Below are 56,430 nucleotides of genomic sequence, written 5' to 3' on the forward strand. Positions count from 1 at the left end.
GCGCGCGGGGGGGGGCCCCCCCCCATGGGGGGGGGGGAGCCGACCCCCCGCCCCCCCCCCCGCCGGGGGGGCGCGCCCCCCCCGACCCTCCCCACAAGGGGGAGGGTGAAGACCCCACCATCTGCCTCGCCTTGTCGATCGCCATGTACTCGAGCTGACCGCCGCCGATCGTGCCAAAAATCGCCGCCTGCGATACGAGCATGAAGGCGCCCTTCTCGCGCGGAGTCGAGCCTTTGGTGCCGGCCACTTCGACCAGAGCAAGCCGGCCGGCGCTGGCGAGAAAAGCTCTGAGGCTTTGCACTTTCGAGTTCATATTGCGCATTCCCGTACGGGAAATATAGGGTTTTTCAGTCTGAATTGCACGTTTTGCCAGAATCCAGGTCAGAGTCAGGCGCTATTCTCGGCTTCACCCATCAACCGTTCGATCGCCATCAGCACCCGTTCTGGTGTTGCAGGAGCGTCGAGACGCGGACAGACCTTATGATCGGCCACACTTGCCACCGCGTCCGACAGCGCATGCAGCACAGACATGCCGAGCGGGAAGGGCGGTTCGCCGACCGCCTTGGAACGGTGCACCGTCGGCTCGTTGGCCTCCGGCCAGTCGGCCAGCGTGACGTTGAATATCTTCGGCCGGTCGGACGCGAGCGGGATCTTATAGGTCGACGGCGCATGCGTGCGCAGCCGGCCCTTGTCGTCCCACCACAGCTCCTCCGTCGTCAGCCAGCCCATGCCCTGGATGAAGCCGCCCTCGATCTGGCCGAGATCGATGGCGCGGTTCAGCGAGCGGCCGGTTTCATGCAATATGTCGGTGCGCTCGACGACATATTCGCCGGTCAGCGTGTCGACCGAGACTTCCGAGCACGAGGCGCCATAGGCGAAATAATAGAACGGACGGCCCTCGCCCTTGTCACGGTTCCAGTGGATTTTCGGCGTCTTGTAAAAACCCGCCGCCGACAGTTGGATGCGGGCCATATAGGCCTGCTTGACAAGGTCGGTGAAGGCGATCTCCTGGTTGCCGATGCGCACCCGGTTGGGCAGGAAAAGCACCTGCTCGCGCGGCACCTGGTATTTTTCGGCGGCGAAGTCGGTCAGCCGTTCCTTGATCTGGCGGGCGCCGTTCTGCGCCGCCATGCCGTTGAGGTCGGTGCCGGACGACGCCGCGGTGGCCGAAGTGTTGGGCACCTTGCCGGTGGTCGTCGCGGTGATCTTGACCTGGTCGAGGTCGATCTGGAACTCTTCCGCCACCACCTGCGCCACCTTGACGTAGAGGCCTTGCCCCATCTCGGTGCCGCCGTGATTCAGATGCACCGAACCATCGGTGTAGACATGCACCAGCGCGCCGGCCTGGTTGTAGTGGGTGGCTGTGAAAGAGATGCCGAATTTGACCGGCGTCAGCGCCAGGCCGCGCTTGATGAAGCGGCTGTTGGCGTTGAAGGCCTGGATGATGCGGCGGCGCCCCGCATAGTCGGCGCTCGCCTCCAGCTCGGCGACGATGCGGTGGATGATGTTGTCCTCGACCGTCTGGTGATAGGGGGTGACGTTGCGGCCCCCGTCTTTATCACCACTGGTGCCATAAAAATTCTGCTTGCGGATTTCGAGCGGGTCCTTGCCGACGGCAAAGGCAACCTCGTCGATGACCCGTTCGGCGCCGACCATGCCCTGCGGGCCGCCGAAGCCGCGAAACGCCGTGTTCGACACGGTGTTGGTGTAAAGCGGCGCCGATTGCGCATGCACCGCCGGCCAGAAATAGGTGTTGTCGCAATGGAACAGCGCGCGGTCGGTGACCGGTCCGGACAGGTCCGAGGAAAAGCCGCAACGCGCCGCAAACATGAAATCGACGCCTAAAATGTTGCCGTCGTCGTCGAAGCCAACGTCGTATTCGACAAGGAAATCATGGCGCTTGCCGGTGGCGATCATGTCGTCGTCGCGGTCGGGCCGGATTTTTACCGCGCGATGGTGTTTCTTGGCGGCGATCGCAGCCAATGCCGCAAACTGGTTGCCTTGCGTCTCCTTCCCGCCGAAGCCGCCACCCATGCGGCGGATTTCCACTGTGATGGCGTTGCTCGGCACGCCCAGCGCATGGCTGACCATATGCTGGACGTCGCTCGGATGCTGGGTCGAGGAATAGATGGTGACGTCCTGGTCTTCGCCGGGGATGGCCACGGCGATATGGCCTTCGAGATAGAAATGCTCCTGGCCGCCGATGCGCATCTTGCCCTTCAGCCGGCGCGGCGCCGCCTTGATCGCGGCAGCGGCATCGCCACGCTTCAGCGTGAGCGGCGGCGTGACCAGCTTGTCCTTGCGGGGGTCGAGGTCGCCAATGTCGGTGACGAAAGGCAATGGACTGTATTCGACCTTGGCCAGCCGGGTGGCGCGGCGCGCCTGTTCGCGCGTCTTGGCAATAACGCAGAAGATCGGCTGACCATAAAACTGCACCTTGTCGTCGGCCAGCACCGGCTCGTCGTGTCGACCGGTCGGCGAAATGTCATTTTCGCCCGGAACGTCCTTGGCCGTCAGCACATCGACGACGCCCGGCGCCGCGCGCACCGCCGACAGATCCATTTTGCTGATCGTCGCATGCGTCGCCGTGGACAGGCCGAGGCAGCCATGCAGCATGCCCGCCGGTTCCGGCATATCGTCGATATAGACCGCGCTGCCGCTGACATGCTTGTGCGCGGAATCGTGGCGCTGGTCGGCGGCGACGCCACCGGAAATCTTCTGCGCCTTGAGATCTGGAGAGGCGTGCTTGTTCATCAGGCCGCCTCGTTGCGTGACACCTGGAACGGCGCCTTGCTGCCGCTGGTTTCGGCAAAAAAGCGCAGCAGCAGGTTCCTGGCCGCCAGCGCCCGGTACTCGGCCGATGCCCGCATATCGGTCAGCGGGGTGAAATCGCCGGCATATTCAGCCATGGCCGCTTCCACCGTTGTCTCCGTCCACGGCTTGCCGAGCAGCGCTTTTTCGACACCGAAAGCCCGCTTCGGGGTGGCCGCCATGCCGCCATAGGCGATGCATATATCGGCCACGGTTCCGTCCTTGGCCAAGTCGAGGAAAAAGGCGCCAAGGGCTGCGGTGATGTCCTCGTCGCGGCGCTTGGTGATCTTGTAGACGGCAAACTTCGTGCCCTTGGCCGGCACGGGAACGTGCACGGCCTCGACGAATTCGCCTGGCTGCCGGTCCTGCTTGCCATAGGCGATGAAGAAATCCTCGAGCGCGATGGTGCGCCGCTTCTTGCCGCGGCGCAGCGTCAGTTGCGCACCAAGCGCGATCAGGGGCGGCGGCGTGTCGCCGATCGGCGAGCCATTGGCGATGTTGCCGCCGATGGTGCCCATGTTTCGTACCTGTTCGCCGCCGATGCGGTCGAACAATGGCCCGAGCGCGGGGATGCGCTTGGCCAGTGTCGCGAAGGCGTCGGTGTAGGTAACGCCGGCGCCGATGGTGATGACGTCATTGTCTTCGGAGATCGCGCACAGCCCCTCGAGATTGCCGATGAAGACTACCGGTGAGATGTCGCGCATGTGCTTGGTGACCCACAGGCCGACGTCGGTCGAGCCGGCGACAACAGTGGCGTCGGGTTCCTTATCCAGTACAGCGGCGAAATCATCGGCGTTGGCCGGGACGATCAACCTCAGCTTGCCGGCGCCGATTTCGACGCGGGCACCGTCATGCATAGCCTCGAGCCTGGCGGTGATCGCCTTGCGCTCGGCCGCCAGCGGATCCTTCGCCGCCTTGCCGTAGCTGGAGATGGCACGCGCGGCGCGCATGATTGCCTCATAGCCGGTGCAGCGGCAAAGATTGCCTTGCAAGGCCTTCTCGATCGCCGCATTCGACGGGTCCGGCGACTTCATCCACAAGCCGTAGAGCGACATGACGAAGCCCGGCGTGCAGAAGCCGCATTGCGAAGCGTGGAAATCGACCATCGCCTGCTGCACCGGATGCAATTGGCCAGGCGCGCCGCGCAGATGCTCGACGGTGACGACATGGGTGCCGTCGAGCGAACCGAGGAAACGGATGCAGGCGTTGACGCTTTCATAAACCAGCTTGCCGGCGGACAATTTTCCGACCAGGACCGTGCAGGCGCCGCAATCGCCCTCGGCGCAGCCTTCCTTGGTGCCGCGCAGCGAGCGGTCGAGCCGCAGCCAGTCGAGCAAGGTCGCGTCGGGCGCCACCGACGACAGCGCGACATCCCTGCCATTGAGGATGAAGCGGATCTCGTTGCGTATGGTGATCTTGGCCATGCGTCAGCTCCCCCTGTAGGTCGAGTAGCCATAAGGAGAGATAAGCAACGGCACGTGATAATGCACGGATTCCGCCATGCCGAAGCGGATCGGCACACTGTCGAGGAAGGCCGGTTCCGGCAGTTTGGTGCCCTGGCCGCGTAGATAGTCACCGGCGGCGAACACCAGTTCGTATTCTCCAAGGCGGAATTCCGCTCCTGCCAGCAGCGGCGCATCGCAGCGGCCGTCGGCATTTGTGACGACGGTCTTCAAATGTATCCGCGCGTCGCTCTCAAGATGATAAAGCGCGATCGACAGGCCCGCCGCCGGCTTGCCGGTCGCGGTGTCGAGCACATGCGTCGTCAGACGTCCGCCATCGGCTTTCGACGTTTCTGCCACTGGCGCCTCCCATTTCCGATACAGCCGAACAAAGCAGTGAATTGTGCGCCAATTAAAGGCGATGCATAAGTCCCGGTCGAGCGGAGTGGCACAAAAACACTTTCAAAAATTTCGGGGGAATGCGCGAGCAACCCTTTCGACTATCCTGATCATAACTTCCGGCAGCGTCCGGCGGGGAGGGGCAATGCGTTACTCTAGAGACATGCGCGGCTACGGAGCCAATCCGCCGGATCCGAAATGGCCGGGCGGTGCGCATGTGGCCGTCCAATTCGTCGTCAACTACGAGGAAGGCGGCGAGAACTGCGTGCTGCACGGCGACAAGGCCTCGGAAGCCTTTCTGTCGGAAATCGTCGGCGCCGCGCCCTGGGTCGGCCAGCGCCACTGGAACATGGAATCGATCTACGAATATGGCGCGCGGGCAGGCTTCTGGCGGCTGCTGCGCCTGTTCAGCGAGGCGCAAGTGCCGGTGACCTGCTACGGGGTCGCCTCAGCATTAGCCCGGTCGCCCGACCAGGTGGCGGCGATGCAGGAGGCCGGCTGGGAAATGGCCTCGCACGGGCTGAAATGGATCGACTACCGCGACCACAGCGCCGAGGACGAGCGCCGCGACCTCGAAGCGGCGATCAAGCTGCACTACGAGGTGACAGGCCAACGGCCGACCGGCTGGTACACCGGCCGCACCTCGGTCAATACGGTGCGGTTGGTGGCCGAAGAGGGCGGCTTCGACTATGTGTCGGACACTTATGACGACGAACTGCCCTACTGGTTCGAGCACGGCGGCGGCGCGCAACTCGTCATCCCCTACACGCTCGATGCCAACGACATGCGTTTCGCCACGCCGCAGGGATTCAATTCCGGCGACCAGTTCTTCGCCTATTTGAAGGACAGTTTCGACACGCTCTATGCCGAGGGCAAAGCGGGCCGGCCGCGGATGATGAATATCGGCCTGCATTGCCGCCTCGTCGGACGTCCCGGGCGGGTGGCGGCGCTGAAGCGCTTCGTCGACTATGTCAGATCGCACGACAAGGTCTGGCTGGCACGGCGCATCGATATCGCCAGGCACTGGCAGGAGAACCACCCCTACCAGCCGGCGGCGCTCAAGCCGTCGAAGATGGCGTTCGAGACCTTCGTCGACACTTTCGGCGGCGTGTTCGAACATTCGCCCTGGATCGCCGAACGTGCCTATGAGCTGGAGCTTGGGCCGGCGCATGACAGCGCCGGCGGCCTGCACAATGCGCTCTGCCGCGTCTTCCGCGCCGCCAGCGAAACCGAGCGGATCGGTGTCCTCAACGCCCATCCCGATCTCGCTGGCAAACTGGCCGAAGCGAGACGCCTCACTGCGGAATCCACACGCGAGCAGGCCTCCGCCGGCCTCGACGCGCTGACCGACAAGGAGCGCGAGCTGTTTTCCAAGCTCAACGCCGCTTACGTCACCACCTTCGGCTTTCCCTTCATCATCGCGGTGCGGGGCAAGACCAAGGAGGAGATCCTCGCCGAGTTCGAGGCGCGCATCGGCAACAGCCGTGGCGTAGAACTCGATACCGCCTGCAAACAGGTCGAGCGCATCGCGCTGCTCCGCCTGAAAGACATGCTCCCGCTCTAATGAAATGACTGAGGGGTCAGGACCCAATGGATATGATCAAGACTGACCAGAAAACCTATTATGCACCGCATGGCGGCCATCCCGGCCAAATTGAGCTTTTGACCGGCCGCGCCGTCTTCACCGAGGCCTATGCCGTCATACCGAAGGGAGTGATGCAGGACATCGTCACCAGCCCACTGCCGTTCTGGGACGAGACCAGGGCCTGGATCATCGCCAGGCCGCTTTCGGGTTTCGCCGAGACATTTTCGCAGTACATCGTCGAGGTCCTGCCCGGCGGCGGCAGCGACCGGCCCGAGCCGGACGCCGGCGCCGAGGGCGTGCTGTTCGTGGTTGAGGGCGAGTTGACCGTTTCGCTGGCCGGCAAGAAGCACGTGCTGCAAGCCGGCGGTTTTGCCTTCCTGCCGCCGGACAGCGGCTGGACGGTGCGCAACGAAGGTCGCGACGCCGTACGCTTCCACTGGATCAGGAAGGCCTATGAGGCCGTCGACGGCATCGACGCGCCGGAAGTCTTGTTCAGCAGTGACCAGCAAATGGCGCCGACGCCGATGCCCGGCACCGAGGGTCGCTGGGCAACGACCCGTTTCGTCGATCCAGCCGACATGCGCCACGACATGCATGTCACCATCGTTACGCTCGAGCCTGGCGCCGTCATCCCATTTGCCGAGACGCATGTCATGGAGCACGGGCTCTATGTCTTGGAAGGCAAGGCGGTCTACCGCCTCAACCAGGACTGGGTCGAGGTCGAGGCCGGCGACTTCATGTGGCTGCGCGCCTTCTGCCCGCAGGCCTGCTACGCGGGCGGCCCAGGCAAATTCCGCTATCTCCTTTACAAGGACGTCAACCGGCACGCCAAGCTCGGCGGGGCGGGCATTGGCGGTCGCGCGCGGTGACCCGCATCACAGCGCGGCCGCTGACCCGCGAAAGCTTTGCCGGCTTCGGCGATGTCATCGACATGGGCGGCGGCAATCACTACCCGATCAATGGCGGCAAGACCGAGCGCTACCACAATCTCGCCACCGCTGAAGCCGCGGGACCGAATGCCCGCGTGCTGATCTCGATGGCGCGCGGCACGCCTTACGACCTGCCGCTGAAGCTGACCATGGTCGAGCGCCATCCCTTGGGCAGCCAGGCGTTCATCCCGCTGTCGCCGCGGCCTTTCCTGGTCGTCGTCTGCCATGACGGCAAGGACGGTCCGCGCGAGCCGCACGCCTTCATCACCGCACCCGGGCAAGGCGTCAACTATCCGCGCAATCTCTGGCACGGCGTGCTGACGCCGCTCGGCGAAGCGCAGGATTTCGTCATCGTCGACCGCGGCGGTGACGGCTCCAACCTCGAAGAGTTCCATTTCTCGCACCTCTACGAAATCCATCTCCCCAACGAGACCTGAGAAATGACCGACATATCGCTGATCGACCGCCTGCTCGATGTCATCGAGCACGACATCGTGCCGAAAACGGCAGAGGGCGTGGCCCATGGGAACAAGCTGTTCGGCGCCGCCATCCTGCGGAAGGGCGACCGCTCGCTGGTGCTGGCCGAAACCAACAACGAGATGGAAAATCCGCTCTGGCATGGCGAGGTGCACTGCCTGAAGCGTTTCTATGAAATGCCGAAAGCCGAGCGCGTCGACACCAAGGACGCCATCTTCATCGCCACGCATGAGCCCTGCTCGCTCTGCCTGTCGGCGATCACCTGGACCGGCTTCGACAATTTCTACTACCTCTTCAGCCACGAGGATTCACGCGACAGCTTTGCGATCCCGCACGATCTGAAAATCCTGAAAGAGGTCTTCACTCTTGATCCCGGCGGCTACAATGCCGAGAACACTTATTGGAAGAGTTTTTCCATTCGCAGGCTGGTGCGGGCGCTGCCCGAGGCCGAGCGCGGCCGGCTTGAGGCAAGGATCGGCAATATTTCCACCCGCTACGACGAACTGTCCGGCGCTTATCAGGCGCGCAAGTCCGAAAACGACATTCCGCTGAACTGACGCGGATTGCCTAGCCTACCTTCGCGTTTTTCAGCACCTCGTTGATCCTGGCCTGCCAGCCCTTGCCGGTCGCCTTGAATTTACTGATGACATCCTGATCCAGACGGATGGACACGACTTGCTTAGGCTTCTCCACGGCTGGCCGGCCACGAGCACGCCTTATGCTCTCGAAAAGTTCTGGAAACACTTCCGCGAAAGGCCTGGCTTGCGCCAACTGTTCGTCTGTCGTCTCCGCATCGTCGGGATCATCAACAATTTGTCTTTGAATTTCCACTTCCTCCGCATCGGTAAGCGGTCGAAAACGCGATTTAGGATTGTTCATATATTGACCTTTCCTTTCGGCTGGCACGGCGCATCGAGATCACCGAAATCGACTCCGAACCAAGCGGCTTGAAAATCACGGCCAGGATGATCTCTCCGAATTCGCCAATTGCCTTGAACCGGTCGGCCTTGGCTGGAAGGACGGTTGAAGTCGCAAAAAAACTCAATATCGAGTTCGGCAAAATCGAGACCCCGGCTGTCCAGGTTCGTCACGCGCTTTGGCTCATCCCAAACGATTTTCAGGCGAAATCCTCATCACGTTGGGTTCAGTTAATAAATGTAATACATTAATTATAATCCTGCAACATCAGGGCAAAACAATCGGGCTACATATCGTGGCGTCGTCGCGGCGACACCGGCCGTCGCCCGTTTGACTTCATGACATGCCCGCTCCATGCGTCACTGACATCCTGGAGCATCGCATGAAAACCATCACCGAATTTCCCCGCAAGGTCGTCGAATTCCCCGATATGGGCATCGTCATGCCGGATGGTTGCCGGCTGTCGGCGCGGGTTTGGATGCCGGAGGACGCCAGCAGCGATCCGGTGCCGGCGATCCTCGAGCACCTGCCCTACCGCAAGCGCGACGGCACCATCTTTCGCGATCAGCTGACGCATCCCTATTTTGCCGGCCACGGCTACGCCTCGATCCGCGTCGACATGCGCGGCAATGGCGATTCCGAAGGTCTGATGGACGACGAATATTCCGAGCAGGAATTGCAGGACGCCTGCGATGTGATTGCCTGGGCGGCAGCACAGCCCTGGTGCAACGGCAGTGTCGGCATGATGGGCATTTCCTGGGGTGGCTTCAACTGCCTGCAGGTGGCGGCCAAGCAGCCGCCGGCGCTGAAGGCGGTGATCAGCCTGTGCTCGACCGTCGACCGCTACGCCGACGATATCCACTACAAGGGCGGCTGCCTTTTGACGGAAAATTTCGGCTGGGCCTCGACCATGTTGTCCTATTCGTCGCGACCGCCGGATCCGCTGATTGCGGGCGACAATCGCTGGCGCGACCTCTGGCTGACGCGGCTGGAGAACCAGTCTTTCCTTCTGCCGCTCTGGCTCAGCCATCAGCATCGCGACGCCTATTGGAAACGCGGTTCGATCTGCGAGGATTTCTCCGCGGTCAAAGCCGCCGTGCTGTCGATCGGCGGCTGGCATGACGGCTACCGCAACACGATTTCGCATCTGGTCACCAACATCCAGGCGCCGGTGAAGGGCATTGTCGGGCCATGGATCCACAAATACCCGCATTATGCCGAACCCAAACCCGCCATCGGCTTCCTGCAGGAGGCGTTGCGCTGGTGGGACAGCTGGTTGAAGGGCGTCGACACCGGCGTCGAGGCCGACCCGGACTACCGCGCCTATGTCATGGACAGTGTGCGGCCGGCGCGCTGGCACCCGGAGCGGCCGGGCCGTTGGGTGGCCGAACAGGAATGGCCGTCTCCCAACATCATGGTCGGGGCGATCGAACTCATTGCTGACGGCGTCAGGCCGGCGATCGTGGCGACCCCGCAAAGCTGCGGGCTCGCCGGCGGGGAATATTTTCCCTTCACCTTTGGCCCGGAACTGCCGGGCGACCAGCGCCCGGACGATGCGCTGTCCGTCTGCTTCGATCAGCCTGTGCTTGCCGAGACACTCGACATCGTCGGCGCGCCGGAGCTTCTCATCCGGGTGTCGTCCGATCGCCCGCAGGCGAACATCGCGGTTCGACTGTGCGACGTGCACCCCGACGGCGCCTCGGAACTGATCTCCTACGGCGTGCTCAACCTGACGCATCGTTCTTCGCACGAACAGCCGCAAGCGCTGGTGCCGGGCGAAACGGTTTCGGCGCGCGTTATTCTCGACCAGTGCGCCTACCGCGTGCCGGCCGGACACCGCCTGCGCATCGCTGTTTCCAACGCTTACTGGCCGATGATCTGGCCGTCGCCGGAACCGGTGCGGCTCGACCTTTCAGCGGCGACGCTGAGGCTGCCGCTGCGCCCGCTCGCAAAAAGCGACGAGACCTCGTTCCAGTCTCCCGAAGGCGCAACACCCTGGGCAACCGAGACAGTTCGTGCAGCGAATTCCGAGCGTCACGTCGATCGCGATGAGAAGACCGGCATCGTCACGCTGTCGATCACGGATGATTTCGGAGAAGTGCGCGATCTCGCGCATGGACTGGCCAATGGCAGCATTGCCCGCGAGAGCTGGACGATCCACCCCGACGACCCGCTGTCTGCCTCGGGCCGCACGCACTGGACGCAGACCTTGTCGCGAAACGGATGGTCGGTGCGCACCGAGACGTCGGCTGAAATGCGCTGCGATGCGCAAAACTTCATCGTCAGCGCCAGAATCGAAGCCTATGAGGGCGAAACGCTGGTTTTCGAACGCGATTTCGAAGAGACGATCCCGCGCGACCTGCTCTGAGCGTCCACCCGACTGGTCCAGTTGCGACGCACGATTTACGCCACGGCATGTCGCATTCCGTCTTGCTTACCGCTTTGCCTTCCGGTCAATATCCCTTTGGTAACAACAAGCAAAAAACGACCATAAGGTCGAACCAACAGAGTGAGGAACTCAAATGTCCAACGAACTCGAATATCTGAGCCGGCGCGTTGCGTCCGGCAAGCTGAGCCGTCGTGATTTCCTCGGCCGCGCCGCAGCACTCGGCGTCACAGCGCCCTTCGCCAATATGCTGCTTTCCAGTGCGGCTCGCGCGGAAGGCCCGGTCAAGGGCGGCACGCTGAAGGCCGGCCTCGTCGGCGGCGAATCCACGAACAGCCTGGACCCGGCTTTGTTCATGACGCAAGTGCCGTTCGCTTTTGGCAAGATGTGGGGCGAACTGATCGTCGAGCTGTCCCCGGAAGGCAAGCTCGAGAACCGCATCGCCGAAGAGATCGGCTCGTCGGACGACGCCAAGGTGTGGACGCTGAAAATCCGCGACGGCGTCGAATTCCACAACGGCAAGACGGTGACCGCTGAGGATGTGGCGGCAACGCTCGAGCGCCATTCCGATGAAAAGTCGAAGTCCGGCGCGCTGGGCTACATGAAGGGCATCGACAGCATCAAAGCCAGTGGCAAGGAAGTCGTCCTGACGCTGAAGGAGGCCAACGCCGACCTTCCCTATCTCCTCAGCGACTACCACCTCATCGTCCAGCCCAACGGCGGCAAGGACAAGGCGGATGCCGGCATCTCGGCAGGACCCTACAAGGTCACCACCAACGAGCCCGGCGTGCGCCATGGCGGCGAGCGCTTCGCCAATTACTGGCAGGCCGACAAGATGGGCCATGCCGACCAGATCGAGATCATCGTCATCAACGACGCGACCGCGCGCACGGCGGCCCTGCAGGGCGGCCAGGTCAACATGATCAACCGCGTCGAGCCGAAGATCGTCGACCTGATCAAGCGCGTACCGGGCGTCACCATCCGCAACCATGCCGGCCCCGGCCACTACGTCTTCATCATGCATTGCAACACCGCGCCCTTCGACAACAGCGACCTGCGCACGGCGCTGAAGCTCGCGATCGACCGCGAAGAGATGCTGAACAAGGTGCTGCGCGGCTACGGCTCGCTCGGCAACGACTTCCCGATCAATTCGTCCTATCCGCTGTTTTCCGAGATCGAGCAGCGCAAATATGATCCCGACAAGGCCAAGTTCCACTACAAGAAGTCGGGCCATGACGGCACCGTGCTGCTGCGCACCTCCGACGTCGCCTTCCCGGGCGCGGTCGACGCCTCGCAGCTCTTCCAGCAGAGCGCGGCCAAGGCCGGCATCAAGATCGAGCTCAAGCGCGAGCCCGGCGACGGCTACTGGAACGAGGTCTGGAACAAGCAGCCCTTCTGCGCCTCCTATTGGGGCGGCCGCTCGACCCAGGACCAGATGTACTCGACCGCCTATCTGTCGACCGCCGACTGGAACGACACCCGTTTCAAGCGTCCGGACTTCGACAAGCTGGTGCTGGCCGCACGCGCCGAACTCGACGAGACCAAGCGCAAGCAGATGTACCACGACATGGCCGTGCTGGTGCGCGACGAGGGCGGCCTGATCCTGCCGATGTTCAATCAGTTCATCGATGCGACAGGCGCCAAGGTCGGCGGCTGGGTAGACGATCCGCATCAGGAGCTGATGAACGGCTACGCGCTGGCGAAGTGCTGGCTCGAAGCCTGAGCCCGGCTTTGCGGATATGTCCTCACCCGTCGTGAAACTTGTGGCCCAGCGCGTTGCGCTGGGCATCGTCCTCTTGCTGGCCGTTTCGGTCCTGATCTTCGCCGGCACCCAGATCCTGCCCGGCGACGTCGCGCAAGCCATTCTCGGACAGTCGGCGACGCCGGAATCGCTCGCCAATCTGCGCGAGCAGCTCGGCCTGAATCAGCCGGCTTACATCAGGTATTTCCATTGGCTAGGCGGTGTGCTCACCGGCGATCTTGGCACGGCGATGTCGAGCGGCCAGGATATTGCCACATCGATCAAGGGGCGGCTGTGGAACACGCTGTTCCTCGCCTTCTGGGCTGCGATCGTGGCCGTGCCGCTGGCCATCATCCTCGGCCTGATCGCCGTGCGTTACCGCAATGGCTGGGTCGACAAGCTGATCTCCGGCCTGGCGCTCGCCTCGACATCTTTCCCGGAATTCTTCATCGGCTATGTGCTCGTCTATTTCTTTGCCGTGAAGTATCAATGGTTCCCGGCCATTTCCACGGTCTATGACGGCATGCCGTTCGGTGAGCGCATGCAGGCGATCGCGTTGCCGGCCACCGCGCTGACGCTGGTTGTGCTGGCGCATATGATGCGCATGACCCGCGCGGCCATCCTCAACGTCATGCAGTCGGCCTATGTCGAGACGGCAGAACTGAAAGGCCTGTCGGCCTTCAACGTCATCCGCAAGCATGCTTTCCCCAATGCCATAGCGCCGATCATCAACGTCGTCATGCTCAACCTCGCCTACCTCATCGTCGGCGTCGTCGTGGTCGAGGTGATCTTCGTCTATCCCGGCATGGGACAATATCTGGTCGACCACGTCACCAAGCGCGACGTGCCGGTGGTGCAGGCGGTCGGCCTGGTCTTCGCCGCCGTCTATATCAGCCTGAACATCATTGCGGACATCGGGGCGATTGTCGCCAATCCGCGCCTCAGACATCCGAAATAGGCGGCGGGCATGCTCGACATCAAACGCATCCCCATCCCCGCGCTGATCGGCATCGTGCTGACGGCTATGTTCGTGCTGGCGGCAGTTTTCGCACCGTTGATCGCACCGTACGGCAATGCCGAAATCGTCGGCGATGTCTGGGAACCGATGACGGCGGCACATTTGCTGGGCACCGACAATCTCGGTCGCGATCTTCTGTCGCGCATGATCTACGGCGCTCGCATCACGCTGTTCATCGCGGTGCTGGCCACCGCGCTGTCATTCTCGCTCGGCGCCATCCTCGGCTTTTCGGCGGCGGTGTTCGGCGGCTGGTTCGACACGCTTCTGTCGCGCCTTGTCGATCTGCTGATGTCGATCCCGACCCTGATCATGGCGCTCGTCGTGCTTTCGGTGCTGCCGACCAATCTGGTGACGCTGATCCTGGTGATGGGCGTCCTCGACTCGACCCGCGTCTACCGGCTGTCGCGCGCGGTGGCCGTCGACATCAACGTCATGGACTATGTCGAGGCCGCCAAGCTGCGGGGCGAAGGCAGCGGCTGGATCATCTTCCGCGAGATCCTGCCCAACGCGCTTTCGCCGCTGGTCTCGGAACTTGGCCTGCGCTTCATCTACGCGGTGCTGTTCTTGTCGACGCTGTCCTTTCTCGGGCTTGGCGTGCAACCGCCGGATGCCGACTGGGGCGGCATGGTCAAGGAGAACAAGGACGGCATCGTCTTCGGTATCGGGGCGGCACTCATTCCCGCCGCGGCGATCGCAGCACTGGCGATTTCGGTCAATCTGGTCGCCGACTGGGTGCTCAACCGCACGACAAGCCTGAAGGGAGGACGCGGGTGATGGCTGACACAAAAGCAAAGCCCGGCCTGCTGCTCGATATCCGCAATCTGCGCATCGAAGCGACAGTGTTTCCGCCCGGCGAGGCGCCGAAGAACATCGTTTTGGTCCACGATGTCTCGCTGACGCTGGAAAAGGGCAAGGTGCTCGGCCTGATCGGCGAGTCCGGCGCCGGCAAGTCGACCATCGGCCTGTCGTCGATGGGCTATGGCCGTGGCGGCGTGCGCATCACCGGCGGAGAGGTGCTGCTCAACGGCCGCGATATCCTCAAGGGCGGCAAGGAAGGTTTCCGCAAATTGCGCGGCCGCGAGGTCTGCTATGTCGCGCAGTCGGCGGCCGCGGCCTTCAATCCGGCGCACAAGCTGATGGACCAGGTGGTGGAAGCAACGCTGCTGCACGGCACGGCGACACGCGCCGAGGCCGAGAAACGTGCCGTGGCGTTGTTCAAGAAGCTCAGCCTGCCAAACCCCGAAATCATCGGCGAACGGTTCCCGCACCAGGTCTCCGGCGGCCAGTTGCAGCGCGTGATGACGGCTATGGCGCTGTGTTCGGAACCTGACCTGATCGTCTTCGACGAGCCGACCACGGCACTCGACGTGACGACGCAGATCGACGTGCTGGCGGCGATCAAGGACGCCATCCGCGACACCCATGTCGCGGCGCTCTACATTACCCACGATCTTGCCGTCGTCGCCCAGGTCTCGGACGAGATCATGGTGCTGCGCCATGGCAGGCTGGTCGAATGGGGCGGCACTCGCCAGATCATCAAGGAGCCGCGCCAGGAATACACCAATGCGCTGGTCTCGGTGCATGAGATCGAGCATGCCGAGCAGAAGCCCGGCGCCGCGCCGTTCCTGTCGGTCAAGAACGTCACCGCCGCTTACGGCGGCAGCCACGTCAAGGTGCTGAAGAACGTCTCGGTCGACATCTATCCGGGACAGACGCTGGCCGTCGTCGGTGAATCCGGCTCCGGCAAGTCGACGCTGGCGCGCGCCATCACCGGGCTGTTGCCGCCGGAAGAAGGCACCGTCACCTTCGACGGCAGGCCGCTCGCCAACAGGCTTGCCGACCGGCCGAAGGAGGATCTGCGGCAATTGCAGATGATCTACCAGATGGCCGACGTGGCGATGAACCCGCGCCAGACCGTCGGCACCATCATCGGCCGGCCGCTGGAATTCTACTTCGGCATACGCGGCCGCGAGCGCGACAAGCGCGTCGCCGAACTGCTCGACGAGATCGAGATGGGCAAGGGCTTTCTCGATCGTTATCCGGCCGAACTCTCCGGAGGCCAGAAACAGCGCGTCTGTATCGCCCGCTCGCTCGCCGCCAAGCCCAAGCTGATCATCTGCGACGAGGTGACATCGGCGCTCGACCCGCTGGTGGCCAACGGCATTCTCAAGCTGCTGCTCAACCTGCAGCAGCACGAGAAGGTCGCCTACCTCTTCATCACCCACGATCTGGCGACGGTGAAGTCGATCGCCGATTCGATCGCGGTGATGTACCGCGGCGAGGTGGTGCGCTACGGCGCCAAGAGCAAGGTGCTGACGCCGCCCTTCGACGCCTATACCGACCTGCTGCTGTCGTCCGTTCCCGAGATGGAGATCGGCTGGCTGGAAAAGGCGATCAAGGGACGGCGCATGGCGAGCGCGGGGAATTAGTAGGGAATTCGCGGCCTTTGTCGCGAAAACTTCCTTCAACGGCAAAAGCTTTCCGGAGCCGCCCATGGCGCTCAAGACCAAACTGCTGCTCATCATTTTCGATGGCGTGCCCTACCGGAACTGGCGCCGGCTGATGGGCAATCTCGAAGGCTGGGTGCAATCGGGCGAGGCGCAGGTGTGGAAGATGCGCTCGGTGCTGCCGTCGACCTCGGCCTGCTGCTATGCCTCGATCCACACCGGCGTTTCGCCGCAGGAGCACGGCATCCTATCCAACGAGAACCGTTTTCTCGTCAACAAGCCGGATATTTTCTCCGAGGTCAGCAAGGCCGGCGGCAAGACCGGCGCGGTGACGCATTCCTACTGGTCGGAATTCTTTCGTTCCTATCCGTTCGATCTGGTCGAGGACATGGAGTATGACGAGCCCAACGGACCGATCGCGCATGGCCGCTTCCACACCATGACCGGCTACAATGCCCGCAACCAGATGACGCCGAGCGATGTCGACCTGTTTGCGACGCTGACCATGCTGACCCGACGCCATGCCATCGACTACGGTATCCTGCACACCTGCACTCTGGATTCGATGGGCCATCGCTTCGGCCATGACTGCCACGAAATGGACCATGCCTGCTATGCGATGGACGGCATGCTGGCAGCCTTCCTGCCGGGCTGGCGGCAGGCCGGTTACGAGGTGATCGTAACCGCCGACCACGGCCAGACAGACCGCGGCCATCATGGCGGCCGTGACGATGAAATGCAGGATTTCGCGCTGTATTATTTCGGAGCCGGCAAAGGGCCGGATCCGGACACGCTGCTTGATCAACTGCAACTGGCGCCGACGGTGCTGAAGCGGCTGGGTGTGCCGGTGCCGGAGACCATGAAGGCTAAGCCGTTTTTGGGGTGACGGAGGTCGTCGCTGAGCCGCCGTTCGCTACCCCCTCTCCCCGTCACTATACGGGGAGAGGGTAAGGGTGAGGGGCAGCGCAACATCAAACATAAATACCCCAACGCCGGTGCCGCCCCTCATCCGGCTGCCGCCACCTTCTCCCTGTATAGTGACGGGGAGAAGGGAGACACTCTGGCAACACTCACCTTCTTCGGTTAGCTTCGCCAAAATTCCTTGGCGGAAGGATGAACCTTTTTGAACCTATCGGCGACAGAGCAGACAGGAGCCAGGCGGCTCGACCGGCCATGACGGCAGCGACCGAGACTGATCGCGCGCTTGTCGACCGGGTCGCGAAGGGCGACCGTGCCGCTGTTCGGCTGCTGTTCATGCGTCACCACGCGCGGGTCTACCGCTTCGTGGTGCGCCAGACGGGATCGGAAATGATGGCCGACGATATCGCAAACGAGGTCTTTCTCGAGCTGTGGCGCCAGGCGCCCGGTTTCGAAGGGCGCTCGGAAGTCTCGACATGGCTGCTCGGCATCGCCCGGTTCAAGGCGCTGTCGATGCTGCGCAAGAAAAAAGAAGACTGGATCGATGACGATGATGCGGCGCAGGTTCCCGATGGCGCCGACACGCCGGAAGTCGCCACCATGAAGGAAGACAAGGGCGCCGCCTTGCGGCGCTTCGTCGATGCCTTGCCGGAGGAACACCGCTCGGTGATCGACCTTGCCTATTACCATGGACAGTCGGTGACGGAGATCGGCGAGGTACTCGGCATCCCGGTCGCCACTGTCAAGACCCGAATGTTCTACGCCCGCAAGAAACTCGGCGAAGCCCTCAAGGCCGCCGGTTACGACAGGGGGTGGCCATGAGCAATCCTGAAGACATGAGCGCCGCTGAAAAAATGTCGCGCCGTGACGAAATGGAAACGCTGCTGCCGTTCTACCTGAACGGCTCGCTGGAAGGCTCGGACCTCGAAGCCGTCGAGGAATGGCTGGCGTCCGATCCGGCGGCGATGGCGGCGCTTGGCGAGGCTGAGGCGGAATTCTCCGGCGCCACCGCCGCCAACGAGGCGATCCGGCCACCGGCCGATGCGCTCAGCCGCTTTGCCAGGGCGCTCGACGCCGAAGCCGGACCGGTCCGCGCTCCCGCGGGCCGTTCCTGGCTGGCGCAGGCACTCGGCCGTTTCATGGCGGTGCCGGTCGGTGTCGCCTGGGCGGCAGCGGCGGTGCTGCTGGCGTTGGTCGTGGTGCAGTCCTACGTGCAGACCGGCGGCAAGAGCCATGATTTCGAGATTGCCGGCGCCGAGGATGATCTGGCCAAACTGCCGTTCGCGCTGGTCAAGTTCAAGCCGGATGCGAAGATGTCCGACATCGCTGTCTTCCTTGACCAGAACGCGCTGAAGATCGCCGGCGGGCCGGCCGCCTCGGGCGTCTTCCGCATTGCCATCCCGGTCAAGACCGGAGCAGACTACACCAGGCTCGTCGGCCTTATTGCCGCCCAGCCGTTCGCGGAGACTGTGATCGAGGGAAGGAAACCGGTTGATGGCAGCTAGGGCGGTCATTCGATTTGCGGCGATCCTGGTGGCGGCGACGACAATCGTCGCCGTGCCGGCGTCGGCGCAGACCAATGATCCCAATGCCGGCCGGGCCGACTGCACCGACGCGGCCGGAGCGGCGGCTGCCGACTGCCCGAAAGACGGCAATGAGGCCAACGTCGGCGGCGAACCAGGCGCAGTTACCCTTCCGGCCCTGATCGTCGACCTGTTTCCCAACCCACCGGCTCCCGAAGCGCCCGTGCCGACGCCACGGCCGTCAGCGCCGCCTGCCGACACGCAGGCCGGGCCACCCGCCGGCGGGGCGATCGTTTCGCCGACCGATCTTGTCGCGACCGCGCCGCGCCGTGCCATCGCCGGCGAGTTCGTGCCCGACGAGGTGCTGGTGACCGTCGACGGCGATGCCGGCGCCGTCCAGCAGATCGCCGCCTCCTTCGGCCTTGAAGTGCGCTCGCAGCGCCAGTCGCGGCTGCTCGGCACCACACTGGTGCGCTTCGGCATTCCCGACGGCCGCCCGGTCGGCGCCGTGCTGGCGCAGCTGGCCGCCGATGGCCGCACCCTGCGGCGCGAGCCAAACCATATCTATTCGCTGCAGCAGGCGGCCGGCATCGTCAACTATGCCTTCGAGCGCATTCAGCTCGACAACAAGCAAGCCAGTGGCGAAAACGTGCGCATCGCCGTCATCGACACCGGCATAGACGACACCAATCCGGCGCTGTCCGGCGTCATTGCCGACCAGTTCGACGCCATGCCCAACGTGCCGGTCGAAAAGCGTGACCACGGTACCTCGGTCGACGGGCTGATCGCCGGCGTCGGCGCGCTCGAAGGCATGGCGCCCGGCGCCAGGATCTATCACGCCCGCGCCTTCGAGGACGGCAGGTCGACCATGGATGTCATCCTGTCGGCGCTCGACTGGGCGGCGGACCAGAATGTCAGCATCATCAATATGAGTTTCGTCGGCCCCAAGAACGATCTGCTCGCCACCGCCTGCCGCAATGCGCGCGGGCTCGGCATCATCCAGGTCGCTGCTGCCGGCAACAACGGGCCGAAAGCGCCCTATGGCTACCCCGCCGCCTATGACGGCGTGATCGCGGTCACCGCCACCGACGCCAAGGACGGGCTGATGCAGCAGGCCAATCGCGGCGCTTATGTCTTCATCTCGGCGCCCGGCGTCGAGATGGTGGCGCCGAGCGGCGCCGGCTCTGACGTCGTCACCGGCACCTCGTTTGCCGCCGCGATCGTGTCCGGCGCTATCGCCAATTTGATCCACGCTTCACCCGAGCGCTCCGCCGACGACATCGAAAAGGCGCTGGCCGCCACCGCCAGGGATCTCGGTCCGAAGGGACGGGACAATGATTTCGGTTATGGGCTGCTGGATACGAAGGCGGCGGCGAACAAGTAAACCGGGCGAAATTCGCGCCACCAATTCAGAGCGCCGGGCCCAGCCGGACAGGGCTGCCATCATGGAAGCGTGACAGCCGGAAGCGGCTGAGGTCGTGCCCCGTCTGGTTTCCCTGGATCAGGTCGGCAACGACACGGCCTATGCCAGGCCCGATACCGAAGCCGTGACCACTCATTCCCGTCGCGACGAACAGACCGCCGACGGCCTCAACCCGATCCACGACGGGGACGACGTCGGGCATGGCGTCGATCATGCCGCCCCAGCCGGCTTTGAGGCGAATCGTCCCGAACTGCGGAAAAAGCTGTTTGAAATTGCGTTCTATCGACCGCAATTTGGCGGGTTCAGGCGCCGGGTTGAGCACCCGCATTCTCTCGAACGGGCTCTTCCAATCCGGCGCCCAATCGCGCGGCGTCGACCAGGCATCGGGGTAACCTGACGGCGCGAACGGAAAGTAGCGTGTCCCCAGCGGATTGTCCCTCAGCGCAGGAAGATATTTGGTGGCGTGCCGGAAGGCGTCAGGTCCCAGGTAATGCAGATGGCTGCCGCCCGCGGCGAGCGTATACCCGCCATCCTGCCGGCGCCTGAAAGCGATGTGTTCGTCAGTCGCCGCACCTGCATAGATTTCAGCCAAGGGGTCCGTTGCGGCTGCGGTTACCCTGACGCTGAGCTGGGGGATGGAGACGCCGTGTCTTCTCAGGAACAAGGATGACCAGGCACCTCCCGCGACCAGCACGCTGGAGGCCTCGATATACCCCGTCTCGGTCCACACGCCCTTGACCTTGCCGCCTGAGATTTCGAGGGTTCGCGCCGCACAATTCTCGACGATTTTGACGCCTTTTCGCGCGGCGAGCCGGGCAAGTGCGGGCACCGCCAGCCAAGGCTCCGCCCGCATGTCGGAGGGCGTCGTCATCGCGCCCTTGAATTTGCGCGACATGCCTTTGATGAGTGCCGCGGTTTCGTCTGCATCCAGGAGACGGGTGTCGAGCGCATGCGTCGCAGCGATCTTCATGAATGCTTCGAAGCCGGCCATGTCCTTGTCGGTCTTCGCCAGGTAGGTCACACCTGTCTGGGTCAGGCCGATGTCCTCGCCGCATTCCTCAGCCAGTTGCCGCCACAGGCGAATAGCCTCTATGACGATGGGCAACTCGTCGGCGTCGCGTCCCTGCTTTCGGATCCAGCCCCAATTGCGGGACGACTGTTCGGCCGCAATGCGTCCTTTTTCCAGCAGCGTCACCGGGATGTTCCGCTGTGCCAGGAAAAGCGCCGTCGTCACACCGATGATGCCGCCACCGACAATGACCACCTCCGACGTTTTCGGCGGTGGGCCAGGATGCCGGATTGGATCCGTTTCGGAGAACGGGAATATGGGCAAGTGGCGCACCCTGAGGACTGGTTGATGGCTCTGGCTTACTGGTTGCCACCCACTCGAAGCCAAATCAAGGACAGGTCCAGGCAGACCGTTGTCCCAACGAAGTCAATCTATCTGCGGGCAACATCCACATGGGTGAACTTGCCCAGCGGAGCAATTGGATTAATCCCTAAACCGGCGCGCCGGCGACCGAGCCTCTCACCACCAGGTCGACAGGCCAGACCTCGCCCCGCGCCCCTTCTTCCAAGCCGGAAATGCGCGCTGCCAGGCGTTCGGCGATGCGGGCGCCGGCGAGGCGGATCGACGAGCGCGTCGTCGACAGCGGCACGGAAAAATTCTCCGGCTTCAGCCATGGAAAGACGTCGTCATGGGCAATCAACGACAGGTCGCCGGGAATGGTCAGGCCAAGGTCGCGCACCGCGCGCACGACGCCGAGCGACATGATCAGGCTGGAGCAGGCGATCGCCGTCGGCCGCTCGCTCTGTTCGAGCAGGCGCCTGGCGGCGCGGTAGCCGTTCTCCTCGGTCATGGTGAGTGAACAGACATGGCGCTCGCCGAGCGTCAGGCCGCTCGCGGCCAGCGCCCTGCGCATGCCGCGCTCGCGGTGGATGGCGAAGGTCTCGCGGTCGTCGCCATTGATCAGCGCCAGCCGGCGGTGGCCGAGCTGAACCAGCAGCCGGGCGGCGTCGTGGAAGCCGCCCTCATTGTCGATGTCGGTGAAGGGGTAGTCGAAATCGAAGCCTTCGCTGCGGCCATGGACGATGAAGGGAATGCCGAGCGTGTTGACCAGCGCCACTCGCCGGTCGGCCGGGCGCGGCGAGGAGATGTAGACGGCGTCGACCTGGCGGTTGGCGACGATGCGGCGATAGGTGGTTTCCTGGTCGTCGGCATCGGCCGGCGACAGCACCAGGTCGAGCTCGTGCGAGCGGGCATAGTCGCCGAGGCCGGAGAGGAATTCGACGAAATGCGGGTCGATGTCGACGGAGGCGCCCGTCGGCAGCACATACCCGATCATGCCCGTCTTGCCGGTCGCCAGCCGGCGCGCGCTCGGGTTGGGCCGGTAGCCGTGGCGCTTGGCGGCATCCACCACACGCCGGCGGGTTTCCTCGTTGACCTCGGGATAGCCGTTGAGCGCACGGCTTACCGTTGTCTGCGACAGGGCCAGCATATGAGAGAGCTGCTTCAGGTTCACTGGGAGGCCTCCAACCCTCAAAGCGCTTTTAATTTTGAAGCCACGCGGCGCCACAATGGGCGCGGCCGAGCTGGTCGACCATACGCACTGGTCCGGCCAGTTTGAAGCTTAATACGGTGCTGCACCGCCGTAAAACTGCGCTGCAGTGCACTTTACCAAGTCTTGCGGCCGCAATTAAATCGATTAGCCCACCGCCCTCTTGACTTCCAGCTGATTCAATGGCGAGATCAAAAAGACCAAAGCGCTTTGGAAGACTCTTCGAAAGGTTGCGGTTCCTTTCTGAACGAGTCACAGTCCTGCAGCGTCGGCGGGCGGAATGGAGGTTCCGCCCGGGTGTATGTGTCCACACTGGGAGGAATACCGATGAAGAAGATGCTTCTGCTTGGCGCAGCGTTTGCCACACTCGCCTTGTCCCTGCCGGCGCAAGCCGAACTGAAGTTCAAGCCCGGGGAAGACAAGCGCTTCAACTGGGCCAATTACGAAGAGCTGAAGAAGGTCGATCTCAAGGGCGAGACGCTGACCATCTTCGGGCCCTGGCGCGGCGAGGACGAAGGCCTCATCCGCACTGTTCTCGAATATTTTCAGGAAGCCACCGGCGCCGAGATCAAATACTCCTCGTCGGAAAATTACGAACAGCAGATCGTCATCGATACCCAGGCCGGCAGCCCGCCCAATATCGCCGTACTGCCGCAGCCGGGCCTGATCCAGGATCTTGCGTCCAAGGGCCTTTTGACGCCGCTGGGCGACGACACCGCCAAATGGATCAAGGACAATTACGGCGCCGGCCAGTCATGGGTCGATCTCGGCACCTTCAAGGACAAGGACGGCAAGCCGGGCTTCTTCGCCTTCCCCTACAAGGCCGACGTGAAATCGCTGGTCTGGTATTCGCCCGACAATTTCGAGGAAGCCGGCTACAAGGTTCCCAAGACCCAGGAAGAGCTCGCCGACCTCGAGAAGAAGATCATCGCCGACGGCGGCACGCCGTGGTGCATCGGCCTCGGCTCAGGCGGCGCTACCGGCTGGCCGGCGACCGACTGGGTCGAAGACATCATGCTGCGCACCCAGACGCCCGACGTGTATGACAAGTGGGTAAAGAACGAGATCCCGTTCAACGATCCGGCGGTGGTCAACGCCATCGACATTTTCGGCAAGATCGCGACCGACGACAAGATGGTCGACGGTGGGGCCAAGGCGGTTGCCGCGACCGACTTCCGCGACAGCCCGAAGGGCCTCTTCTCGGTGCCGCCGAAATGCTACCTGCACCATCAGGCATCGTTCATCCCGACCTTCTTCCCGGAAGGCACAAAGGTTGGACAGGACGCCGACTTCTTCTACTTCCCGCCCTATGCATCCAAGCCCGAGCTGGGCACGCCTGTGCTCGGCGCCGGCACGCTGGCCATGATCACCAAGGATTCGAAGGGTGCACGCGCGTTCATCGAATTTCTGAAAATGCCGCTGGCACATGAAATCTGGATGGCCCAGGGCGGCTTCGTCACGCCGCTCAAGTCGGTCAACAAGGATGCCTATGCCAGCGACGCGCTGAAGAAGCAGGGCGATATCCTTGCCAATGCCTCGACCTTCCGCTTCGACGGTTCGGACCTGATGCCGGGCAAGATCGGCGCCGGCGCCTTCTGGACCGGCATGATCGATCTGGTCGGCGGCAAGTCGGCGCAGGATGTCGCCACCGACATCCAGAAGAGCTGGGACGCTATCAAGTAGTCAGCTGGCAAGCAGTCAGCTGGCAAGCAGTCAGCTGGCAAGTAACCACTGCCAAGTAATCAGCCGCTTTGGCGGCAAATTCAGGACTTCCTCCACAGACTGGATCCGGGCCGCTATGGCCCGGATCCGACCGGCGCCTTACGCCGGACCGATTTGCGTTCGTTCGTTTCAGAATAACTTAAATCGGCGCAGAGCCACATCGCCAGGGCTGTTCAAGGCCCGGCCGATCATGCGCAGGGAAGAGGGACCCATGGCTGCTCAGATCTTATCGGCCATTTTTGTCATCATCATCGGCGTCGGCGGCTGCGTCGCCTATTTCTGGGGCGCCAACAAGCTGGTCGACCTGATATTCCCGTCGCGCGGCGTGGCCGGGGCTGCGGCCATCGACAATCTGCGCCGGCAAGGACTGGTCCGTCCGTGGCTGTTCGTCGGCCCGGCGATGATCATCCTCACCGTCTACCTGATCTATCCGGTGGTGGCGACGCTCTGGCTGTCCTTCCTCGACCGCGGCGGCCAGCATTTTGTCGGCTTCGCCAACTATGAATGGGCGTTCGGCGACCGCGAGTTCCGCAACTCGATCCTGAATAACATCATCTGGCTGGCGGTGGTGCCCGCCGCCTGCACCTTTCTAGGGTTGATAATCGCCGTGCTCACTGACAAGATCTGGTGGGGCACGATCGCCAAGAGCCTGATTTTCCTGCCGCTGGCGATCTCCTTCGTCGGCGCCAGCGTGATCTGGAAATTCATCTACGAATATCGCGGCGAGGGCCAGACGCAGATCGGCCTGCTCAACGCCATCATCCAGTATTTCGGCGGCCAGCCGCAGGTCTGGATATCGCTGCCGTTCTGGAACAATTTCTTCCTGATGATCATCCTGATCTGGATCCAGACCGGCTTTGCCATGGTCATCCTGTCTTCGGCATTGCGCGGCATCCCCGAAGAGACGCTTGAAGCCGCGGTCATCGACGGCGCCAATCCGTTCCAGATCTTCTGGAAGATCATGGTGCCGCAGATCTGGGGCACCATCGCCGTGGTCTGGACGACGATCACCATCCTGGTGCTGAAAGTGTTTGACATCGTGCTGACCATGACCAATGGCCAATGGAACAGCCAGGTGCTGGCCAATCTGATGTTCGACTGGATGTTCCGCGGCGGCGGCGATTTCGGCCGCGGCGCCACCATCGCCATCATCATCATGATCGCGGTCATCCCGATCATGGTCTGGAACATCCGCCAGGCGAACAAAGAGACGGGAGGACATTGAGATGGCCGTCGCGACCGGAAAGTCCTTTGCCAGCCGCTTCGGCGTCCACATCGCCGTGCTCGTCTTCGTCGCCATCTGGACCGTGCCGACGCTCGGCATCCTGGTCTCGTCGCTGCGCGACAAGGACCAGATCATCGCCTCGGGCTGGTGGAACTCGTTCTCCAGCTCCAGCCAGACCGAAGCCGGCCGCCTGCCGCCGGCCTCGGCGCAGGTCGAGAAGGACGGCAAGTTCGTGCTTGCCGGCAATATCTTCGGCGACGGTGCTGCGCGCAACATCAGCGCCTTCGGCGTGAAGTCGGCGGCACCGACGCAATATCCGGCCGGCACCACTGCCGATCTCGGCGACGGCGTGACCTTGCAGCTCAATGCCGACGGAACGTTCGTCATGAGTTCGCCCAAGGCTTTCGAAGGCGACCGTGGCCAGCGCGTCTATTACGCCTCGTCGGCGCCACCGAAATTCACCACCGACAATTACAAGACCGTGCTGTTTTCGGAGGGCATCGGCCGCTCGTTCATAAACTCGCTGACCGTCACCATCCCGGCGACGGTCATCCCGATCCTGATCGCCGCCTTCGCCGCCTATGCATTGGCGTGGATGCGTTTTCCCGGCCGCGCCTTGCTGATCGCCACAATCATCGGCCTGCTGGTCGTGCCGCTGCAGATGTCCTTGATCCCGCTTTTGAAGATCTACAACGGCGTCGGCATCTTCTTCGGTGTGCCGTCGAAAACCTATCTCGGCATCTGGCTGGCGCATACCGGCTTCGGCCTGCCCTTCGCCATCTATCTCCTGCGCAGCTATATTGCCGGCCTGCCGCGCGAGATCATGGAATCGGCGCGCATAGATGGCGCCAGCGATTTCGAAATCTTCGTCAAGATCGTGCTGCCGCTGTCCTTCCCGGTGCTGGCGTCCTTTGCAATCTTCCAGTTCCTGTGGGTGTGGAACGATTTGTTGGTGGCAATGGTTTTCCTCGGTACCGAAGGGGACCAGATCGTGCTGACCGCGAAGCTCAACGCGCTGCTCGGCTCGCGCGGCGGCGACTGGGAAATCCTGACGACATCGGCCTTCGTCACCATTATCGTGCCGCTGATCGTGTTCTTCTCGCTGCAGCGCTATTTCGTCCGCGGGCTGCTGGCCGGCTCGGTCAAAGGAGGTTGAGACTTATGCAAGCCGCTTTGAAGGCGACCTCGAAGCCCGATCTCGCCGTCGATCGCGACTGGTGGCGGGGCGCGGTGATCTACCAGATCTATCCGCGCTCCTATCAGGACTCCAATGGCGACGGCATCGGCGACCTCAAGGGCATCATCCGCAGGCTGCCCTACATCGCCTCGCTCGGCGTCGACGCCATCTGGATTTCGCCCTTCTTCAAGTCGCCGATGAAGGATTTCGGCTACGACGTCTCGGACTATTGCGACGTCGACCCGATGTTCGGGACGCTCGCCGATTTCGACGCGCTGGTTGCGGAAGCCCATCACCTCGGCCTCAAGGTGATGATCGACGAGGTGCTGTCGCACACCGCCGACAACCATCCATGGTTCAAGGAGAGCCGCGCCAGCCGTAGCAATCCCAAGGCCGACTGGTATGTCTGGGCCGACGCCAGACCGGACGGCACGCCGCCCAACAACTGGCTGTCGATCTTCGGCGGCTCGGCCTGGCAGTGGGACACCAGCCGCCAGCAATATTATCTGCATAATTTCCTGTCCGAGCAGCCGGACCTCAACTTCCACAATCTGGAAGTCCAGGACGCGCTGCTCGACGTCACCCGCTTCTGGCTGGAGCGCGGCGTCGACGGCTTCCGCCTCGACACCATCAATTTCTACTTCCACAGCCAGGGGCTGGAGAACAATCCGCCGCTGCCGCCCGAAGAGCGCAACGACCAGACAGCACCTGCGGTCAATCCCTACAACTACCAGGACCATATCTACGACAAGAGCCGGCCGGAAAACCTTGCCTTCCTCGAACGGTTCCGGGCGCTGCTCGACGAATATCCGGCGGCCGCCGCGGTCGGCGAAGTCGGCGATTCGCAGCGTGGGCTGGAAGTGGTCGCCGCCTACACCGCCGGCGGCAAACGCGTCCACATGTGCTATTCCTTCGATTTCCTGGCGCCGGAAAAGATCAGCGCCGCCAAGGTGCGCCAGGTGCTGGAAGCCTTCGGCAAGGTCGCCAGCGACGGCTGGTCGTGCTGGGCCTTTTCCAACCACGACGTGATGCGTCCGGCCTCGCGCTGGGCCGCCGACGAGGCCGACCCGGCCGCCTATCTGAAGGTTATCTCGGCGCTGCTGATGTCGCTGCGCGGTTCGGTCTGCCTCTATCAGGGAGAGGAGCTTGGGCTGGGCGAAGCCGAGTTGCAGTTCGAGGATCTGCAGGACCCCTACGGCATTCGCTTCTGGCCCGAATTCAAGGGCCGCGACGGCTGCCGCACGCCGATGGTGTGGGATGCAACCGCCAGCAATGCCGGCTTTTCGACGGCCAAGCCCTGGCTGCCGGTGCCGGGCAAGCACTTGTCGCAAGCGGTCAATGTTCAGCAGGGCGACGCGGCCTCGCTGCTCGAGCACTACCGGCGCTTTCTCGGTTTCCGCCGCCAGCATCCGGCCCTGGCCAAAGGCGACATCGAGTTCATCGAAAGCGAGGGCGACACCGTCGCCTTCACCCGCCGTGAGGGCAATGAGCAGATCGTCTGCGTCTTCAATCTGGCCAGCAAGCCGGCGGAGGTCGATCTCGGTGGTCAGGCGCTGCTGCCATTGGCCGGGCACGGTTTTTCGGGACAATCCGGCACAGGTTCCATCCGCCTCGGCGGCTACGGCGCCTGGTTCGGGCGCATCGACTGAGTTTTTGACGAAACTGGATTTTTTGAGGAAATCCAGGTTCTCTAGGGAAATCACTGGGAGGAAATTATGGCCGATGTCACGCTGAGACAGGTGAAGAAATCATACGGCAATCTGCACATTCTCCACGGCATCGACCTCGACATAAAGTCGGGCGAGTTCATCGTCTTCGTCGGCCCGTCGGGTTGCGGCAAGTCGACCTTGCTGCGGTCCATCGCCGGGCTTGAGGAGATCACCTCCGGCGAGCTGAAGATCGCCGGCGAGGTGGTGAACGACGTGCCGCCGTCCAAGCGCGGCATCGCCATGGTGTTCCAGTCCTATGCGCTCTATCCGCACATGACCGTCTACGACAACATGGCCTTCTCGATGAAGATCGGCAAGGAAAGTAAGGCCGAGATCGACAAGCGGGTGCGGCAGGCCGCCGAAATCCTGCAGCTGACCAAATATCTCGACCGCCTGCCCAAGGCGATGTCGGGCGGCCAGCGCCAGCGTGTCGCCATCGGCCGCGCCATCGTGCGCAACCCGAAAGTGTTCCTGTTCGATGAGCCGCTGTCGAACCTCGACGCGGCGCTGCGCGTCGCGACCCGCATCGAGATCGCCAAGCTGAAGGAATCGATGCCTGCCACGACCATGATCTACGTCACCCACGATCAGGTCGAAGCGATGACGCTCGCCGACCGCATCGTCGTGCTGAAGGATGGCCATATCGAGCAGGTCGGCACGCCGATGGACCTCTACAAGAAGCCCGGCAATCTGTTCGTTGCCCAGTTCATCGGCTCGCCGGCCATGAACATCCTGCCGGCGACGATCGACAGGACGGGCAACCCGACAATCGTCAGCCATGTCGGCGGCCGCAAGGCAACGGTGCCGATCGCAACGCCGGCGTCAGCCAAGGGTGCGGCAGTCAGCTTCGGCGTGCGGCCGGAGGATCTGTCGGTCGCCACCGGCACGGAATATCTTTTCGAGGGCGTGGTGGACTATGTCGAGCAGCTCGGCGAGGTGCAGCTGGTCTATATCGATATCGGTCGCGCCGACCTGCCGTTGGTGACCAAGCTGCCCGGCAATGTCGAGGTCAAGCGCGGGGCAAAGCTGCGGCTGACCGCGGATGCCGGGGACCTGCACATCTTCGACGCCGATGGGCACTCCTTCTCGCTCAAGCCGGTGGAAGTGAAGGCGGCTTGAGATAGCTGCGTTGTACAGGCATGAAAAAAGAGCGGCGGGCTAGGCCCGCCGCTCTTTTTTTAAGCTTCGGCTGTTAGTTGTTGCCGAACCGATCCCTGTCGCTGCTCTGAGGAACGAACTTCTGTTGGTCGTCCGACGAGTTCAGCAGCTTGTAGACCGCCGAGTTGGTGCCGGTCGACGAAGTGCGGGTGGTGTCGACGGCAGCGGCCGGCTGGTTGGCGCCATTGGAGCCATAATTGTCGCTGCCGGCAAAGGCAGCGCTCGAAACAGCCAGAACGGCTGCGGTGGCAAGAACGATCTTCCTCATTTTAGTCTCCTGAATTTTTCTGATGCCGCCAGCTGCAGCGGATAAGCCCGCCACGTGCTGGAAACCGGCTTTTAGCGGCCGAAAAGGTTACGGTCGGCACCGTGGGCAGGCGCCTGCTCGGCTGGAGCCGACTTCTCAACCGAAGCCGTATGGCCACTATCGGTCGACGTAATCGCAGGCTGGTTGGCGCCGTTCGAACCGTAGTTGTCGCTGCCGGCGAAAGCGCTGCCGGAGATGGCCAAAACGGCGGCGGCAGCAAGGATGATCTTTTTCATTTCAATACTCCTGAATTTTTTGGGATCCCGAGAGCGACGGGTTAGCCGCCCTTCTTTGGTCGGGATCAGCGATTGCCGTAGAGGTCGCGGTCGGCGCCCTGAACGACAGGCTGCTTGTCAGCGTGCGCCGGCTTCTGAATGGAAGCCGTATACGAGCTGTCGACCGAGACGGCTGGCTGGTTCGCACCATTGGAACCGTAATTGTCGCTACCGGCGAAGGCGCTGCCGGTGATCGCCAAAACGGCTGCGGCAGTGAGGATGATCTTTTTCATTTTTAGTACTCCAGTTTGTCTGTCCGTCTAGCGGCGTGTCTTGGGAGCAATTCGCGTCGTTCGGACAGCCCCGATGTGGGAAAGCCATAGGCTGGTTTCCAATCACGAAGTTGTTCCGTGTGGACCACGGTCCTGCACCTTGAAATTGTGCCAGGAAGTTCCTCTATGGTCATTTATCGCATTGTTTTCAGTTGCTTATGTCGAACCGAGTGGTTCGCTCCGGTGTCGGTTTCCGGGCCGTCGTTCACACGGTCCTGCACGCATTGTCAACAGAAACGAACCGTTCGGTTCGATTAGAGATTGCTAATAGTAACTTTTCGATACCGTTGAGCCCTTTTTGCCCCCGATCGGAACTGGATCCGCAGCGATTCGAAACGGCGATGATAGCGCCGCAAGACAGGATCTCAGCCCTTCGGTGGTCGGCGGGGCGTATGCCGCGCGTGTCGCGCCGCATGGATACGATGTCGCTTTCATGCCGACGTCGCGATCGCTGCCGTGATTAGATGATCGCATCTCAGGTGCCGCTTCGTGACGACGCAGCGGAGAATTGGGAAGCCGGTCAGAATCCGGCGCTGCCCCCGCAACGGTGGTGGAGTTGAAGTCGCAACGGGAGACCACTGGGCAAGAGCCTGGGAAGGTGTCGCGATGGTCCGCAAGGACAACTCCAGAGCCCGGAAACCAGCCCGAGATGCATAGACTCGACTGATCGCGGTGGGCGGTCAAGAGGTGGATAGTGCATGTCCGGCGCCGCGCCGGCCTGCGTCCGATCCTTCCTCCATCACCACCAAGTTCAGTCCTTAAACCACGAGGACAGAACTATGGATACGCGCAACGACATGCTGAGGCTCCTGAACGGCCGCAAGCAAGGCTTTTCGCTGGAACAGCCCTTCTACACCGACCCGGACTATTTCAAGCTCGACATGGAGCTTATCTGGTATCGCGACTGGCTGTTCATCGGCCATGATTGCGAACTGCCGAAGCCCGGCAGCTATATCACCGTGCAGATCGGCGATTATCCGGTGGTGCTGGTCCGCGACCAGAAGGGCAACATCAACGCCTTTCACAATTCCTGCCGCCATCGCGGCAGCCGTGTCTGCAACACTGAGAAGGGCATGGCGGCAAAGCTTGTCTGCCCCTATCACCAGTGGACCTACGAGCTTGACGGCCGGCTGCTGTTTGCCCGCCAGATGGCCGACGGTTTCGACAAGAGCCAGTTCGGCCTGAAGCCCGTCGCCTGCGAGAGCGTCGGCGGCTACATCTTCATCTGCCTGGCAAAAGAACCTGCCGACTTTGCCCCGATGCGCGCCATGATAGAGCCCTACCTCAAGCCGCACCGGCTGAATCAAGCCAAGGTCGCCTTCGAGAGCACCATCATCGAGAAGGGCAACTGGAAGCTGGTCTGGGAAAACAACCGCGAATGCTATCACTGCGCCGGCAATCATCCAGAGCTGTGCAAGACATTCCCCGAAGCGCCGACGGTGACCGGCGTGCAGGGCGCCGACAGCGATCCGGAGATGCTGGCGCACTGGGCGAAATGCGAGGCGGCGGGCCTGCCGAGCAAGTTCCGCATCGATCCGGCCGGGCAATACCGCGCCACCCGCGCGCCGCTGCTGCGCGATGCCGTCAGCTACACGATGTCCGGAAAGCGCGCGGTGACGAAGAACCTGTCCGACACTGTTGCCGCCGACCGCATCGGCACCTTGATGCACTACCACTATCCGACGACTTGGAACCACATACTGATCGACCATGCGGTCACCTTCCGGGTGCTGCCGATCAGCGCCACCGAAACCGCGGTGACGACCAAGTGGCTGGTGCACAAGGATGCGGTCGAGGGGGTCGACTACAACCTTGAGGAGCTCACCCATGTCTGGACCGAGACCAACGACCAGGACCGCCGCATCGTCGAGGAAAACGCCTTTGGCATCCTGTCTCGGGCCTATGAGCCCGGCCCCTATTCGGAGCTGCACGAGGGCGGCGTGATCCAGTTCGTCGAATGGTACGCGGCCTTCATCGGCCCGCGCCTTGCCGAAGGCGGCCGGCCGGCGCTGCGCAGCGTCGCGTGAGCTGGAGCAGGCGAAGAGGGACCAGAGGATGAATGCGATGACGGATCTTGGGCTCTATCGCCATCTTGACCAGATGGCGCCGTGGAACGATAGGCTGCAGGCGCTGGAAGTGATCGGCGTCAGCGACGAGGCGCCTGACGTCAAGACCTTCACCTTCCGCTCCGACAACCAGACCTGGTTCCGCTACAAGCCGGGCCAGTTCTTGACGCTGGAACTGCCGACACCGGACGGGCCGCTGATGCGCACCTACACGCTGTCGTCATCGCCATCGCGGCCCTTTTCGATCGCGGTGACGATCAAGGCGCAGGCCGGCAGCATCGGCACGCGCTGGATGTTCGACCATCTGGCACCCGGCTCGCATGTCAAGGCCTATGGACCGGCGGGCGACTTCTCGTTGCACAGCCACCCGGCGGCCAAATACCTGTTCATTTCGGCTGGCTCCGGCGTGACGCCGATGATGTCGATGCTGCGCTGGCTGAACGACTGCGCGCCATGGACCGATGTCGGTTTCGTCAACTGCGCGCGGCGTGCCGAAGAGATCATCTTCCGCAAGGAACTCGAACTGCTCGGCGGCCATATGCCCGGCTTGTCGCTCGGCTTCATGATCGAGGAACGTTCCAGCCGCGAAGGCTGGTACGGCCATATGGGCCGCATCGATGCGATCCGGCTGCCCTTGCTGGCTCCGGATTTCCGCGAGCGCGAAATCTTCTGCTGCGGCCCCGATCCGTTCATGCGCGCCGTGCGCGGCATGCTGGATGCCGCCGGCTTCGACATGACGAAATACCATCAGGAGAGCTTTGCCGCGCCTGTGGTGGAGGAAATTCCGGCGCCGTTTGCCTCCCCGGTCGAGGACGGCATCGCTGCACCTGTCGAAGCCGTGACGCCGATCCGCTTCTCGCTTTCGGAGGTCGACGCCGGCTGCGTCGCCGGCCAGACCGTGCTGCAGACCGCGCGCAGCTCGGGCGTGCGGATTCCCGCCGCCTGCGAGTTCGGCCTGTGCGGCACCTGCAAGGTGAAGAAGGTCTCCGGCGAAGTCGAGATGAGCCACAATGGCGGCATCCTCGACCACGAGATCGATGACGGTTTCATCCTTGCCTGCTGCTCGAAACCGTTGTCGGCGCTCGAAATCGAGGCTTGAGCCGGTCGACTTCGCCGCAACGGTCGCCGACGCAGGCGTTGTGTTCGCGGGTCTTTGTCTTGCCAAGCATAGGCCGAGTGATTTAGACGCACTTAGGAAGGGCTGGGCAGACCGTGAAGCCGGCGCATCCCTTCAGGGCGCATGGGACGGGGGACAGAGCGATGCAGCAGCGGGTCTACGCGGTCGCAAGCAAGGACATCGTTTTCGAATCATTCGATGGCGAAGCCGTCGTTCTCGATCTTTCGAGCGGCAAGTATTTCGGCTTTTCCGATTCCGGCAGCCGGGTCTGGCAGGCTTTGTCGTCCGGCGTCGCCACTGAAGCACTGGTCGGAGCTGCCGCGGGCGCCGCAAAAACAAGCCTGGCCGACCTCGAAAGCTTCGTTGCCCGACTGCTCGATTTCGGGTTGCTTGCGCCAGCCGAAACACCGGCACAACCGCTTTCGGGCGAGCTGTCGGCTGCGCTTGCTGCCAGCAATGAGCCGCTCAAGGTCGATGTCCATGACGACCTTGCCGATCTCATCATTGTCGACCCGATCCATGAGGTTGAGGAACCTCTCGGCTGGCCGGCGGTGAAACAGGCATAATCGTTTCCCTAAAGCGCGTCGCGTTTGAACGGACTCAGGCGACGCGGTTTAGATCTTTGATTTTATGCATGTCGTCGTCTCAAAACCGGGGCCACCCCGAGCGACATGCATCAGGCGACCCGGCGCAATTCTGGACGCTGAACAACCAACACATGCCTTTGATCACGCTGCAAACCCTGCCGGATTATGCCCGCCATGTGCTGGCGGCCGCGGAAAGCGCCGCCGCCTTCTATCCCGTTACCGCCAGCGTGCGGTTGCCGGGACTGGAGCTGAGTGTCCACCTCGACCATGGCACGCTGGCGGAAGCCATGAGCCATGCCTTCATACCGGCCCCGGAAAATCCGTCTGCATCTGACGGCTGCCGCATTTTCGTCGCCCACCCGGGCATCGATGGCGTCCTCGCCCCGGCCACCTGGAGCCGAGGCGATTACAACCATCATGCCTTTGCCAACCGGCTGGAAGAGGCCGGATTGCGCGGCAGCTACTATCATGACCTCGATTTCTGGCAGTTCCATGATCCGCAACGCCATGTCGGGGCGCAGCTGATGATGGCGGCCGAGGCCTTTCCGCCATGGGAACAGGCGGCGCCGCTGCGCGCCTTCCTGCATTGGGAATATGCGGCGCGCGGCATGCGGCTTACCCATGCCGGCACGCTGGGCATCGATGGCAAGGGCGTGTTGCTGGCGGGCTCCGGGGGAGCCGGAAAATCGGGAACGGTCGTCGCCGGCCTGCTCAATGGGCTCGATAGCGTCGGCGACGACTATGTGCTGATCGACCGGACCGGGGGGGTGACGGCCTATCCGCTGTTTGCCACGCTCAAGCAGGATCCGGAGGGCTTCAAGCGGCTGAAGCTGGAGGAGCGGCTAAAGTCGTACCAACCGCTGAACTGGCAAGGCAAGCATGCCTTTCACATCGACGAGATCGCGCCTCGACCAACTCCTGCAAGTCTGGACATTATTGCTTTAATAGTGCCCCATATCAGGGGAGGTGCGAGAAGCTCGGTCATGCCCATATCGCGCAAGGATGCCATGATCGCCTTGGCGCCGTCAGGAATCGTGCAGATGCCGGGCGAGCGGGAAGCGGGCTTTCGCTTTTTCGGCGAGCTTACCCGCGATCTGCCATGCTACCGGCTGTTGCTGGGGACCGAGCCGCGCGAGATCGCCAGCACGATTGCGGATTTCGTCCTTCGGGGCGCTGCATGAAGTTGAGCGTCATCGTGCCGGTCTACAATCGGGAGATCTATGTCGTTTCGACGTTGCGGTCCCTGCTCAGGCAACGCGACGATGCCGATCTCGATATCATCGTTGTCGACGACGGCTCGACGGACAGCTCCGTTGAAGCCGTCCGCGCCATCATGCGGGAAGCGTCGTGCATCCGCCTGTTCCAGCAGGCCAACCAGGGCGTGGCCAACGCGCGCAACACAGGGCTGAAGCAGTTGCTGCCGCAAACCGAACTGGTGTCGTTCCTGGATTCGGACGACGTCTCGCCGGCTGGACGATTCAAGGCTGACCTACCCCTGTTCGCGGCCGACCCTGCGCTCGAGCTGACCTACTCGCTGATGACGCGCGTCGATCTCATGGACGACGAAGCCCTGCAGCCGGCACCGGGCGGCGCAGGTCCCACCGTGCGCGGCGTCAGCCTTAGCGCCGGGGTATTCCGCAGGGCACTCATCGACCGTGCTGGTGCTTTCGACGAGGAGTTCCGGCAGGGGGAAGACGCCGACTATCTTCTGCGCATTTTCGAAACCAGCCCGAAGCACATTTTTCCCGACACCGTCGCGGTATACTACCGGCGCCACCCCGGCAATTTGACCAAGCAAAGGGATGTGGCGGTGCGCGAATACCTACGTGTAATTCAGAAATCCTTGCGGCGGCGCAAGGCCGATCCGTCGCGGCGCCCGGTCGAGGGGCTTTTCGAGATCAAGCGCCCGGCAGAGTGGTGAAACAATGAACAGATCACAGCCTGGGATGCGTGCGTGAAGCTGAGCGTGATCATGCCGGTCTACAACCGCGAACGCCATGTCGGCTCGGCGCTGCGCTCGCTGCTGAGGCAGCGCGATGCCGCCGATCTCGACATCATCGTTATCGATGACGGTTCGACCGACAGTTCGGTGGCGGTCGTGCGCTCGCTGATCGCGGAGGCGCCGTGCATTCGCCTTTTCCAGCAGCAGAATGCCGGGGTGACGCGGGCACGCAACGCGGGCTTGCGGCAATTGCTGCCGCAGACCGGGCTGGTATCGTTTCTCGATTCCGACGACATTTCCCCGCCGGGCCGCTTCAAGGCGGATCTGGCCTGTTTCGACGCAGACCCCACCCTCGAGCTCACCTATTCGCGCATGACGCTGGTCGACGACATAGATGACGATACGCTGGAGCCGACAGCCGACAGCCACTCGGTGACGGTTCGCGGCATTCACCTGTCTCCCGCTATCTTCGTCCGGCGGTTGGTCGAACGCATCGGCAGCTTCGACGAGGATTTCCACCAGGCCGAGGACACCGACTATCTGCTGCGCACTTTCGAAAGCGGGCCGAAATTCACGATGCCCGACACTGTTGCGCTCTATTACCGGCGCCATCCCGGCAACATGACCAGGCAGGCCGATGTTCCTTTTCGCGAATTCATGCGCGCCGTCTACAAGTCGATGAAACGGCGCGAGGCCGACCGCTCCTTGCACCCTGTCGACGGCATCTTCGATTTCAAGGAACTTGCGAATTGGCGTTTCCTGTGATGGCCAGCTACGGCGTCGTCATTCCGGCCTTCAACGCGACCGCCACCATCGCCGAGACGCTGCGATCGGTCGCGGCCCAGACGATCCAGCCCGACGCCATAATCGTCGTCGATGACGGCTCGACCGACGATACGGTCGCGGTGGTCAATGCGCTGGGCATGCCGGTGCAGGTGTTGCGCCAGGACAATGCCGGACCAGGCAGCGCCACCACCAGGGGCATCGCCGCGCTGGCGACGCCCTTCGTCGCCACGCTCGATGCGGACGATCTGTGGCTGCCGACCAAGATCGAAAGGCAGCTGGAGCATTTCGAGCGGTTTCCCGCGACGGCAGGAGTCTTTGCCCACTGGCGGACGTTTCGCGATGACAAGCCCGATGTGCAACAGGACGTGGCGGTGGCGGGCTGGTCGCGCACGACGATGATGATCCGCCGGGAGGTAGCCGAGGCCGTCGGTCCGATCATCGACCCGCAAGGCGGTCGCGGCGACATGGTCGACTGGATCGCCCGTGCCCGCGAGGCGGGCTTTGCGCTTGCCATGCTCGACGATGTCCTGACCTTGCGCCGCATCCGGCCCGACAGCATGTCCTATGGACGCGACCCCGTGCGCGACCGCGGTTATGTCGAAGTCGTAAGGCTGGCCATGCAAAGGCGAGCAGCGAAAAAGGCGAGCGCCGACTGATGGCCAATGCCATGCGCCGTATCGGCCGTCGGTTTCCGGACTATGGTTGGTCATGGCCAACTGGCGGACTCGACCAGCTGCTGAAGGCCGCATTGCTGCCCGATGAAGAAGCGGCAGGGCGTTACGCGGCGCGCTGGCTCGACGAGAACGATATCGACCATGCTGCTTTCCGCGAGCATCGGCTGCTGGCCGCGATCTCCGACAGGTTCGGCCGCAAGCTGGCTGGGCATCCGGCCTATCCACGTCTTGTCGGCCTGCAAAAGATGCTGTGGACCAAATCGCGACTGGCTGCGCGCGAGGCCGAGCCGGCGCTACAGGCCATGATCGACGCCGGCTGCGCGGTGATGCTTATCAAAGGCGCCAGCCGCATCGCCGTCAACGCGTCGGCGCAGCGCGGCCGGGTGGCGCATGACATCGACATACTGGTGCGCTCGCAGGCCATGATTGCCGCCTTCGATGTGCTTAGCGAACGCGACTGGCAGATCGCCACCGGCGTCAGTCCGCAATATCTGCGCACCAGGCTGGCGTCCTTGCGTTCGATGAATTTTTTCAAGGGCAGTTTCGGCGACATCGACCTGCACCAGCTCGCTTATGACGGGTCGCAGCAAAGCGCGGAAGATGATCTGGCGATCTGGCAGCGGGCGCTGTCAGCCGATTTCAATGGCGTCCGCGTGCTTGTTCCCTCTCCGGCCGACCGCATGGCGCTCGCCATCGCACATGGCGGCCTCGATGCCCACACCCACAGCGACTGGCTGGTCGACTGCGCCGTCGCCATCGAGGGCGACGAGGTCGACTGGGACGTGTTCGCCGATATCGTCGCCAGGCGCCACCTGGCCGTAGCCGCGGCGGTGGCGCTGTCCTACCTCAGCCTGGAAATCGGCATTGCAGTGCCGCCGGCTGAACTGGCACGGACGGTTGCGAACGCCGATCACGCCGGCCTGTCGCGCTGGTCCTCGGTGCTGCAGGCCAAGCCGCGCACCGATTTCGGCGGTCTCGTCTGGCTGTCGCGCGGCTTTGCCAAGCAGTTGCGCCTGAAACGCAAGAAGGGCCGACTGCAGCATCCGACGCCTGCTGCCGTCTGGCGCGGCAGGCCGACATTGCGCAAGGCAAGAGCGACGCCGGAACCGTTCGCGCTTTCTCAGGCCCTGCCGCGTCCGGACAGGACTGGAGAGATGATGCTGGACGTCACCGTCAGGATCGTCGTTCCGCCAGTCCGCCGCCGCATCGAGATGGAAATCAATGCCGGCAGCGGTCACGTCGCCCGCTTGCGTTCCATGGTGATCAGCCGCGCCGGCGGCGGACGTGTGCTGCGCTTTCGCGGCAAGGTAACGGTGGACGACACCGGCCGGCCTCTGGTGATCGAGGCACGGCCATCGCGCCAGTTCCGCAACTGGGACAATGAGGCCGAAGTCGCCGCCTATGGCGCGCTGCCGTTCCAATTGCTGTCGGCAAGGTTTTCACCCGCCTGAGAGCGGGTCGCTGTTTCCATGAAACATTGAACCACTGTGGCCCTCTCAGACGCCATAGCGCTCGGTGCGGATGATTTCCGCTGATATGCCGGCATCGATCAGCGCCTGGGCAGCCGCCGAGACGAAGGCGTTCGACCCGCAGACGAAGGCGAGCGCCGGCGGCCGCGGCAGCCGCGTGAGCGCCTGCATGACCATTGCCGTGTCGATGCGCCTCGAATAGTCGGACGGGCGCCGTGCCGCCTCGCGCGTCAGCGTCAGCACCAGCTCGAACCCGTCGCCGCGGTCGCCGAGGCCGATCAGCTCGTCGCGGAAGATCACCTCGTCCCAGACCCGCACCGAAAACATCAGCGCCACCGGCACCGCCGATTTGCGCAAGGCTCGATGCCGCACCATCGCCATCAGCGGCACCACGCCGGAGCCGCCGCCGACCAGAAGCAGCGGCCCGCCATCCCCATCGGACCAGACGAAATGGCCGCCGAGCGGCCCGCGCAGTTCGATCTCGTCACCGACCGCGGCGATGTCGTGGAAGAAGGGCGAGACTTCACCGTCGTCGAGCCGCTCGATCGCCAGCTCGATCGTGGCGCCGCTCTCCGGCGCCGAGGCGATGGAATAGGAGCGGCGCGCCTGGTAGCCGTCAGGCGCAGTCAGCCTGACATCGACATGCTGTCCGGCGCGATAGGCGAATGGCCGTGACAGCGCGAAGAAGAAACTGGTGACGCGTGGCGTCCGCTTTTCGATCCGGGTGATTTTCGCCGTCTGCCAGGGAGATTGCGGCGCTTCGCTCATGGATCGCCGCTATAGCGCTGCTCGCGCCACGGGTCGCCATAGATGTGATAGCCGCGCAATTCCCAGAAGCCCGGCTCGTCGCGCTCGGTGAACTGCAGCCCGTTCAGCCATTTAGCCGATTTCCAGAAATAGAGATGCGGCACCAGGAGCCGCGCCGGGCCGCCATGGTCGGCAGTGATTGGCTTGCCTTCATAAAGCAGCGCCACCATCGCCTTCCCCGCGGTGAGATCCTTGGCCGGCACGTTGGTGGTATAGCCGTCATAGCCATGCGCCAGCAGGAAGCCGGTCGGCGCTTCGATGCCGGCATCGGCAAGGATGTCGTCGACCAGCACGCCTTGCCAGGCGGTATCGAACTTGGTCCAGGCGGTAACGCAATGGATGTCGCGCGTCATCTTGGTCAAGGGCAGCGCGTTGAACTCGGCCCAGTTCCATTTCTTGATCGGGCGTGGCCCGTGCTTGAGCGTGAACGACCAGTCCTCGGTGCGCACGCGCGGCGTCGGCCCCGCCGACAGCACTGGAAAGCCCTGTTCGAGATACTGACCGGGCGGAATGCGCGCATCGGTCTCCGTCGGAGGCTTTCGACCGGAGGAAAAACCGCGAGTGACCATCGAACCGTCCGTTTTTAGCAGGCCATTGCCGGCCTGCCGTAATGTTCTCGAAGATGTCGCGGCGGGCAACGGGAATTTTGGCGGGGCCGTTCGGCAGGCCTGCCGATCGTTCAGCGAGCCCGCCGAATCATGTCTCAACCGGCGGCGAAGGGTACGGCGACGAAGATTTGCGCGTCGCCCCGGTCGACCAAAAGCAGCACCGACTTCCGGCCCGATCTGCCGGGCTCGGCGATCGCCTGGTTGGCTTACCGCGCATTCCGCACCGGCGACTGGTCGACGGCGACGATGACGTCGCCCGGCTGCAGGTCCGCATTGGCGGCTGCCTTGTCCGGATTGACGCGCTCGACCACGGCGCCACGCTGGTTCCAATCACAATGTCGTCAGCGGCCTTCGTTGCGCCTGAGATAGGCTGTGGCGATCTCGCGCATCCGGTCGCCGTCGAAGCTCGGCCCATGGCCGCCATGGCCGAGGCGAACAGGCAGGTCGAGGAGCCGCTGCATGGTACGGCGATAATCAGGCCGGCAGGAATCCGGCAGGTCGTCGATCAGCATGGAATCGTAGATGGCGTCGCCGGCAAAGAACAACCCGTCCGTCTCTTCGAACAAAGCGATCGAATCCGGCGAATGTCCGGGCAGATGCAGGACGCGGAACTGCCGGTCGCCGAGGTCGACGATGTCGCCCTCGTCCAGCGTGCGCGTCAGCGGCGCCGGCGGGATCTTGTAGTCGGCCGCCGTCCAGCCCGGCGCCGGCAATTTCGAAACGGCGCCGTCGAGATTGCAAAACATGTAGGCGTAGGTCACTGCCTCATTCATGGTCTCGAAATGCTCGGCACTGTGCCGCGGCCCGGCGCGCAGCGGAAACTCGTGCAGCGAGCCGACATGGTCGAGATGGATGTGGGTGGCGACAACGATGAGCGGCTTGCCCTCGGGCGTGTCGATCTCAGGCGCCAGCGGGCAGATGCCCATGCCGGTGTCGACCAGCAGGTCGGCGTCGCGTCCCCTGAAATGCCAGATGTTGGCGCGCACGAAATCATGCACGAACGGCTCGGTCAGCATCGTCGTGCGGTCGTCGATGATCGTCTTGCCGAACCAGTCGCCGACAACGCGCTCGCCACCAAAACGGGTGCCGCCAAAACGGCCGCCCATCAGACGAAGGGCTTTCCCACCTTGTATTTTTCCGGCACCAGCCGCTTCAGGTAAGCCATGCCCGCTTCCGACAGCTGGTTGACATCGGGCTTCATGAAATCGTCGGGCATATGGCGCGTCTTGCCGGCGACGTTCTTCAGCGGCACCTTCTTCAGCACGGTTTTCGTGCCGTCATATTGCAGCGCCACCGAGCCACCGCCTTCGCCGGCAACGGCAACCGCGAAGGCGCCGGCGTCGAAAGCCTCCCGCGCGTCGACGGCGCTGATCGCGCCGACATAGCCGCGCGGCATGTAGCCAAGCGCATCGACGCGGGCGCGCTTGCCCGACAGGCCTTCGGCGAGCGCACGTTCCAGAGCTGACGGCAGGTCGCTGCCCGACAGTTTGACGTTGCCATGCGCGTCGCGCTCGAGCTTGTCCGGCGGCACCAGGCTTTCGACCAGCGCCTTGCCGTCGGCGGTGCTGACTCCTTCGGAGACGGCGACGATGCAACGCTTGTGGCGGTCGAGCGTGGCGCGCACGTCGTCGATGAAACCGGCGGCGGAGAACGGCCGTTCCGGCACGTAGACCAGATGCGGGCCGCTGTCGGGATCGAGCTGCCAGGCTGCAGCCGCCGCGGTGAGGAAGCCGGCATGCCGACCCATTACGATGCCGACATAGATGCCGGGCAATGCGCGGAAATCGAGATCGACGGACAGGAACGCGCCGGCGACGAATTCGGCCGCCGAGATGAAGCCCGGCGTGTGGTCGTTTTCCTCGAGGTCGTTGTCGATGGTTTTTGGCGCATGGACGAAAGCGATGCTGCCGCCGGCTGCGTCGGTCAGAATCTGCTGCGTGCCCGACGTGTCGTTGCCGCCGATATAGATGAAGGCGTCCGCGCCGGCCTTCTTCAGGCCCTTGAGGATGACCTCGCAATAGGCAGCGTCGGGCTTGTCGCGTGTCGAGCCGAGCGCGGCACTCGGCGTGCCGGCGATCAGCCGCAGCCGGTCCTCTGGGATGGCGGAGAGGTCGACATAGTTGCCGTCACGAATGCCGCGCACGCCGTGGAGCGAGCCCAGCACCTTGGCGCCGGGATGGCGCTTGCGGACTTCCAGCGTGGCCCCGACAACCGTCTGGTTGATGACGGCGGTCGGGCCGCCGCCCTGTGCGATGACAAACGTTCCAGCCATGCTCGATCTCTCCCGGCGCTGTGGTTTTCAAGGCACCTTGGCCTAGCTTGCCGCATCGCGCAACGGGAGTTTCCAGCGGCGCCAAACCGCCGCACAGGATCAGACGACCACGACCGGGTTCTTCTTGGAAACGCGGCTGTAGAGGTCGATGATATCCTGGTTGATCAGGCGCACGCAGCCCGACGACATCGCCTGGCCAATGCTCGCCCATTCCGGCGAACCGTGTATGCGGTAGCCGGTGTCCTTGCCGTCCTGGTAGATGTAGAGGGCGCGTGCGCCGAGCGGGTTGGTGAGGCCACCGGGCTGGCCGTTTTGCCATTTCACCAGTTCCGGCTTGCGCTGGATCATCTCCGGCGGCGGCGTCCAGGTCGGCCATTCCTTGCCGTACTGGATGTTGGCGCGGCCGGACCAGCGGAAGCCGTCCTTGCCGATGCCGACGCCGTAGCGAATGGCGTCGCCGCCCTCCTGCACCAGATAGAGCTTTCGCTCCTGCAGATGGACGACAATGGTGCCGGGCGCCTCGCCGGTCTCGTTGACGACGATCTGGCGGCGGAACTCCGGCTTGACCTTCTGATAGGGCACAGCCGGCACTTCGAAGCCGCCATCGTTGAGTGAGGCGTACATGACATCGGGGCCGGTGATGTTCTTGTCGACGCTGATCGCCGGACGGATCGGCCGCACCGAGCCGGTGACCGTGTCATCCAGCTGGAATTGCGGCAACTCGAGCGTCGAAGTGCTGCAGCCGGCCATGCCGAGCAGCGTCATGGCGCCGGCCCCTGACAGGACGAAGCGGCGGGAATAGAGATGTTCGGTCTCGTTTGCGTCGCCATTTGCTGGCGGCGTCACATTCTGCGGCAACTCACGCATACCCAAACCCTACGCTGTCGGCGGGAAACACGGTCCGGCCGGATAGCAGGCAGTTTCGCCAAACATGGTTGAAAAAGGGTGAAGGCCCAACGACCGGCATTAAACCTGTGCCGCCAATAGCCGCAGCGGTCGGGCGAAATGGTCCGCCGTGCATTTTTGGGAGAGGGCCCTTTACATTCCTCCGCACACGAGGATTTATCCTTTTCTTTGCCCTCAAGGAGACAAAGATGTCGTTCGAAAACTGGGCCGCCTTCGCCGCCGCCTCCGCCGTGCTGCTCATCATTCCGGGCCCGACCATTCTTCTGGTCGTGTCCTATGCGCTGGGCCAGGGCTGGCGCACCGCCTTGCCGATGGCCGTCGGCGTGGCGCTGGGCGACTTCACCGCCATGACCCTGTCGATGCTGGGCATCGGCGCGCTGCTGGCGGCGTCGGCGACCGTGTTCACCATTCTGAAGCTGATCGGCGCCTGCTATCTGATCTATCTCGGGGTAAAACTGTTTCGCGCCGGCGGCGCGCTCAAAGCCGAACCACGCACAGATGCCGTCTCGGCCGCCAAGATGATGGCGCACGCCTGGCTGGTCACCGCACTCAACCCGAAGAGCATCACCTTCTTCGTCGCCTTCCTGCCGCAGTTCCTCAATCGGGAAGCCGATTTCTGGACACAGATGCTGATCTTCGAAACGACCTTCCTGGCGCTCGCCTTCGCCAATGCCTTCGGCTACGCGCTGATCGCGGCGCGCGCCCGCAACGTCGTACGCAACCCCAAGGCAATCCGCATCTTCAACCGCACCGGCGGCACGCTGCTGGTCGGCGCCGGAATCGCCACGGTGGCGATGCGCTCGGGCAATTAGGAACTGCGGAGCATCAGGGCCGACATGGCAGTAAGAGATCCATTCGGCCTAATGTTTTCGGGCGCGACCGAAGCCGGGTTTTCACCCTACTGCCAGGCCGTTCATGAATTGCAATGCTTCGTCGGCGACCCGGTCGGCTCCGTTGACCGCGCCATATCCGCGGATCCCGGTTTCGTCATGGCGCATGTCTTCAAGGGGTATCTGTTCGGCCTCGCCACCGAACGCGAGGCAACGGCGGTCGCCCAGGCGTGCCATGCTGCGGCACTGCCGCTTGCCGCGACGCCGCGCGAACAGGCGCATGTGGCGGCCCTTGGCCACCTTGCCGAGGGACGCTGGCATGACGCCGCGCGCCTGCTCGAAGATATCGCCATCGACAACCCGCTCGACGCGGTGGCGTTGCAGGTCGGCCACCAGATCGACTTCTTCACCGGCAATGCCCGCATGCTGCGCGACCGTATCAGCCGCGCGCTGCCGTCCTGGCAGAGCGGCATGCCAGGTTACCACGCCATTCTCGGTATGCAGGCCTTCGGTCTCGAGGAGATGGGCGACTATATCAGAGCCGAAAATTTCGGCCGACAGGCGATCGAGATCGAGCCGCGAGACGGCTGGGCGCAGCATGCGGTCGCCCATGTCATGGAGATGCAGAGCCGGCAACGGGACGGTATCGCCTGGATGCGCGCCAATCCCGAGGCGTGGACCAAAGAGAGCTTCCTGCAGGTGCACAATTGGTGGCATCTGGCGCTGTTCCACTACGACCTCGGCGAAACCGACGAAGTGCTCAAGCTTTATGACGGCCCGATCTATGGTGCCCGCTCTGCCCTGGCGCTCAACATGGTCGACGCCTCGGCGATCCTGTGGCGGCTTTATCTCGGCGGTGTCGATGTCGGCGACCGCTGGGCAGCGCTCGCCGCCAATTGGGCGCCGAAGGCTGGAGCCGGCAACTACGCCTTCAACGATGCGCATGCGATGATGGCATTCGTCGGCGCCGGGCTCGTAGCGCCGGCCAAGATCTTGCTCGAAGCCCAGCACGAGGCGATGCGCGGCAGCGACGACAATGTCGCCTTTACCCGGGATGTCGGCCAGCCACTGACGGAAGGCATCAAGGCATTCGGCGAGGGAAATTACAGCGAAGCGGTGCGCTTGATCCGACCGATCCGCGCCATTGCCCATCGCTTTGGCGGCAGCCACGCCCAGCGCGATGTGATTGATCTCACGCTGATCGAGGCGGCGTTGCGCGCCGGTGACCCAGCGCTTGCCCGGGCGTTGACGGCCGAGCGCGCACTGGCCCGGCCGGACAGTCCGCTTTCGGCGCTGTTTTCGCAACGCGCCGCCAATTTGTCAGAGAATTGACCCGCGGCGGATCTTGTTTTAAAAACTGGCAAGCCAGATTTTTTCGAGACCCGAAAAAATTAATGGCAATGGGAGGAATGCATGTATCTCGGCCTCGATCTCGGCACGTCGGGCGTCAAGGCGCTGTTGATCGATGCCGGGCAGAAGATCATCGGCTCCGGCCATGCTTCGCTTGACGTATCGCGGCCGCATCCCGGCTGGTCCGAACAAAACCCCGCCGACTGGATCCGCGCCTGCGAGACGGCCATTGCCGAGCTGAAAGCCTCGCACCCAAAAGAGCTTGCCGCGGTCAAGGGCATCGGCCTTTCCGGCCATATGCATGGCGCCACCTTGCTAGATGCCGGCGACCAGGTGCTCCGCCCCTGCATTCTGTGGAACGATACGCGCAGCCACGCCGAGGCCGCCGCGCTCGATGCCGACCCGCGCTTTCGCCAACTCACCGGGAATATCGTCTTCCCCGGCTTCACGGCGCCGAAACTCGCCTGGGTGAAGAACAATGAGCCCTCCGTCTTCGCCAAAGTGGCGAAGGTGCTTTTGCCGAAGGATTTCCTGCGGCTGTGGCTGACCGGCGAGCATATCTCAGAAATGTCCGACTCGGCCGGCACCTCCTGGCTCGATGTCGGCAAACGGCGCTGGTCCCCCGAGTTGCTTGCGGCGACATCGCTCGACGAAAGGCAGATGCCGTCGCTGGTCGAAGGCACGGAGAAGGCCGGAGCCTTGCGCGCCGAACTGGCCGTCAGCTGGGGCATAGCATCGGGCACCCCGGTTGCCGGCGGCGCCGGCGACAATGCTGCTTCGGCCTGCGGCATGGGCACGGTCGGCGCCGGCCACGCTTTTGTGTCGCTGGGCACATCTGGCGTGCTGTTTGCCGCCAACGCTTCCTACCTGCCCAATCCGGCAAGCGCGGTGCACACCTTCTGCCATGCCCTGCCCAACACCTGGCACCAGATGGGGGTCATCCTGTCTGCGACCGATTCGCTGAACTGGCTGTCGGAGATTTCAGGCAAGAAGGCCGGCGAATTGACCGCCGAACTTGGCGATGTGCTGAGAGCGCCGAGCGGGGTGTCGTTCCTGCCCTATCTCTCGGGCGAGCGCACGCCGCATAATGATTCCGCCATTCGTGGGTCCTTCACCGGACTGGCGCATGAGTCGAGCCGCGCGGTGCTGACGCAGGCCGTGCTTGAAGGCGTCGCCTTCGCATTCCGCGACAGTCTCGAAGCCTTGAAGACCGCCGGCACGGATTTGACGCGGGTAACCGCGATCGGCGGCGGCTCGCGCTCGCGCTACTGGCTGAAGGCGATCGCTACGGCGCTGCAGGTGCCCGTGGACATTCCGGCCGACGGCGATTTCGGTGCTGCCTTTGGCGCGGCGAGGCTTGGTCTGATCGCGGCGACAGGGGCTGATCCGCTGGCGGTGTGCACGGCGCCGAGGACGGATGCGACGATCGAACCGGATGTCCCGCTTGGCGGGGCGTATGCCGATGCCTATCAGCGCTACCGGGCGCTATACCCGGCGATCAAAGGCATGACCGCGTGAGTCGGCGCGAGGCACCCCCCTCTGCCCTGCCGGGCATCTCCCCCGCAAGGGGGGAGATCGGCAGCGTCGGCGGGTATGCCAGTCTTGTAAGGTGGGTGATTAGCGAAGGCGTGGATGCCAGCCAATCTCCCCCCTTGCGGGGGAGATGCCCGGCAGGGCAGAGGGGGGTGTCTCGCGCCACCCTTAATCGATCACTGCGCCGGCACCTTGTCCAGAAACCCGGTGACGCTCTTCAGGCGCCCATTTTCGATAACACCGATATCGGTGCCTTCGATAACCGACGGCACGCCTTCCGGCCCAAGATTCCACGAGAAGCGGATGCGGTCGCCAAACCCGTCCGGCGTACCCTTCAGCGAGAACCGGAAGCCGGCGAAGCGCTGCTGTACGCCGTCGATCAGCCCAGCAACGCCGGCGTGGCCGTCGCCCTGCATGAGCGGATCGCGGTAGCTGACGTCTTCGGTGAAGGTGGCCTTGAGCAGTTCGGCACGGCGATCCGCATCGGCCTCGTTCCAGGCGGTGATGTAGTTCTGGGCGATCGTATTGAGGTCGGTCATGGTCTGTCTCCTTCGTTGAGTGGCTTTGACACGAGGCTTTTCACCCCAAGCGAGAGCGAAACCAATTACGCCTGAGGTAATCAGGGTGAACTATTCGAGAGAGGACAGAAATCATGAGCAGCGGATTTTTCGGCGACATCAAAGCGATCAAGTATGAGGGGCCGGATTCCACCAATCCGCTGGCCTACCGCTTCTACAATCCCGACGAGGTGGTGGCCGGCAAACGGCTGGAAGACCATCTGCGCTTCGCCGTCGCCTACTGGCATTCTTTCGCCTGGCCGGGCGGCGATCCCTTTGGCGGCCAGACCTTCGACCGGCCCTGGTTTCCCAAGGCTGGCGGCGTCGACACGATGGAACTGGCCAAGCTGAAAGCCGACGTCGCCTTCGAGATGTTCTCGCTGCTCGGCGCGCCCTATTTCTGCTTCCACGACGCCGACGTGCGGCCGGAAGGCAAGGATTTCTCCGAAAGTGCCGCGCGGCTCGACGAGATCGCCGACTATTTTGCCGCCAAGATGAAGAAGACCGGCGTCAAACTGCTCTGGGGCACGGCCAACCTGTTCTCCAACCGCCGCTTCATGTCGGGCGCCGCCACCAATCCCGATCCGGATGTCTTCGCCTATGCGGCGGCGACGGTGAAAAGCTGCATCGACGTCACGAAGCGGCTGAAGGGCGAGAATTATGTACTGTGGGGCGGGCGCGAGGGCTATGAAACGCTGCTCAACACTGATCTTGCTCGCGAGCAGGAGCAGGCCGGGCGCTTCCTCAGTCTCGTCGTCGACTACAAGCACAAGATCGGCTTCAAAGGCACGATCCTGATCGAGCCGAAGCCGCAGGAGCCGACCAAGCATCAGTACGACTACGACGTTGCCACGGTCTACGGTTTCCTCAAGCGCTTCGGGCTGGAGAAGGAAGTGAAGCTGAACATCGAGCAGGGCCACGCGATTCTTGCCGGCCATTCCTTTGAGCACGAGCTGGCGCTGGCCAATGCGCTCGGCGTCTTCGGCTCGATCGACATGAACCGCAACGACTACCAGTCGGGCTGGGACACCGACCAGTTCCCCAACAATGTGCCGGAGATGGCGCTGGCCTATTACCAGGTGTTGCAGGCCGGCGGCTTCAAGACCGGCGGCACCAATTTCGACGCCAAGCTGCGCCGCCAGTCGCTCGACCCGCAGGACCTGCTGATCGGCCATATCGGCGGCATGGATTCCTGCGCACGAGGTCTCAAGGCAGCCGCCAAGATGGTCGAGGACAAGGCGCTGTCGGGTCCGCTGGCCGAGCGCTATGCCGGTTGGAACACGGCCGAGGGCAAGGCGATGCTGTCGGGCAAGCGCTCGCTGGAAGACATCGCCGAGCGCGTGGTGAAGAAGAAGATCGAGCCGCAGCCACGCTCCGGCCGCCAGGAGTTGCTGGAAAACATCGTCAACCGCTACGTCTGAGGGCGGAAAGCCGATTCGTTGTGCTCAAGGGTGGCTGGATAACATTCCGGCCGCCCCGGAATGGGGTTTGCGCAAGACCCTATCCGACGACAAGGGTTTGCCCTTTGGCGCCCCTCAATGACCTCGCTCTTGCCTTCAAACTGCCGTCACGTATCTCGTATAAGGATGCGGTTGTGGCGGGTGAAAAGGAAGGAGGCGAACCGATATGCAGCATGAACGCGAAATCGACGCCCTGCTCTCATCCGGCGAGACCGGATCGATCATCGACCGGCTGATGGCGCTGCCGCGGCCGACCGACAGCGTGAAAAACGAATGGGATCGTGCTGTCAGCAGCCGATTTGAAGTCCGTCTGGCGAGGCAGATGCGCTCGCAGATGGACGCCGGCAGCGATCGACAGAACGCAGCCTGATCTCCCTTTGTCCGTGCATGTCGTAATCCCAAAACCGCGACACACTTTTGGGCGACATGCATCAACCTCGGCGCAGCCTGACCGGGGCTTCGCCGAACGCTCTTGAAAACGCTCTGGAAAATGCCGCGGCGGACGAGAACCCCGTCCGCCCGGCAATATCCGCCATGGCGATCCGCGTGTCGACCACCAGCCGCCGCGCCGCGCCCAGCCGCAGCCTGAGATAATATGCGCCCGGCGTCTCGCCGATCGACTTGCGAAAAATGCTCTCCAATGTCCGCGCCGTCACCCCGGCGCGTTTTGCCACCGCGTCGATGGTCAGCGGCTGGTCGACATGCGATTCCATCAGCCGGATAGCCTGCGCCAGACGCGGGTCGTAGCCGTCGAGCCGGCCGAGCGAGACCAGCGGCTGCGCGTCGGTCGCGGCGCGCGCCTGGTCGTAGATGAAGACGCTGGCGACATCGAGCGCGACGGCCATGCCGAGCCGGGTGCGGATCAGATGCAGCATCAGGTCGAAGGTCGGCGACGCCCCGCCCGAGGTGAACACCGGTCCGTCGATGACGTAGCGGTCCGGACGCACGTCGACGCCGGGAAAGGCGGAGGAAAAATCCTCCATGTCTTCCCAATGGGTGGTGGCGCTGCGGCCTTCGAGGAGGCCGGCGCGCGCCACCAGCCATGTGCCGGCCTCGACGCCGCCGCAGGCGCGAGCCGCGCGGGCCGCTCGCCGTAATCCGGAAAGCAGAGCCGATGTCGCGTAATTCTGGGTGCCGAAGCCGGCGACGACGACAAGCACGTCGGTCGGCTCGGCCGCATCGAAGCGGCCCCTGACCGCCACCGGCAGGCCGCATGTGGTGACCGGCGCCTCGCCGGTGACCGAGACCAGTTTGAAATCGAACAGCGTCTCGCCTGAGATGCGGTTGGCGGCGCGCAGCGGGTCGACGGTCGACGCCACGCACATGATGGACGAGCCTGAAAACACCAGCAGCGTCACCTTGAGCGGCGATCGCTCAGCGCGGAAGATGGTCGGTTTTTCGCTTTTGATCATGAGAGCTTCGTAAATTGCAAAACAGTTTCCGGCAAGTCGGTCATTGTTAGGGTCTGTTTCTATGGGGAGGAGATGTCCATGCCGCTCGCGATGAACCGTGAGGTTTTCATTACCTGTGCCGTGACCGGGTCCGGCGGCTCGCAGGACCGCTCCCCGCATGTGCCACGCTCGCCCAAGCAGATCGCCGATTCGGCGATCGATGCGGCCAAGGCCGGTGCCGCCATCGTCCACTGCCATGTCCGCGACCCCGAGACCGGCAAGCCGCGCCGCGATGTCCATCTCTACCGCGAAGTGACGGACCGCATCCGCGCGGCAGAAGTCGATGTGATCCTGAACCTGACCGCCGGGATGGGCGGCGACATGGTGTTCGGCTCACCGGAAGCGCCGCTGCCGCTCAATGAAAAAGGCACCGACATGGGCGGCGCCACCAACCGCATGGAACATGTGCGCCAGTGCCTGCCGGAAATCTGCACGCTGGATTGCGGCACCATGAACTTCGCCGAGGCCGATTATGTCATGACCAACACGCCCGGCATGCTGCGCGCAATGGGCGGCATGATGACGGCGCTCGGCGTCAAGCCGGAGATCGAAGCCTTCGATACCGGCCACCTCTGGTTCGCCAAACAGCTGGTCGAAGAAAAGGTCTTGAATCCCGACGCGCTGGTGCAGCTCTGCATGGGTGTGCCGTGGGGGGCGCCGGACGACCTCAACACCTTCATGGCCATGGTTAACAACGTGCCGTCGACCTGGAACTGGTCGGCCTTCGCCATCGGCCGCAACCAGATGGCCTATGCAGCCGCTGCAGTGCTCGCCGGCGGCAATGTCCGCGTCGGTCTCGAAGACAATCTCTGGCTCGACAAGGGCGTGCTGGCCACCAATGCGCAGCTGGTCGAGCGCGCCGCCAGCATCGTCACCAATCTCGGCGCCAGGATTTTGGGGCCGGAGGAAGTGCGCAGGAAGCTCAACCTCACCAAGCGGGCGCCGATCGCAGCGGCTGCTTAAGACGGGAGCGGATCATGGCTACCGTCAAATTCACTGCGATGAAGGATGGCGACAGGCAAGACTACGAGTTCCTGACCGCCCATGAGATCGACTATGCCGCCAAGACCGGCGAGCGGCTGCTCGACGCTTTGGTGCAGCTCGACGAAGGCCTGTCCGGCTACAAGATCACCCGGCTCGGCCATTCGCTGCAGGCGGCGACTCGTGCCTGGCGCGACGGCGCCGACACCGACTGGATCGCCTGCGCGCTGCTGCACGACATCGGCGACATCTACGCTCCCTACAATCACGACGAATACGCCGCTTCGATCCTGAAACCTTTCGTGCGCGAGCAATGCACCTGGGTGGTGGAAAAGCATGGCGACTTCCAGCGGCTCTATTACGCGCATCATCTCGGCGGCAACCGCCATGCTCGCGACCGCTTCGCCAGCCATGCCTATTTCGACGATTGCGACCAGTTCTGCGAACGCTGGGACCAGTCGAGCTTCGACCCGGACTTCGACACGCTGCCGATCGCATTCTTCCGCCAGTTCGTGCTCGAAGTCTTCGCCCGCAAGGCCTACGACCCCTCCGTGATCCGCTCCGGCGAGCGCGTGCCTCTCATCGACCCTCAAACGCCAAGACAAGAACCGGAGCCTGACCATGAGCATCATCAACAAGGCAGCCGCCATTGGCGGCGGTGTCATTGGCGCCGGCTGGGTGGCGCGGCTGCTGCTCAACGGCATCGACGTGTCGATCTTCGATCCGGACCCGGAAGCGTCGCGCAAGGTCTCGGAAGTGATGAAGGGCGCGCGCCGCGCCTACAAGCAGATGGTTCCCGGCGGCCTGCCCAGGGAAGGCAGACTGACCTTTGCCAAGACCATCGCCGAGGCGGTGGCCGACGCCGATTTCATCCAGGAGAGCGTGCCGGAGCGGCTCGACCTCAAACACCGCGTACTGGCCGAGATCGATCTCTACGCGCCGGCCAACGCCATTGTCGGCTCGTCCACCTCGGGCATCAAGCCGACCGACATGCAGGTGGCGATGAAGAAGCATCCGGAGCGTCTGGTTGTCGGACATCCCTTCAACCCCGTCTATCTGCTGCCGCTGGTCGAGATCGTCGGCGGCGAACAGACCTTTCCAGAGGCGATCGAGGTCGCAAAGGAGATCTATGCATCGATCGGAATGAAGCCGGTGGTGATCCGCAAGGAGATCGAGGCCTTTGTCGGCGACCGCCTGCTCGAAGCGGCCTGGCGTGAGGCGCTGTGGCTGATCAAGGACGGCATCTGCACGGTCGAGGAACTCGACGACATCATGCGCTATGGCTTCGGCCTGCGCTGGGCTCAGATGGGCATGTTCCAGGTCTACCGCGTCGCCGGCGGCGAGGCCGGCATGCGCCACTTCATGGCGCAGTTCGGGCCGTGCCTGAAATGGCCGTGGACCAAGCTGATGGACGTGCCGGAGTTCAACGACGAGCTGGTCGATCTTATTGCCACCCAGTCGGACGACCAGGCGCACGGCCTGTCGATCCGCGAACTGGAAAAGATCCGCGACGACAATCTGGTCGCGATCATGGATGCTCTGTCGAAACAGAACAAAGGCAAGGGCTGGGGCGCCGGCGCCTTGCACAAGGACTATACCAGGCAATTGGCCAAGCTGGCGGCGAAGAAGCCGGCCGCATCCAGGGCCGCCGAGAAGTCCAAGGCATCCAAGCCGGTAAAGAAGGCGGAAAAACCGAAGAAAAAGAAGAAGGGCTGAAGACCATGGATTTCGGGCTGTCGGAGGAACAGAAGCTCATTGTCGAGACGACGCGCGCTTTCGTCGAGAATGAGCTTTACCCGCATGAACGCGAGGTCGAGCGCACCGGCGTGCTGCGCCGCGAGCTGATCGAGGAGATCAAGGTCAAGGCAATCGAAGCGGGGCTCTATGCCGCCAACATGCCGGCCGATGTCGGTGGCGCCGGCCTCGATACGGTGACCTGGCTGCTCTACGAGAAGGAACTCGGCCGCGCCAACTATGCGCTGCACTGGACCTGCGTCGCGCGCCCCTCCAACATCCTGCTCGCCGGCACGCCGGAGCAGCGCGAAAAATACCTGTTCCCGTGTATTCGTGGCGAGAAGTGGGACTGCCTGGCGATGACCGAGCCCGGCGCCGGCTCCGATTTGCGCGGCATGAAGGCGTCAGCCGTGCAGGACGGCGACGACTGGGTGCTCAACGGCACCAAGCATTTCATCAGCCACGCCGATCTGGCCGATTTCGCAATTAGTTTCATGGCTTCGGGCGAGGAAGAAACGCCGCGCGGCAAGCGCAAGAAGATCACCGCCTTCTTCGTCGACAAGGGCACCAAGGGGTTCACCGTGCGCGACGGCTACCGCAACGTCTCGCATCGCGGCTACACCAACGCCATCCTCGAATTCGACGATTGCCGCCTGCCGGCAAGCCAGGTGCTGGGTGAGGTCCACAAGGGCTTCGACGTCGCCAATTCCTGGCTCGGCGCCACGCGCCTGCAGGTCGGCGCCACCTGTCTCGGCCGCGCCGAGCGGGCACTCGGCCACGCCATCGAATACTCGGCGCAACGCCAGCAGTTCGGCCAGCAGATCGGCAAGTTCCAGGGCGTGTCGTTCAAACTCGCCGACATGGCGACCGAATTGAAGGCGGCGGACCTGATGGTGTTCGAAGCCGGCTGGAAGTACGATCAGGGCACCGTCACCGATCAGGACATGGCCATGGCGAAGCTGAAGGCTACCGAAATGCTCGCCTTTGTTGCCGACGAAGCAATCCAGATCCATGGCGGCATGGGGCTGATGGATGACCTGCCGCTGGAGCGCATCTGGCGCGACGCCCGTGTCGAGCGCATCTGGGAAGGGACGTCGGAAATCCAGCGCCACATCATTTCGCGGGCGCTGCTGCGCCCGTTCGGGGCTTAAAAAGAAGAGACGGGGAATATGCACAAGCTTGAACGCCTCTTGCGCCCAAAATCCATCGCGGTGTTCGGCGGGGCTCAGGCCGCTGCCGTCGTCGCCCAATCGATCAAAATGGGCTTTGCCGGCGAAATCTGGCCGGTGCATCCGAACAAGGACGAGGTCGCCGGCCGCAAGGCCTATCGCTCGGTCGCCGACCTTCCCGGCGCGCCGGACGCTGCCTTTGTCGGCGTCAACCGGCATCTCACCATCGAGGTAATCAAGGCGCTGGCTGAGCGCGGCGCCGGCGGCGCCGTCTGTTTTGCCGCGGGCTTTCTCGAGACCGAGGCCTATGACGACGATGGCGAGCGGCTGCAGGCCGAACTGGTGGCCGCGGCCGGCCAGATGCCGATCATCGGCCCGAACTGTTATGGCCTGATCAACTACGCCGACGGCGCGCTGCTATGGCCCGACCAGCATGGCGGCATCCGGCTGCCCGAAGGCGCCAAGGGCGTCGCCATCATCACCCAGTCCTCCAACATCGCCATCAACATGACGATGCAGAAGCGCGGCCTGCCGATCGCCTTCCTGATGACCGCCGGCAACCAGGCGCAGACCGGCCTCTCCGAAATGGCGCTCGGCCTGATCGAGGACGAGCGCGTCACCTCGCTCGGCCTGCACATCGAAGCCTTCGATTCGGTAGCAGGCTTCGAGAAGCTGGCGGCGCGGGCGCGCGAACTGAAGAAGCCGATCATCGCCATGAAGGTCGGCCGGTCCGAACAGGCGCGGCAGGCGACCGTCTCGCACACAGCTTCGCTCGCCGGTTCGGATGCCGCTTCGGGCGCTTTCCTGCGGCGGCTCGGCATTGCCCGCGTCGATTCCATCCCCGCCTTCATCGAGGCGCTGAAGCTGCTGCATGTCACAGGGCCGCTGCCCGGCTATCGTCTGTCGTCGATGAGCTGCTCCGGCGGCGAAGCCTCGGTCATGGCCGACAGCGCCGAAGGCCGCTGGGTCAATTTCCCGGAGCTCACCAGCAAGCACCGCGCCCATGTCAAATCGACGCTCGGGCCGCTGGTCGCGGTCGCCAACCCGTTGGACTATCACACCTTCATCTGGAACAACGAACCGGCGATGACCGCCACCTTCACCGCCATGGTGTCGGGCGGCTTCGACCTCAACATGCTGGTGCTCGACTTTCCACGCCCCGACCGCTGCTCGGTCACCGACTGGTGGGCGACGCTGCGCGCCTTCGAATCGGCGCTGAAGACCAACAAGGCGCATGGCGCGATCGTCTCGTCGCTGCCGGAGAACCTGCCGGAGGAATACACCGCCGAACTGATGGCGCGCGGCATGGTGCCGCTGTTCGGCATCTCCGAGGCCATGGATGCCGCAGGTGCGGCAGCCTTCATCGGCTGGGCCTGGGCCGAGCCGCAGGCGCAGCCTATCGACACGTCGGCTGCAGGTGCGGCCGGAGGTGACCATGTCACCCCTGACGAGGCCGAAGCCAAGGCGCGGTTGATCAAGGCCGGCTTGCCGGTGCCGAAGGCAGAACGTGCCGCTAACGCCGTAGAGGCGGTGATTTCGTCGATGGCGCTCGGCTTCCCGGTGGCGTTGAAGGCGCTTGGCGTCACCCACAAGTCGGAAGTCGGCGCTGTCAGGCTTAACCTCAAGGACGCCGAATCCGTCAGCACCGCGGCGCACGATCTCTTGCCGCTCGGCACCGGGCTCTATGTCGAGCGCATGGTGCGCGACGGCG

The 56,430-nt window shown here is 63.4% G+C and carries 52 protein-coding genes, 3 pseudogenes and 1 riboswitch (1 of these 56 only partly in view); of the genes and pseudogenes, 36 read left to right on the top strand and 19 right to left on the bottom strand.

The features are described from left to right. The 4 genes from NKI46_RS27695 to uraH all read right to left on the bottom strand — a co-directional run. A partial coding sequence (locus NKI46_RS27695; protein WP_502896845.1) for an XdhC family protein occupies positions 1 to 313 on the bottom strand: 313 nt, incomplete at its 3' end. 74 nt (positions 314 to 387) lie between these two features. Continuing rightward, the gene (gene xdhB / locus NKI46_RS27700) at positions 388 to 2,754 is read right to left on the bottom strand and encodes a xanthine dehydrogenase molybdopterin binding subunit (protein ID WP_352749009.1); all 2,367 of its coding nucleotides are present in this window, start codon (positions 2,752 to 2,754) and stop codon (positions 388 to 390) included. Next, complete coding sequence (xdhA, locus tag NKI46_RS27705; RefSeq protein WP_023746345.1) at positions 2,754 to 4,235, bottom strand: xanthine dehydrogenase small subunit; 1,482 nt, start codon at positions 4,233 to 4,235, stop codon at positions 2,754 to 2,756. Before xdhA ends, xdhB begins: the two co-directional genes overlap by 1 nt. A 3-nt stretch (positions 4,236 to 4,238) precedes the next feature. Then, positions 4,239 to 4,613, bottom strand: coding sequence for a hydroxyisourate hydrolase (gene uraH, locus NKI46_RS27710; protein WP_023694734.1), 375 nt, complete (start codon positions 4,611 to 4,613; stop codon positions 4,239 to 4,241). Between the two features lie 184 nt (positions 4,614 to 4,797). On the opposite strand from uraH, the gene puuE reads away from it, so the two are divergent. Genes puuE through NKI46_RS27730 form a run of 4 tightly spaced genes read left to right on the top strand, consistent with a single transcriptional unit; the run spans position 4,798 to position 8,200 of the window. After that, positions 4,798 to 6,216 carry an allantoinase PuuE gene (gene puuE / locus NKI46_RS27715; protein WP_352627384.1) on the top strand — a complete coding sequence of 473 codons (1,419 nt, stop codon included), beginning with the start codon at positions 4,798 to 4,800 and terminating at the stop codon, positions 6,214 to 6,216. 32 nt (positions 6,217 to 6,248) lie between these two features. Beyond that, positions 6,249 to 7,106, top strand: a complete 858-nt coding sequence (locus NKI46_RS27720; protein ID WP_502896846.1) for a bifunctional allantoicase/(S)-ureidoglycine aminohydrolase — start codon at positions 6,249 to 6,251, stop codon at positions 7,104 to 7,106. Beyond that, a complete protein-coding gene (locus NKI46_RS27725; protein ID WP_352749014.1) occupies positions 7,103 to 7,603 on the top strand; it encodes an ureidoglycolate lyase in 501 nt (166 codons plus the stop codon). The genes NKI46_RS27720 and NKI46_RS27725 overlap by 4 nt, the downstream gene beginning before the upstream one ends. 3 nt (positions 7,604 to 7,606) lie before the next feature. Beyond that, positions 7,607 to 8,200, top strand: coding sequence for a nucleoside deaminase (locus tag NKI46_RS27730; RefSeq protein WP_352461199.1), 594 nt, complete (start codon positions 7,607 to 7,609; stop codon positions 8,198 to 8,200). 10 nt (positions 8,201 to 8,210) lie between these two features. Here NKI46_RS27730 and NKI46_RS27735 read toward each other — a convergent pair whose 3' ends face one another. Then, complete coding sequence (locus tag NKI46_RS27735) at positions 8,211 to 8,522, bottom strand: BrnA antitoxin family protein (protein ID WP_352461200.1); 312 nt, start codon at positions 8,520 to 8,522, stop codon at positions 8,211 to 8,213. After that, a pseudogene (locus NKI46_RS27740) lies at positions 8,509 to 8,764 on the bottom strand (BrnT family toxin). The gene NKI46_RS27735 and the pseudogene NKI46_RS27740 overlap by 14 nt, the downstream one beginning before the upstream one ends. Before the next feature lie 179 nt (positions 8,765 to 8,943). Here NKI46_RS27740 and NKI46_RS27745 point away from each other — a divergent pair. From NKI46_RS27745 to NKI46_RS27785, 9 genes are all read left to right on the top strand, one after another. Then, on the top strand, positions 8,944 to 10,929 hold the full coding sequence (locus NKI46_RS27745) for a CocE/NonD family hydrolase (protein WP_352461201.1): 1,986 nt from the start codon (positions 8,944 to 8,946) through the stop codon (positions 10,927 to 10,929). A 154-nt stretch (positions 10,930 to 11,083) separates the two neighbouring features. Then, complete coding sequence (locus NKI46_RS27750) at positions 11,084 to 12,670, top strand: ABC transporter substrate-binding protein (RefSeq protein ID WP_023752450.1); 1,587 nt, start codon at positions 11,084 to 11,086, stop codon at positions 12,668 to 12,670. Between the two features lie 16 nt (positions 12,671 to 12,686). Continuing rightward, positions 12,687 to 13,646 (top strand): ABC transporter permease, encoded by a 960-nt coding sequence (locus tag NKI46_RS27755; RefSeq protein WP_023671388.1) that lies wholly within the window; start codon positions 12,687 to 12,689, stop codon positions 13,644 to 13,646. Positions 13,647 to 13,655: 9 nt separating this feature from the next. After that, the gene (locus NKI46_RS27760; protein ID WP_023671389.1) at positions 13,656 to 14,480 is read left to right on the top strand and encodes an ABC transporter permease; all 825 of its coding nucleotides are present in this window, start codon (positions 13,656 to 13,658) and stop codon (positions 14,478 to 14,480) included. Then, on the top strand, positions 14,480 to 16,135 hold the full coding sequence (locus tag NKI46_RS27765; RefSeq protein WP_023671390.1) for an ABC transporter ATP-binding protein: 1,656 nt from the start codon (positions 14,480 to 14,482) through the stop codon (positions 16,133 to 16,135). The genes NKI46_RS27760 and NKI46_RS27765 overlap by 1 nt, the downstream gene beginning before the upstream one ends. 64 nt (positions 16,136 to 16,199) lie before the next feature. Next, a complete protein-coding gene (locus tag NKI46_RS27770; RefSeq protein WP_023694742.1) occupies positions 16,200 to 17,039 on the top strand; it encodes an alkaline phosphatase family protein in 840 nt (279 codons plus the stop codon). Positions 17,040 to 17,326: 287 nt separating this feature from the next. Then, the gene (locus tag NKI46_RS27775; RefSeq protein WP_023683483.1) at positions 17,327 to 17,893 is read left to right on the top strand and encodes a sigma-70 family RNA polymerase sigma factor; all 567 of its coding nucleotides are present in this window, start codon (positions 17,327 to 17,329) and stop codon (positions 17,891 to 17,893) included. Between the two features lie 14 nt (positions 17,894 to 17,907). Beyond that, positions 17,908 to 18,576, top strand: coding sequence for a hypothetical protein (locus tag NKI46_RS27780; RefSeq protein WP_023703636.1), 669 nt, complete (start codon positions 17,908 to 17,910; stop codon positions 18,574 to 18,576). After that, positions 18,566 to 19,978 (top strand): S8 family serine peptidase, encoded by a 1,413-nt coding sequence (locus NKI46_RS27785; protein ID WP_352749017.1) that lies wholly within the window; start codon positions 18,566 to 18,568, stop codon positions 19,976 to 19,978. The genes NKI46_RS27780 and NKI46_RS27785 overlap by 11 nt, the downstream gene beginning before the upstream one ends. A gap of 25 nt (positions 19,979 to 20,003) precedes the next feature. On the opposite strand, the gene NKI46_RS27790 is transcribed toward NKI46_RS27785, so the two are convergent. Together NKI46_RS27790 and NKI46_RS27795 are read right to left on the bottom strand one after the other, a co-directional pair. Beyond that, positions 20,004 to 21,350, bottom strand: coding sequence for an NAD(P)/FAD-dependent oxidoreductase (locus NKI46_RS27790; protein ID WP_352749020.1), 1,347 nt, complete (start codon positions 21,348 to 21,350; stop codon positions 20,004 to 20,006). Between the two features lie 166 nt (positions 21,351 to 21,516). After that, positions 21,517 to 22,539 carry a substrate-binding domain-containing protein gene (locus tag NKI46_RS27795; RefSeq protein WP_023684299.1) on the bottom strand — a complete coding sequence of 341 codons (1,023 nt, stop codon included), beginning with the start codon at positions 22,537 to 22,539 and terminating at the stop codon, positions 21,517 to 21,519. Positions 22,540 to 22,902: 363 nt separating this feature from the next. Between NKI46_RS27795 and NKI46_RS27800 the strand changes: the two genes are divergently transcribed. The 5 genes from NKI46_RS27800 to NKI46_RS27820 all read left to right on the top strand — a co-directional run bounded on the left by NKI46_RS27800 (position 22,903) and on the right by NKI46_RS27820 (position 29,527). Continuing rightward, positions 22,903 to 24,258, top strand: a complete 1,356-nt coding sequence (locus tag NKI46_RS27800) for an ABC transporter substrate-binding protein (protein ID WP_023690253.1) — start codon at positions 22,903 to 22,905, stop codon at positions 24,256 to 24,258. Between the two features lie 250 nt (positions 24,259 to 24,508). After that, positions 24,509 to 25,522: a carbohydrate ABC transporter permease gene (locus NKI46_RS27805; RefSeq protein WP_023668891.1), complete on the top strand. Its 1,014-nt coding sequence runs from the start codon at positions 24,509 to 24,511 to the stop codon at positions 25,520 to 25,522. A gap of 1 nt (position 25,523) precedes the next feature. Continuing rightward, positions 25,524 to 26,678 (top strand): carbohydrate ABC transporter permease, encoded by a 1,155-nt coding sequence (locus NKI46_RS27810; RefSeq protein WP_023715517.1) that lies wholly within the window; start codon positions 25,524 to 25,526, stop codon positions 26,676 to 26,678. 5 nt (positions 26,679 to 26,683) lie between these two features. Next, positions 26,684 to 28,348, top strand: a complete 1,665-nt coding sequence (bglA, locus tag NKI46_RS27815; RefSeq protein WP_031198273.1) for a beta-galactosidase BglA — start codon at positions 26,684 to 26,686, stop codon at positions 28,346 to 28,348. A 66-nt stretch (positions 28,349 to 28,414) separates the two neighbouring features. Beyond that, a complete protein-coding gene (locus NKI46_RS27820; RefSeq protein WP_352511116.1) occupies positions 28,415 to 29,527 on the top strand; it encodes an ABC transporter ATP-binding protein in 1,113 nt (370 codons plus the stop codon). Positions 29,528 to 29,600: 73 nt separating this feature from the next. Here the strand turns inward: NKI46_RS27820 and NKI46_RS27825 are convergent, their stop codons facing one another. The 3 genes from NKI46_RS27825 to NKI46_RS27835 form a co-directional block, all read right to left on the bottom strand. Beyond that, on the bottom strand, positions 29,601 to 29,834 hold the full coding sequence (locus tag NKI46_RS27825; RefSeq protein ID WP_352749023.1) for a DUF680 domain-containing protein: 234 nt from the start codon (positions 29,832 to 29,834) through the stop codon (positions 29,601 to 29,603). 71 nt (positions 29,835 to 29,905) lie between these two features. Beyond that, the gene (locus NKI46_RS27830) at positions 29,906 to 30,109 is read right to left on the bottom strand and encodes a DUF680 domain-containing protein (RefSeq protein WP_023668886.1); all 204 of its coding nucleotides are present in this window, start codon (positions 30,107 to 30,109) and stop codon (positions 29,906 to 29,908) included. A 65-nt stretch (positions 30,110 to 30,174) separates the two neighbouring features. Next, positions 30,175 to 30,381 (bottom strand): DUF680 domain-containing protein, encoded by a 207-nt coding sequence (locus NKI46_RS27835; RefSeq protein WP_023668885.1) that lies wholly within the window; start codon positions 30,379 to 30,381, stop codon positions 30,175 to 30,177. Between the two features lie 499 nt (positions 30,382 to 30,880). After that, positions 30,881 to 31,082: riboswitch (cobalamin riboswitch) on the top strand. Positions 31,083 to 31,199: 117 nt separating this feature from the next. Here NKI46_RS27835 and NKI46_RS27840 point away from each other — a divergent pair. From NKI46_RS27840 to NKI46_RS27875, 8 genes are all read left to right on the top strand, one after another. Next, entirely contained in the window at positions 31,200 to 32,447 is a 1,248-nt protein-coding gene (locus NKI46_RS27840; RefSeq protein WP_352749026.1) for an aromatic ring-hydroxylating oxygenase subunit alpha, read from the top strand. A gap of 37 nt (positions 32,448 to 32,484) precedes the next feature. Beyond that, positions 32,485 to 33,585, top strand: a complete 1,101-nt coding sequence (locus NKI46_RS27845) for an FAD-binding oxidoreductase (RefSeq protein ID WP_023826454.1) — start codon at positions 32,485 to 32,487, stop codon at positions 33,583 to 33,585. A gap of 161 nt (positions 33,586 to 33,746) precedes the next feature. Next, complete coding sequence (locus tag NKI46_RS27850; protein WP_023826455.1) at positions 33,747 to 34,169, top strand: PqqD family protein; 423 nt, start codon at positions 33,747 to 33,749, stop codon at positions 34,167 to 34,169. A 152-nt stretch (positions 34,170 to 34,321) separates the two neighbouring features. Beyond that, entirely contained in the window at positions 34,322 to 35,371 is a 1,050-nt protein-coding gene (locus NKI46_RS27855) for a serine kinase (protein ID WP_352459298.1), read from the top strand. Beyond that, the gene (locus tag NKI46_RS27860; RefSeq protein WP_023738044.1) at positions 35,368 to 36,111 is read left to right on the top strand and encodes a glycosyltransferase family 2 protein; all 744 of its coding nucleotides are present in this window, start codon (positions 35,368 to 35,370) and stop codon (positions 36,109 to 36,111) included. The genes NKI46_RS27855 and NKI46_RS27860 overlap by 4 nt, the downstream gene beginning before the upstream one ends. 33 nt (positions 36,112 to 36,144) lie before the next feature. Then, a complete protein-coding gene (locus tag NKI46_RS27865) occupies positions 36,145 to 36,897 on the top strand; it encodes a glycosyltransferase family 2 protein (protein ID WP_023684291.1) in 753 nt (250 codons plus the stop codon). Further along, positions 36,882 to 37,574, top strand: a complete 693-nt coding sequence (locus NKI46_RS27870; RefSeq protein WP_245260381.1) for a glycosyltransferase family 2 protein — start codon at positions 36,882 to 36,884, stop codon at positions 37,572 to 37,574. The genes NKI46_RS27865 and NKI46_RS27870 overlap by 16 nt, the downstream gene beginning before the upstream one ends. After that, entirely contained in the window at positions 37,574 to 39,043 is a 1,470-nt protein-coding gene (locus NKI46_RS27875; RefSeq protein ID WP_023738046.1) for a nucleotidyltransferase family protein, read from the top strand. Before NKI46_RS27870 ends, NKI46_RS27875 begins: the two co-directional genes overlap by 1 nt. Before the next feature lie 45 nt (positions 39,044 to 39,088). Here NKI46_RS27875 and NKI46_RS27880 read toward each other — a convergent pair whose 3' ends face one another. The 6 genes and pseudogenes from NKI46_RS27880 to NKI46_RS27905 all read right to left on the bottom strand — a co-directional run bounded on the left by NKI46_RS27880 (position 39,089) and on the right by NKI46_RS27905 (position 43,615). After that, the gene (locus NKI46_RS27880; RefSeq protein ID WP_023738047.1) at positions 39,089 to 39,829 is read right to left on the bottom strand and encodes an FAD-binding oxidoreductase; all 741 of its coding nucleotides are present in this window, start codon (positions 39,827 to 39,829) and stop codon (positions 39,089 to 39,091) included. Continuing rightward, positions 39,826 to 40,437, bottom strand: coding sequence for a sulfite oxidase-like oxidoreductase (locus NKI46_RS27885; RefSeq protein WP_023684287.1), 612 nt, complete (start codon positions 40,435 to 40,437; stop codon positions 39,826 to 39,828). The genes NKI46_RS27880 and NKI46_RS27885 overlap by 4 nt, the downstream gene beginning before the upstream one ends. A 134-nt stretch (positions 40,438 to 40,571) precedes the next feature. Then, positions 40,572 to 40,793: pseudogene (locus NKI46_RS27890) on the bottom strand (PDZ domain-containing protein); the annotation flags it as partial. Between the two features lie 24 nt (positions 40,794 to 40,817). Beyond that, complete coding sequence (locus NKI46_RS27895; RefSeq protein WP_050593106.1) at positions 40,818 to 41,582, bottom strand: MBL fold metallo-hydrolase; 765 nt, start codon at positions 41,580 to 41,582, stop codon at positions 40,818 to 40,820. Further along, positions 41,582 to 42,748, bottom strand: coding sequence for a diphosphate--fructose-6-phosphate 1-phosphotransferase (locus NKI46_RS27900; RefSeq protein ID WP_023738050.1), 1,167 nt, complete (start codon positions 42,746 to 42,748; stop codon positions 41,582 to 41,584). Before NKI46_RS27900 ends, NKI46_RS27895 begins: the two co-directional genes overlap by 1 nt. A 99-nt stretch (positions 42,749 to 42,847) precedes the next feature. After that, positions 42,848 to 43,615, bottom strand: a complete 768-nt coding sequence (locus tag NKI46_RS27905; RefSeq protein WP_023738051.1) for a L,D-transpeptidase — start codon at positions 43,613 to 43,615, stop codon at positions 42,848 to 42,850. 227 nt (positions 43,616 to 43,842) lie between these two features. Between NKI46_RS27905 and NKI46_RS27910 the strand changes: the two genes are divergently transcribed. From NKI46_RS27910 to xylB, 3 genes are all read left to right on the top strand, one after another. Next, positions 43,843 to 44,466, top strand: a complete 624-nt coding sequence (locus tag NKI46_RS27910) for a LysE family translocator (RefSeq protein ID WP_023738052.1) — start codon at positions 43,843 to 43,845, stop codon at positions 44,464 to 44,466. 24 nt (positions 44,467 to 44,490) lie between these two features. Beyond that, positions 44,491 to 45,816: a tetratricopeptide repeat protein gene (locus tag NKI46_RS27915; protein WP_023738053.1), complete on the top strand. Its 1,326-nt coding sequence runs from the start codon at positions 44,491 to 44,493 to the stop codon at positions 45,814 to 45,816. Between the two features lie 81 nt (positions 45,817 to 45,897). Beyond that, the gene (xylB, locus tag NKI46_RS27920; RefSeq protein ID WP_352749036.1) at positions 45,898 to 47,352 is read left to right on the top strand and encodes a xylulokinase; all 1,455 of its coding nucleotides are present in this window, start codon (positions 45,898 to 45,900) and stop codon (positions 47,350 to 47,352) included. A 191-nt stretch (positions 47,353 to 47,543) separates the two neighbouring features. Here xylB and NKI46_RS27925 read toward each other — a convergent pair whose 3' ends face one another. Beyond that, positions 47,544 to 47,906, bottom strand: coding sequence for a nuclear transport factor 2 family protein (locus NKI46_RS27925; RefSeq protein ID WP_023689938.1), 363 nt, complete (start codon positions 47,904 to 47,906; stop codon positions 47,544 to 47,546). A 113-nt stretch (positions 47,907 to 48,019) separates the two neighbouring features. Here NKI46_RS27925 and xylA point away from each other — a divergent pair, with 113 nt between their 5' ends. Both xylA and NKI46_RS27935 read left to right on the top strand, forming a co-directional pair. Further along, complete coding sequence (gene xylA / locus NKI46_RS27930) at positions 48,020 to 49,345, top strand: xylose isomerase (RefSeq protein ID WP_023684279.1); 1,326 nt, start codon at positions 48,020 to 48,022, stop codon at positions 49,343 to 49,345. A 205-nt stretch (positions 49,346 to 49,550) separates the two neighbouring features. Continuing rightward, entirely contained in the window at positions 49,551 to 49,754 is a 204-nt protein-coding gene (locus tag NKI46_RS27935; protein ID WP_023668865.1) for a hypothetical protein, read from the top strand. Between the two features lie 61 nt (positions 49,755 to 49,815). Here the strand turns inward: NKI46_RS27935 and NKI46_RS27940 are convergent, their stop codons facing one another. Further along, the gene (locus NKI46_RS27940; protein WP_023668864.1) at positions 49,816 to 50,796 is read right to left on the bottom strand and encodes a GlxA family transcriptional regulator; all 981 of its coding nucleotides are present in this window, start codon (positions 50,794 to 50,796) and stop codon (positions 49,816 to 49,818) included. A gap of 78 nt (positions 50,797 to 50,874) precedes the next feature. Here NKI46_RS27940 and bcoG point away from each other — a divergent pair, with 78 nt between their 5' ends. The 5 genes and pseudogenes from bcoG to NKI46_RS27965 form a co-directional block, all read left to right on the top strand. Further along, positions 50,875 to 51,798, top strand: coding sequence for a 3-dehydrocarnitine:acetyl-CoA trimethylamine transferase BcoG (bcoG, locus tag NKI46_RS27945; RefSeq protein WP_023668863.1), 924 nt, complete (start codon positions 50,875 to 50,877; stop codon positions 51,796 to 51,798). A 14-nt stretch (positions 51,799 to 51,812) separates the two neighbouring features. Continuing rightward, positions 51,813 to 52,406 (top strand): annotated as a pseudogene (locus NKI46_RS27950) (HD domain-containing protein); the annotation flags it as partial. Between the two features lie 31 nt (positions 52,407 to 52,437). Beyond that, positions 52,438 to 53,532 carry a carnitine 3-dehydrogenase gene (locus tag NKI46_RS27955; RefSeq protein WP_023696920.1) on the top strand — a complete coding sequence of 365 codons (1,095 nt, stop codon included), beginning with the start codon at positions 52,438 to 52,440 and terminating at the stop codon, positions 53,530 to 53,532. Positions 53,533 to 53,537: 5 nt separating this feature from the next. Next, a complete protein-coding gene (locus NKI46_RS27960) occupies positions 53,538 to 54,701 on the top strand; it encodes an acyl-CoA dehydrogenase family protein (RefSeq protein ID WP_023668860.1) in 1,164 nt (387 codons plus the stop codon). 18 nt (positions 54,702 to 54,719) lie between these two features. Next, a protein-coding gene (locus NKI46_RS27965; RefSeq protein WP_352459295.1) for an acetate--CoA ligase family protein crosses the window boundary here: on the top strand, positions 54,720 to 56,430 show its 5' portion. 368 nt of this gene lie beyond the right edge of the window; 1,711 of the gene's 2,079 nt are visible here — the first part of the coding sequence; its start codon is at positions 54,720 to 54,722; its stop codon lies beyond the right edge, outside the window.

Origin of the sequence: Mesorhizobium sp. M0615 (assembly GCF_040320805.1) — a bacterium.
In the GTDB taxonomy this organism is placed as follows: Bacteria; Pseudomonadota; Alphaproteobacteria; order Rhizobiales; family Rhizobiaceae; genus Mesorhizobium.

What these genes read in the sequence shown, in the direction of transcription:
- xdhB (WP_352749009.1), bottom strand. Translation starts at nt 2,754, where the DNA reads ATGAACAAGCACGCCTCTCCAGATCTCAAGGCGCAGAAGATTTCCGGT.
- xdhA (WP_023746345.1), bottom strand. Translation starts at nt 4,235, where the DNA reads ATGGCCAAGATCACCATACGCAACGAGATCCGCTTCATCCTCAATGGC.
- puuE (WP_352627384.1), top strand. Translation starts at nt 4,798, where the DNA reads ATGCGTTACTCTAGAGACATGCGCGGCTACGGAGCCAATCCGCCGGAT.
- NKI46_RS27720 (WP_502896846.1), top strand. Translation starts at nt 6,249, where the DNA reads ATGATCAAGACTGACCAGAAAACCTATTATGCACCGCATGGCGGCCAT.
- NKI46_RS27730 (WP_352461199.1), top strand. Translation starts at nt 7,607, where the DNA reads ATGACCGACATATCGCTGATCGACCGCCTGCTCGATGTCATCGAGCAC.
- NKI46_RS27735 (WP_352461200.1), bottom strand. Translation starts at nt 8,522, where the DNA reads ATGAACAATCCTAAATCGCGTTTTCGACCGCTTACCGATGCGGAGGAA.
- NKI46_RS27745 (WP_352461201.1), top strand. Translation starts at nt 8,944, where the DNA reads ATGAAAACCATCACCGAATTTCCCCGCAAGGTCGTCGAATTCCCCGAT.
- NKI46_RS27750 (WP_023752450.1), top strand. Translation starts at nt 11,084, where the DNA reads ATGTCCAACGAACTCGAATATCTGAGCCGGCGCGTTGCGTCCGGCAAG.
- NKI46_RS27755 (WP_023671388.1), top strand. Translation starts at nt 12,687, where the DNA reads ATGTCCTCACCCGTCGTGAAACTTGTGGCCCAGCGCGTTGCGCTGGGC.
- NKI46_RS27760 (WP_023671389.1), top strand. Translation starts at nt 13,656, where the DNA reads ATGCTCGACATCAAACGCATCCCCATCCCCGCGCTGATCGGCATCGTG.
- NKI46_RS27765 (WP_023671390.1), top strand. Translation starts at nt 14,480, where the DNA reads ATGGCTGACACAAAAGCAAAGCCCGGCCTGCTGCTCGATATCCGCAAT.
- NKI46_RS27770 (WP_023694742.1), top strand. Translation starts at nt 16,200, where the DNA reads ATGGCGCTCAAGACCAAACTGCTGCTCATCATTTTCGATGGCGTGCCC.
- NKI46_RS27775 (WP_023683483.1), top strand. Translation starts at nt 17,327, where the DNA reads ATGACGGCAGCGACCGAGACTGATCGCGCGCTTGTCGACCGGGTCGCG.
- NKI46_RS27780 (WP_023703636.1), top strand. Translation starts at nt 17,908, where the DNA reads ATGAGCGCCGCTGAAAAAATGTCGCGCCGTGACGAAATGGAAACGCTG.
- NKI46_RS27785 (WP_352749017.1), top strand. Translation starts at nt 18,566, where the DNA reads ATGGCAGCTAGGGCGGTCATTCGATTTGCGGCGATCCTGGTGGCGGCG.
- NKI46_RS27800 (WP_023690253.1), top strand. Translation starts at nt 22,903, where the DNA reads ATGAAGAAGATGCTTCTGCTTGGCGCAGCGTTTGCCACACTCGCCTTG.
- NKI46_RS27805 (WP_023668891.1), top strand. Translation starts at nt 24,509, where the DNA reads ATGGCTGCTCAGATCTTATCGGCCATTTTTGTCATCATCATCGGCGTC.
- NKI46_RS27810 (WP_023715517.1), top strand. Translation starts at nt 25,524, where the DNA reads ATGGCCGTCGCGACCGGAAAGTCCTTTGCCAGCCGCTTCGGCGTCCAC.
- bglA (WP_031198273.1), top strand. Translation starts at nt 26,684, where the DNA reads ATGCAAGCCGCTTTGAAGGCGACCTCGAAGCCCGATCTCGCCGTCGAT.
- NKI46_RS27820 (WP_352511116.1), top strand. Translation starts at nt 28,415, where the DNA reads ATGGCCGATGTCACGCTGAGACAGGTGAAGAAATCATACGGCAATCTG.
- NKI46_RS27825 (WP_352749023.1), bottom strand. Translation starts at nt 29,834, where the DNA reads ATGAGGAAGATCGTTCTTGCCACCGCAGCCGTTCTGGCTGTTTCGAGC.
- NKI46_RS27830 (WP_023668886.1), bottom strand. Translation starts at nt 30,109, where the DNA reads ATGAAAAAGATCATCCTTGCTGCCGCCGCCGTTTTGGCCATCTCCGGC.
- NKI46_RS27835 (WP_023668885.1), bottom strand. Translation starts at nt 30,381, where the DNA reads ATGAAAAAGATCATCCTCACTGCCGCAGCCGTTTTGGCGATCACCGGC.
- NKI46_RS27840 (WP_352749026.1), top strand. Translation starts at nt 31,200, where the DNA reads ATGGATACGCGCAACGACATGCTGAGGCTCCTGAACGGCCGCAAGCAA.
- NKI46_RS27845 (WP_023826454.1), top strand. Translation starts at nt 32,485, where the DNA reads ATGACGGATCTTGGGCTCTATCGCCATCTTGACCAGATGGCGCCGTGG.
- NKI46_RS27850 (WP_023826455.1), top strand. Translation starts at nt 33,747, where the DNA reads ATGCAGCAGCGGGTCTACGCGGTCGCAAGCAAGGACATCGTTTTCGAA.
- NKI46_RS27855 (WP_352459298.1), top strand. Translation starts at nt 34,322, where the DNA reads ATGCCTTTGATCACGCTGCAAACCCTGCCGGATTATGCCCGCCATGTG.
- NKI46_RS27860 (WP_023738044.1), top strand. Translation starts at nt 35,368, where the DNA reads ATGAAGTTGAGCGTCATCGTGCCGGTCTACAATCGGGAGATCTATGTC.
- NKI46_RS27875 (WP_023738046.1), top strand. Translation starts at nt 37,574, where the DNA reads ATGGCCAATGCCATGCGCCGTATCGGCCGTCGGTTTCCGGACTATGGT.
- NKI46_RS27880 (WP_023738047.1), bottom strand. Translation starts at nt 39,829, where the DNA reads ATGAGCGAAGCGCCGCAATCTCCCTGGCAGACGGCGAAAATCACCCGG.
- NKI46_RS27885 (WP_023684287.1), bottom strand. Translation starts at nt 40,437, where the DNA reads ATGGTCACTCGCGGTTTTTCCTCCGGTCGAAAGCCTCCGACGGAGACC.
- NKI46_RS27895 (WP_050593106.1), bottom strand. Translation starts at nt 41,582, where the DNA reads ATGGGCGGCCGTTTTGGCGGCACCCGTTTTGGTGGCGAGCGCGTTGTC.
- NKI46_RS27900 (WP_023738050.1), bottom strand. Translation starts at nt 42,748, where the DNA reads ATGGCTGGAACGTTTGTCATCGCACAGGGCGGCGGCCCGACCGCCGTC.
- NKI46_RS27905 (WP_023738051.1), bottom strand. Translation starts at nt 43,615, where the DNA reads ATGCGTGAGTTGCCGCAGAATGTGACGCCGCCAGCAAATGGCGACGCA.
- NKI46_RS27910 (WP_023738052.1), top strand. Translation starts at nt 43,843, where the DNA reads ATGTCGTTCGAAAACTGGGCCGCCTTCGCCGCCGCCTCCGCCGTGCTG.
- NKI46_RS27915 (WP_023738053.1), top strand. Translation starts at nt 44,491, where the DNA reads ATGGCAGTAAGAGATCCATTCGGCCTAATGTTTTCGGGCGCGACCGAA.
- xylB (WP_352749036.1), top strand. Translation starts at nt 45,898, where the DNA reads ATGTATCTCGGCCTCGATCTCGGCACGTCGGGCGTCAAGGCGCTGTTG.
- NKI46_RS27925 (WP_023689938.1), bottom strand. Translation starts at nt 47,906, where the DNA reads ATGACCGACCTCAATACGATCGCCCAGAACTACATCACCGCCTGGAAC.
- xylA (WP_023684279.1), top strand. Translation starts at nt 48,020, where the DNA reads ATGAGCAGCGGATTTTTCGGCGACATCAAAGCGATCAAGTATGAGGGG.
- NKI46_RS27935 (WP_023668865.1), top strand. Translation starts at nt 49,551, where the DNA reads ATGCAGCATGAACGCGAAATCGACGCCCTGCTCTCATCCGGCGAGACC.
- NKI46_RS27940 (WP_023668864.1), bottom strand. Translation starts at nt 50,796, where the DNA reads ATGATCAAAAGCGAAAAACCGACCATCTTCCGCGCTGAGCGATCGCCG.
- bcoG (WP_023668863.1), top strand. Translation starts at nt 50,875, where the DNA reads ATGCCGCTCGCGATGAACCGTGAGGTTTTCATTACCTGTGCCGTGACC.
- NKI46_RS27955 (WP_023696920.1), top strand. Translation starts at nt 52,438, where the DNA reads ATGAGCATCATCAACAAGGCAGCCGCCATTGGCGGCGGTGTCATTGGC.
- NKI46_RS27960 (WP_023668860.1), top strand. Translation starts at nt 53,538, where the DNA reads ATGGATTTCGGGCTGTCGGAGGAACAGAAGCTCATTGTCGAGACGACG.